Origin of the sequence: Paraglaciecola sp. 20A4 (assembly GCF_011378905.1) — a bacterium.
In the GTDB taxonomy this organism is placed as follows: domain Bacteria; phylum Pseudomonadota; class Gammaproteobacteria; order Enterobacterales; family Alteromonadaceae; genus Paraglaciecola.
On sequence record NZ_WTPY01000013.1, the window covers coordinates 57,672 to 115,342 of the forward strand.

A 57,671-nucleotide genomic window follows, 5' to 3' on the forward strand; every position below is an offset into this window, starting at 1 on the left:
TCGTGCATTTCACTGCCGTTTTCAGCTTCGAAGACATTGTAGCCTTCTGCTTCAAACAAACTTTTGAGAGTTGTTCTAGTAACAACCTCATCTTCTACTATCAAAATATTGGGCGTCAGCATCGTATTCACACCATGTTTAAAAATATGGATAAAAGTCTATCAGAAAATATCTAAAAATCAGGGTTTTATCTAGATTAAATTTTAACTAATGCAAACAACCCACCTAACTCCCGACTTACGTTTGTAGATATCGCACCTACTTACCACGTATTGAAGATATTTTCTGTCACGCAGTTGATGTGGGGATTGAAATACAAAAAGCAATACAACCCCAAGTTTAGTTCAAATGGGATGTACTCTGTGTGGCTTTTTTAACTGGAAATAATATAGTAAATTCAACACCCTGCCCTTCTTCACTGGTAAGTGATATTGAGCCATTCAACGCTTGAGTAATTAGATTATAAACTAAATGCATCCCTAAACCACTGCCACCTTGTCCGCGTTTGGTTGTCACAAACGGGTCGAAAATACGTTTGCGCAAATACTCAGGGATGCCAGCACCATCATCTGTAAACACAATTTTAATCTTTCGTTTTGCCACTAAACTGATCGTAATATTTATCACACCTTGGTCTTTGCTCTCAAAACCATGAATAATGGAATTCATAATAAGATTAATAATAATTTGATTAATGGGTCCAGCTTTCGATTCGATATACAGATTTTCTGGGCATTGCACGTTAATTACATGCTTCAAGCTTTTCAATTTAGGCCGCATGGACAACAGAATTTCATCCATTAATTTCGAAAATGAGAAAACACGATCCAACTCAGATGATTGGTCTACTGCCACCTGTTTAAAACTAGATATCAACTCGGCTGCACGATTTAAGTTGCGATAAATGATATTAAGGTTTTCTTGTCCCTCAGTAATAAACTTAGACAACGAACTGGCTTTTAAGGTTTTGTTCTCAAAATCTTTCTCCATCGCAGCTAACCGGTCTAGCATCATGGTTGACGCTGTCACGCCAAGGCCGATTGGGGTATTAACCTCATGCGCAACCCCTGCCACCATATCGCCAAGTGAAGCCATTTTTTCATTTTGGACCATTTGCCGTTGAAATTGATGGAGCTTCTCTAAGGTCTGAATCAGCTCACTGTTTGCCTCTTTGAGTGCAAGGGTGCGTTGGGTAACTTTTTCTTCAAGACTGCTATTGAGACGTCGGTATTCATCTTCCGCTTCGTTTTGGCGCTGCAGGTGTTCTTGTGTGCGCTGCATCATGGCATTAAAGGCTTCACCTAAAATATCCAACTCTTTCACACCACTGGGCTTAGCTCGCCCGGAATAATCCTTATGACGAGAAATTCGTTGAACTAAATGGGATAAATTACGAATGGGCTCGGTTATCGCGCTCTGTAATTTTAGCGTCAGGAAAAAACACAACAGTAATGACAGGAGTAATACCCCGACAGCAATACCAATCGAACGTGAAATTAAACGCTCAAGGCCATCAGCTGAGGCACGTACATACGTATAACCTAACAATTTCCCGTTATCTTGTTGAATTTCTCGAATAATTTCTACTGTGCTACCGTCAATGGTCGGCGTAGATAAAGAGTCAACCCGATCGAATTTGGCATTCACTGGTGCAACACCATCTTTATTATAGCTGGCAAAAAATTCTAATTTACCGTCTTCAACAAAACGATAAATATGCACGTTTTCCAAAATATCTGAGGCACTGAGACTACTTAGGTTACGCTCTTCATTGAAATTCAACTCATCATTAATGGTCGATACGGCATTACGGCTGATCAGTTCGGAAAAAATATTGACGTTGCTAATCAGTTGCTGACGATAACTGCTTATTTGGCCATACAGGTTAATACATGTAGCCATAAGCAACGCCAATGAAGTAATCGCCATTACAACCCAAATAATCAGGCTTTTAATCGACAAAAAGTTACTTTTAGCATCCATGTTTAGAATAATTATTACCCTTAGATAAGCTTATAAATCATATTGAGCTAAACCATGTAAAAATGAAACTGTTAATCGTGCTTAAGGTGAGTTTCTTACGCTTTAACTTATAACATGCTTCCGTTATTTACGTATCAATAACAGTAAATCTTGTTCCGTTAGCCCCCATTGTTGAGCGAAACGCGTCAACGTAACTTGCAACTCAGGAGTATTCAGTTGCACTTGATGCGCCGCCCGTATGCCGTTCACGTCAGATAGACACAAACAGACCATATCACCAGCAGTCACGTTGAGTTCAGCTATATCGATTGGGGATTTTTTGTACATTAAATGTGTACAAGGCTCGTTGCGGGCTTTCGATTGCAGACATTGCTCAGGTAGCGCCTGAGCAGATACACAAAACAAAAAATTCGCGACAAGTAATATGACGGCTCTCATCAGTTCCCTCTACTAAAATCGGCAGCACCACGTATCTTAAAACTAACCACCCATTGCGGCATGGTAAAGTGCCAAATATTGCTCGGCCGCTTGGTGCCAAGTAAAACGGCTATGCATAGCGCGAGTTTGGGTCGCTTTGAATTTTTCGGGATACTCGTGATAAAACAATAGTGCCCGCTGAATACAGGCAAGCAGAGCTTGGCTGTCAGGCTGTTCAAACACGAAACCGGTGGCGCGCTCAGGTGCATCGGCTAAATCGACAACGGTATCTTTTAAGCCACCGACACCACGCACGATGGGTAAGGTCCCAAATGCCAAGCTGTACATTTGATTGAGGCCACATGGCTCGAACAATGATGGCATTAAGAAGAAATCACTTCCCGCCTCTAACATATGTGCTTTTTGCACACTGAAAGCCTCGATAAATGCAAACTTACTCGGATAGCGTTCCGCTACACCACGCAACGTGTGACTTATTTGCGGATCGCCGGTACCGATAATAACCAGTTGCACGTTGTGCTGCATAAGATGCTCAAGCATTGGCAAAATATAACCAAAGCCTTTTTGCTCGGTCAGCCGACAAACCATACCTATTAGCGGTATAGCTAAATTTTCAGGGACGTTGGCTTCTCTTTGTAAGTCAATTTTACAATTAGCTTTCCCACTCATATCTTCGGCGGTATAGGTCTGAATAATATGCGGGTCATTAATGGGATCCCACTGGCTGTAATCGCAGCCGTTGAGTATTCCATTCAGATCATTTCGGCGCTGTTGAAACTCATGGTACAGATGATGGGAGCCCAACGGTGATAACAGCTCTTGAGCGTAATTAGGACTAACAGCATTAATTTTATGAGCATAGCGAATACCCATGCGAACAAAGTTTAATGCATCACCATCTAACTGTGAATGCAGTAGGTAATGAGGTTGTAAAAACGGAATATCTGAGAATCGATGTGTACCTTGATATGCGCCATTATGGATAGTGAAAATGCTGCGGCTGCGTTCGAAGAAACCGCTGTCATCAATACTCATAAAATAAGGTGTTAACGCAGTGTGCCAGTCGTTGCAATGCACTATATCTGGCTGGAAATCGACTGCTTTGGCAACTTGAAGTGCGCCTTGAGCAAAAAAAGCAAAACGTTCCGCATTGTCTGAATATGCGTGGTAGCTATCTGAATATAATCCGTCTCGGCCAAAGTATTCAGGGTAGTCCAAGGCGAAAACAGGTACATTGCCAACTTGTAAGCGCTTTATGCTGAAGTTGTAGGGTTTATCGCTGGCAAATAACACCTGTGGTTCAGCCCAATTTTCTCCTGGGTGTTGTTCGGCAAGTGTTTTGTAATAAGGCATAACGATGCACACCTCATGACCCATTTCTTGCAAGGCGATGGGCAATGCTTTTGCTACGTCAGCTAGCCCGCCTGTCTTAACCAGATCTTCAACCTCTGATACAACGAATAATATTTTCATTAACACTATACCCCATTGGATTTTCGATTCATTGCCCTATTGGAAAATCATAGCGATACTGATTAACGCGGACTTTAAAACATATATATCTTTACAAGCAGACTAATATAACTTTATTCAACGACGACAACAATAAACACTAAATTTGGTTGTTTCTGCCAGTGCGCGCACAGACTTAAACTGTTTTTCAAGCTCTTCGGCGTAGCGTAAAAACTTATTGGCTACCAAGATTAGCGTTCCGTTATCTTGTAAATTACCTTTCAACTGCTGCATAAAATTCTCAGTAACTGAGTAATCTGTTTTAATACCCGTGTGAAATGGAGGGTTGGTGAAGACCTGAGCGAACTTACCCGATAAGGAACGTAAACCATTAGAAGGTATGATATAGGCATTCAAGTCGTTTAGCTTGGCGCTTTGCTGTGAGCAATAAATGGCCAGTGCACTTACGTCGCTCATGACCACTTGGCACTTAGGATTTTTAAGCCCAACAAAACAACCAATAATACCGGCACCACATGCGAAATCTAATACCCGTCCAGATACAACGCGATCAATACTGGTCAGTAATAACTCGGTGCCTAGGTCCAATTCACCATGGCTAAATACACCGGGCACAGAACACACCTTAAACGTGATATCGGCAACTTTATGCTCTGAAATACTCTGCCATTGTGTAATATCGAACGAAGTTACGGGTTTATCGATAACAGCGGCGAACATGGCGCAGTGACGGGCGGTATCAATTTTATTCACGTTATCTGAGTAAGGAGTGAGTAACTTCCCTGCGCTTTTAATACCGCCTTTGTTTTCGCCAACCACCAATAACGTGGCGCCTGGTTTCAAACACGCGGCAATGTTAGCCAATAACATTTGACCATGGGCCTTGGCTTTAGGTAAGTACAACACCGCACCATCGAATTGGGCTTCACTGTTGTAGGCAGCTACAAATTGATGCTGTGCTTCGCGCCCGTTGGCAAGAGCAACACTTTGCTCGTAAACATCGAAAAACTGATGAAAACCATGTACCTCAGAATTGTCTAATTCTGAGAACACGTGCCCGTCAGTTGGATTCACGATTAACCATTTACCTTGAGCGAGTAACTCGGCATTGCGTAATAAAACCTGGCTTGCTGGTGTTAACATTAGACGTTTCTCTCGAACATTAGATCCCAAACTCCGTGACCTAAGCGATGTCCACGTTGTTCAAATTTAGTCAGCGGGCGTTGCTCTGGACGTGGTACATAATCATTGGTAGAAGACAAATTCTTATAACCTGGCGCAACGGACATAATGTCGAGCATATGCTCAGCATAATTTTCCCAGTCGGTGGCCATGTGAAAAACGCCCCCTAGCGCTAATTTTTTACGCAATTTTTCTACAAATTCAGGCTGTACGATACGACGCTTATGATGGCGTTTTTTATGCCATGGGTCAGGGAAAAACAATTGCATACGGCTTAGACTGCCGTCAGGAATACAATTAGCTAATACCTCGACTGCGTCATGCTCGTAAACGCGTAAATTAGTCACGCCCTGCTCTTCGGCATCGGCCAAACACGCGCCAATCCCAGGACGGTGAACTTCGATCCCAATAAAGTCTTTGTCTGGCTCATTTTTAGCCATAGTGACTAAAGATTTTCCCATACCAAAGCCAATTTCTAAGACCACAGGAGCGGTGCGACCGAATACTTCTGGCATATTCAGCAAACCTGATTTGTGCTCTAAGCCCAAGGTTTCCCAATTGCTTTGAATGGCCTTCTCTTGGCCTTTGGTTAAACGACCTTCGCGCTTAACAAAGCTCTGGATCTTACGGATATAGACGCCGGATTCGGCGGCTTCTTCTTGGGTTTTAAATTGGCTCATGACTCTTCTCATATCTCGCTGTACTTAGCAGCCGCGCATTATGCCGCCCAGAACAGGTATTGCAAGGCTATAAAGGTAATTTAGCTGAAATTTTCAACAAAATAGTTGGCAAGGGCAACAGGCTGTTCAAGAGGCAACATATGAGCAGCATTATCAAAAATATGCAGTTGGCTATTACCGATCTGTTCTTTCAAGCTAGATATCTTATCTGGGGACGCTATTTGATCTCGCTCCCCCACCAGCAAATGTACCTTAAAGGGGGCTTTAGCAAGACGTACAGTTAGGTCCTCACGATCACTTAACGCACTCATCTGAGTTGCCAATACGCTAGGGCCTAAATCGCTCTCCATAGCTTTTATGGTTTGTAGCACTTGAACGTTATCAAGTGAGAATACAAACTTTTGCATGCGAGCGTCGCTCATCCCTTGATACTTTTTACTTTGAATGGTTTGAATAATTGATTTACGAGCTTGGCGTTCTTGTTCATCAAATTGACCCGGGTAACTGCCAATAAGCGTTAGCGATGCTACTTTTTCCGGTTGCCGCAAAGCCGTTAACGCTGCCACATACCCCCCCATTGAAAAGCCAACTAAGTGTGCTGGTTCGTCAAAATAATCCAATCGATCGCCACTCAGTGCAAGCATTTGCTCTAATGTTTCAGCCCATTGCAAAGGCACGAACGCACGCTTAGGTATGTTCATAGCTTGCCAACACGGCATAAAGACACGTTCGTCGCACAATGTACCGGGGTAAAAAATCACAGGCTGTTCTAGGGGAATAGGTGTGATGGGTGTGGGACTAGTCGTTGTCATTTCAAGTAAACCATTTATCGATAATTAAGGTATGATCAGGCTATTATTTTATAGCGCAGAAGCAGTATACCAACCCGTGCAATCTCAGTCTCAGCTAACATCAACTTTTGCAAACCGAATTCTAGCTTGGTTTGATAACCATGGTCGCAAAGACTTACCGTGGCAGCAAGAAAAAACCCCATATTCCGTTTGGGTATCCGAAATTATGTTGCAGCAAACTCAGGTTAAAACTGTAATTCCTTATTACCAGAAATTTATGCAGCGTTTTCCCGATATTTTGAGTCTGGCAAACGCTCCTCAAGATGAAGTGTTACATCATTGGACTGGTTTAGGGTATTACGCTCGAGCGAGAAATCTGCAAAAAGCAGCGCAAATGATCCGTGATAATTTCGATGGCTTATTTCCAATTGCTATTGAGGATGTGATCTCATTGCCCGGAATAGGTCGCTCAACTGCCGGCGCCGTTTTATCATTAGCTTGTAGACAACACCACAGTATTTTAGATGGTAATGTAAAACGCGTCTTAGCCCGCTATTTTGCAGTGGATGGTTGGACCGGCAAAAAAAATATTGAGCAAATTTTATGGCAATATGCCGATTCTCTCACGCCTAAATTACGTACCAGTGATTACACTCAAGCCATGATGGATATGGGTGCCACTATATGCACACGCAGCAAGCCCAAATGTGATAGTTGCCCTTTGCAACAAGACTGCTTAGCTTTTGCACAAGGTCGTCAAAGTGAATTACCGTCGAAAAAACCTAAAACGACGATACCAGTCAAAACCACCGTGATGTTGATCCCCATGTGGCAATCACAAATACTTATTTATCAGCGCCCGCCCAGTGGTTTATGGGGTGGTTTATGGGGATTTTTTGAGGCTGATTCAATTGACACAGTGAACACCCGCGCCCAAGAGCTAGCACTGGCTGATTATTCAATCATCACTCTCGCACCATTTCGCCATACATTCAGTCATTTCCATCTCGATATTCAACCGCTGATATTACAACTTGAGGCTCCTGTAACGACTAAGATAAACGAGGCGCAGCAAATGTGGTACGACTTGCTATCCCCGCCAAACGTCGGTCTAGCCGCGCCGACCAAAAAGTTACTTTCTGTGTGTAAAACTCAGCTTTAAGATCTGGCCGTCTAGTCAATTTTTGGCATGCGTAAAAACGGGCTGTTGGTTAACATATATAAAAAATTGTCGACTAATATAGCCGCACGTTCACGCAGATCAAAACTCGTTGGATAAAGCAGCCAATTACTAATAATCCCAGTAAAATAAGCATTTTCCGTTGCCGCAGCTAGTTTAATGTCAACGTCTGCGGATAACTGGCCACATTTAATGGCTTGACGATAAGTGCGCTCCATTCGCGACAAAAACTCTTGATAGGCAGCGCTTTGTCTTGCTTCGATCGGTCCCACATCGCCGTTGTATTCAAACTTATGTAACATAACTGAAAAAACCCGCTGCAGTTGTTTATCTGAGGCTAACCTGATGAGCAAATCAATTGAAAAAATACGTAGCTTACCTAAAGGGTCGGGTTCGTTTTCATCACCACAGGCGTCAACTAACGATTCAATCGGTAATTTAACCCTATCCACCATAGCGATAAATAAATCCACTTTGTTTTTAAAGTGCCAGTAAATTGCACCCCGCGTTAAATTGGCGTGAGTCGCAACATCCATCAACGTAGTTCGAGCGAAACCTTTGCTATAGAAAATTTGCTCAGCACTATCGAGCAATATATCTCGCGTCGCTTGTGCATCTTCTTTGCTTTTACCGGCCATTGAAATCCTCATACTTCGTAATCTTGAAACTGATGTAGTAGCAAATGCGTAACAAAATACGTTTACTTTGAAATAACAGTTGAACTGAAGGGTATTCTACTCGTAAAATAACAAACATGCACGAATGTATGTTCAAATTCGTCAAACTTACTATCATCTATCAGCTGCTTGGATCGTCAGGTTCATTTCAGGCTAAATTTACCGCTTAAAGGAGTTTTACATGTCGCGTTTTGGGCAACCGTTTAGTTTACTTATCGTCTTAACCATGGCGACGCTCATAACCGCCTGTGATAATAACCAAGCACAGGGTCCGGCTGAACGACCTCCTCAACAGGTCGATGTGGTAGAGGTCAGCGCCCAAGATGTCATGCTTACCCAAATCTTGCCCGCCAGAGCCATCGCATCGCGCGAAGCCTTGGTGCGCCCTCAAGTCTCTGGCGTCATTATAAAACGTCATTTTGCAGAAGGTTCAGTCGTTAATGCTGGTGACACCCTTTATCAAATTGATGATGCGATTTACCAAGCGAACTACCAATCTGCGCTTGCAGATTTAAAGCGTACACAAGCCAGCGTGAAAAACTCAGAGGCACAATTGAAGCGCTATAAGTCGCTGATTAAAACCAACGCCGTGAGTGAGCAATCGTTAGAACAAATCGAAGCAGACAATTCGGCCTTTGAAGCAGAAATAGGTATTCGAAAAGCCGCGGTTCATAAAGCCAAAGTCGATTTGGAATACACCAAAGTATTAGCCCCTATATCTGGCCGCATTGGCAAATCGAATGTAACGGAGGGGGCACTTGTTGCCGCTCAACAAGCGGATGCGATGGCAACTATTACTCAACTTGATCCTATCTATTTTGATATGCCCATTGCTAATACTCAATTACGTGATATTCAATCTCGTATTTCCAGTGGTGAGCTGGTAAAAGTTGAGCAATCCGCAGTCTTATTCTTAGAAAATAGTCAACAGTACGCACATCAAGGGCAATTGAAATTTAACGAAGTTCAAGCCAACATCAGTACTGATTCAGTCACGTTACGAACGGAATTCCCCAACCCTGAATTCGCCCTATTACCAGGCATGTTCGCTCGGGTAGAACTGACTCAAGCCAAACGTGAAAATGCGGTACTCGTACCGCAAAAGGCCGTGCAATTTAACCATGATGGTGGCGCTTTTGTGTTTGTAGTAGAGCCAAACAATAAGGTAGCCCAACGCCTTATTAAGCTAGACCGCGCAATGGGACCAGACTGGCTTATTCTTTCAGGATTAAAGGCTAAAGAACACGTTGTGGTATCTGGCTTGCAGAAAATAGCGCCACAAATGAGTGTTGTGCCCCAGCTAATTAACCAAAAGCAAGCGGGATAAATCATGGCAAAAATCTTTATTGAACGCCCTATATTAGCGTGGGTTATCGCCATTTTGATAATGCTGGCTGGGTTACTGTCGATATTTCAATTACCCATTGCGCAATACCCTAATGTGGCATTGCCTTCGGTTACTGTAAATGCATCTTATACCGGCGCTTCGGCTCAGGTTGTGCAAGACACAGTGGTGCAAGTGATCGAGCAGAGTTTAACGGGAATTGATAACGTCAAATATATCAATTCAAACAGTGACTCGAGCGGTAACGCCTCAATCACAGTAACCTTTAATGCAGGCACCGATCCAGATATTGCTCAGGTTCAAGTGCAGAATAAAATGCAGTCCGCCATGACCTTGTTACCCCAGCAAGTGCAACAAAGTGGGGTCAACGTCACGAAATCGTCATCAGGATTTCTGATGGTGGTAGGTTTCTATTCCGAAAGCGATCAATTAGATAGAAACGACGTTTCGGACTTTGTTGCAGCTAATATTCAGGATCAATTGAGTCGCGTCAATGGCGTCGGGCAAATTCAATTTTTTGGCTCACAATACGCCATGCGCGTATGGCTTAATCCGAACAAGCTTACGCAATATGGTTTTACGGTCAGTGACGTGGTTGCAGCCATTCGCACTCAAAATGCGCAAATTGCCGCTGGGGAACTTGGCGGTGCGCCGGCCGTACTTGGCCAGCAAATCAGCGCGAGCATCATAGTGCAAACAGGCTTGGAAACCCCGCAAGAATTCAGCGATATTTTGCTTAGAGTTGAGGAAGACGGTTCAACGGTAAGATTAGGTGATGTGGCGCGTGTGGAGCTAGGGGGAGATAACTATCAAGTCTCCGCTGAATATAACAATAAACCCGCAGCCGGTATGGCCATCAGCTTGGCTTCAGGTGCCAACGCGCTAGATACTGCAGATGCTATTCGTGCCCGTATGCAAGAGTTAGCAGTACAGTTCCCCGCTGGGTTAAAGGCCGTTTATCCATTTGACACCACACCTTTTGTCAAATTGTCGATTATGTCGGTGGTAGAAACATTAGCCGAAGCGATTGTCTTAGTATTTTTAGTGATGTGGTTATTTTTGCAGAATTTTCGCGCCACGCTTATTCCGACAATCGCAGTGCCCGTGGTATTACTCGGCACATTCGCCATTTTGTCGGCTTTCGGTTACTCGATCAATACGCTGACTATGTTCGCTATGGTACTTGCTATCGGCTTATTGGTAGACGATGCCATAGTGGTGGTAGAAAACGTCGAGCGAGTGATGCATGAAGAACATCTATCGCCAAAAGAGGCCACTAAAAAGTCCATGCAGCAAATCACCGGCGCATTAATTGGTATCGCCATGGTGTTATCAGCAGTATTTATCCCTATGGCGTTCTTCGGTGGATCAACCGGCGTAATTTACCGCCAGTTCTCAATCACAATTGTATCGGCAATGGTGTTATCCGTTGTCGTTGCGTTAGTATTAACCCCTGCCCTTTGCGCTACCATGCTTAAGCCTGTGGATAATCAACAGAAGCCTAAAACAGGCTTCTTCGCTTGGTTTAATCGCCAATTTGATGCCACAACCGCTCGCTATACTTCAGGTGTTGAACGCGTGATCAGGCGTTCTGGACGCTTTTTACTTATCTATTTAGTATTAGTTCTTGGCCTAATCTTTTTGTTCACTCGGTTGCCTACATCATTTTTACCCGATGAAGACCAAGGAATAATGTTTACTCAACTCCAACTGCCACAAGGTGCGTCGCAAGAACGGTCAGCCTTAGTAATGGATAAAGTCGAAAGCTACTTTTTAGAACAAGAAAGTGACAACGTCGAATCTGTATTCTCCGTGATCGGCTTTAGTTTTAGCGGTAATGGTCAAAATAATGGGATGGCATTTGTGAAACTGACCGACTGGGATCAACGTACGGCACCCGAACAACATGTACAGCAAGTAGCGGGTCGAGCAATGGGCGCATTTTCCCAATTAAAAGAAGCCATGGTATTTGCTTTTATTCCACCTTCTATCCCTGAATTAGGCAATGCCACCGGTTTTGACTTCCAGTTGCAAGACCTAACCGGACAAGGTCATGAAGCGTTAATGGCCGCGCGAAATCAGCTGTTGGGCATGGCGGCTCAAGATCCCAGATTAGTGGGTGTACGACCCAACGGCCAGGATGATACGGCGCAATTTAAAGTCGATATTGACCAACAAAAGGCCATGACGATGGGCTTAGCACTAGATGACGTCAATCAAACGTTCACCACAGCATGGGCATCAAATTACGTTAATGACTTTGTTGATAATGGCCGGGTTAAACGGGTATACGTTCAGGCTGATGCCCCCTATCGTATGATGCCCGAAGATATCAACAACTGGTACGTGCGTAATAGCAAAGGCGAAATGGTGCCTATGAATGCGTTTAGTAGCTTCAAATGGACATCTGGCTCACCTAAACTTGAACGATACAACGGTGTGTCTTCCGTGCAAATACTCGGTCAGGCGGCGCCAGGATTAAGCTCAGGTGATGCAATGCAAGCCATGGTGGAACTTGTTGGCAAATTACCCAGCGGCTTTGGTTATCAATGGTCTGGACTATCGTTACAAGAGCAGGAGTCCGGTGCACAAACACCGTTACTGTATAGTTTATCGATCTTGATTGTTTTCCTATGTTTGGCCGCTCTTTATGAAAGTTGGAGTATCCCTGTGGCGGTCATTTTGGTGGTTCCGCTTGGGGTGTTAGGAGCCGTTATATTCACCATGACCCGAGAGCTATCTAACGATGTGTATTTTCAGGTTGGTCTACTGACCACCATCGGTCTTGCAGCGAAAAACGCCATACTTATTGTTGAATTTGCCAAAACCTTAAGAGAACAAGGTAAAGGGTTGATTGAGGCTACGGTAGAAGCAGCTAGGTTGCGTTTGCGCCCCATCATTATGACTTCTATGGCTTTTATTCTTGGGGTCACGCCTTTGGTGATTGCCACAGGTGCGGGTTCTGGCAGCCAGAACGCCATCGGTACGGGCGTATTTGGCGGCATGCTATCGGCCACAGTGTTGGCCGTGTTCTTTGTCCCTTTATTTTTTGTTGTGGTATACAAACTAGCGGGAGATCGCTCCCATAAGGAAAACCCGTGATCGATCCCCTATTTTTACCTTTAATGTGCGTCACAATGGCACCTGTATTGTTTTATTTTATAGGTGCGATAATCGTCGGTCAGTTTTTCCGGGTAAAAGAAAGCAGCTCAGCGCCTTAACAGGTAGAGTACAATCTCTTCCTCAGAGCGATGAATTTGCTAGAATGTACAAAACAGGGTCGGTGAACACCGACCTTTCACAAACAATACGAGGATTAGCATGAGCAGAACGGTATTTTGCCAGCACTTAAAGAAAGAAGCAGACGGCTTAGACTTTCAACTTTATCCAGGTGAACTAGGTAAAAGAATATTCGATAATATTTCAAAAGAAGCTTGGGCAGGTTGGCAGAAGAAGCAAACCATGCTGATAAATGAAAAAAAATTGAATATGATGGAGCCAAGCGCACGTTCTTTTCTCGAAACACAGATGCAAGCTTATTTATTTGAAGGAAAAGAACCTGATATTGAAGGTTACGTTCCTCCTAAAGCTTAGGAAATTAGGCCCATATTTTCAGCAATTGCACATAACATAAGCAACGCAGTATATTTTTCACGCAAACAGACCGAAAAGCGTAAATAAATTGCATAAAGTAGTTGACTTGAATGCCGAGAATCCGTTTAATACGCACCCACAACGAAGCAGGCGTAAGCCAGTCGAGTTAACAGATTTGCCCGGATAGCTCAGTCGGTAGAGCAGAGGATTGAAAATCCTCGTGTCGGTGGTTCGATTCCGCCTCCGGGCACCATTATAAAAGAAAGCCTCAACGTAACCCGTTGAGGCTTTTTTGTTTCTAATGTCCCACCATGTAAATAGAGCTCAGAATTAAGTTGCTGCGAGCCACCTATTCAGCAGCTACACATTCATAAGTTCTACGCCCTTGACGATGTCCGTATTCTCGTCAAACATCACATAAGAGGAAAAGCTTAACCCCATTAAATTCGCTGCTTAAATCCACTCGTAGGCGCGATTATGTAATTAGGGATATAGAGATTTACCCCACTGAAGTTTAACTTAAGCAATCCTCATTCAACTTAACGGGTAGCGCAGGCCGTTTTAGTTAGCTATTTAGTCCTTAGCGCAACACTACCAATGGTATTTTGCTGTGCTCAAGCATTTTCATCGTATTGCTCCCGACAAAAAACTGTCGAAGCCTGGAATGTCCGAATGCCCCCATTACCGTGAGTTCAATTTGATTGGTCCTCTGGTATGCCATTAATGAGTCATAAATATTACCTTCGATATAAGACGCAATAACATCAAATCCTTTCGCTTCCAATTTTTGCTGTGCGGAGGTAAATTTTTCTTTTAAGTTTGCTTCATTGTTTTTCACAGAAACAAGATGACATTTAAGACCATGCAACAGTCCACCATCGATAATTCGTTGCAGAGCTTTATCTGCGGCCTCCCGGCCATCATAAGCAATCATAAATGAAACTGGCGCCTTGAATGCTTCAGGAATAAGTAATACTGGACTTGCCGCTTTACGTAGCAGAGTTTCAATATTCGATCCTAATGCACTAGCGTTATTATGATGGCCTGCACCGCGACGGCCGATAATAATTAGTCGGGTATCCTCTTGCATATCAGCAATTGAATCCACCAACTCTCCATGTCTTTGCAATGCAGAGGCATTTTGAATACCTGCTACTCGTGCCTGTTCTATTGCGTTATCAAGTAGATGCTTGCCTAATTGCAGGGCAACTTTACCGCGCTGCTCATCTAACTTTGTCATTTCCTCGAGCAATGCGGAGCGGGCACCCAGCCCAATAGCACCAGTGTAGTCATCAGCGCCATGCTGCGGCTCTTTCGTCAATGTATGTAAAAATAGAATAGGTTTATCGAGCTTTTTAGATGCCCAAACGGCAGCACTTGTCACTGCTGAAGTCATAGCGGAGCCGTCTAAACAGGTAATTATGTTTTTCATCATTGTCTCCTTAATGTCCGCCAAACAGTTTTTCCACTTCTTTGGGATCATTGTGTACGCCAAACTTATCGACGACAGTTTCTGTTGCTTGATTCATACCAACGATATTTACGGTGGCACCTTCACGGCGAAATTTAATAACCACCTTATCCAAGGAAGATACAGCGGTAATATCCCAAAAATGCGCGTGGGTAAGGTCTATCACTACCTTTTCAGCGGCTTCTTTGAAATCAAATGCGCTAACAAATTGTTCCGCAGAAGCAAAAAAGACCTGGCCGACGACGTCGTATGTTCGAATATTTTCCCCTTCACTATAATGTGATTTCACTACCATAAAACGACCGATTTTGTTGGAGAAGAACAAAGTAGCTAAAAGTACGCCTACTAAGACCCCAATGGCTAGGTTATGTGTGGCCACGACAACGATAACTGTGCTTAACATAACAATACTGGATGATAGTGGATGGGTACGTAGATCTTTTATGGATGACCAAGAGAACGTTCCAATAGAGACCATGATCATAACAGCGACGAGCGCAGCCATCGGGATTTTACGCACCCAGTCATCTAGGAAGACCACCATAATAATCAGCACTAAACCGGCCACAAAAGTTGATAATCTTCCCCTACCGCCAGATTTTACGTTGATAATTGATTGGCCTATCATCGCACAGCCCGCCATACCGCCAAAAAGTCCCGCTCCGATATTAGCAATACCTTGGCCCCTGCATTCTTTATTACCGTCACTGGTCGTGTCGGTAAGATCGTCAACAATAGTCGCGGTCATCATTGATTCAAGCAAACCAACCACAGCAAGTCCCAATGAATAAGGTAAAATGATGAACAGCGTTTCCATGTTCAATGGTACATCAGGCCACAAGAATATCGGTAAGGTGTCTGGTAATTCTCCCATATCGCCCACAGTACGAATGTCTAAGCCAAGCGCTATGGATGCAATAGTAAGCACAACAATACACACCAGTGGGGATGGGATCATTTTTCCTATGGTGGGAATGTATGGCAAAAGATAAATGATCCCAAGACCTGCAGCGGTCATCGCGTACACGTGCCACGTCACGTCCGTTAGCTCAGGTAATTGCGCCATAAAAATTAGAATAGCCAATGCATTAACAAATCCTGTCACCACAGAGCGTGAAACAAAGCGCATCAGGTTGCCTAGTTTCAGATAGCCAGCCAATATTTGCAGAGCCCCTGTAAGCAACGTTGCCGCAAGCAAATATTCTAGCCCGTGCTCCTTAACAAGCGTGACCATAAGTAAGGCCATTGCACCCGTTGCCGCAGAAATCATTCCCGGCCTTCCGCCCACAAACGCGATGATGACCGCAATGCAGAATGAGGCGTAAAGACCGACCTTGGGGTCAACTCCGGCAATAATTGAAAAAGCAATGGCTTCAGGTATCAGGGCTAATGCCACAACAATACCGGCAAGCACATCACCACGAATATTAGAGAACCAGTCTCTTTTCATATGTTCGAGCATGTCAATAACCTAATGTTAGCCGTTTCCTCGAAGTCGAGAAAAGTGGTTTTTTATATAGAAAAATCGGGGGTATTTGCTTCTCGTCCGCTAATTTATATATCCAACGGGCAGCGCCTATAATGAAAAAAATACTTAGGGTGGCGTGAGATTCAAGGTCGTATTCCTTGGTTATTTAGCGGTATATGATAAATGATATAGACTTTGTAGAGTGGTCACAAATAAGAATATTTTTATGCGCCCCCCTCTATTACGCGACATTTAATGACGGGAAAATTTGTGTCATACACAAATAATTTTATGATGGTCGATATTTTCTTTAGTGCAAGTATTACAGTAAATAACGCAGTAAGAAGAATACTTGACGGTAAATCTCTGTGTTAATACGCTGTTAGCTGTTAGCGACATCACGGCCTACTTGATGCTGGACTTCGGTGACTGCTTGTGAATATCTCCATTATGGAACCTAACTATCGACACAAAGCAATCAAATGCCAGTTCGAGTGTCATTTGAGACGGCACAGGCATATGTTTTATGACAGTGGCAACAACAACCATAGTGCTATTTACCAGTTATGCTCTGACTAACCAATAGTTCAGCTTTATCGAACTGAGCTTGCGTAAGTATTTCTAATTCAACTGGACCGTCTGAACCATAGGTTACACACTTCTCATAGTCAGGTATGTTGAAACAAATAGTCGTGCTGGCAGCATCAGACATACGCAAAACATTTGTTCCAATAGAACCGTCTTCTTTTAGGAAGACAGAGTATTTAATGTTAAGACGTGCTGGAAGGTTAAAATATCGAATCTTGTATAGCGCGTTTAATAGCTTGACCTTTTCTTCAGACGGATAGGCAAAAGGTATAGCCTTTCCACCGTGCTCTAATGTTGCATTTCCTGATCCTAAAATGCTGACGCGATTAATCGTCGAGCCTGCTCTGGCCGTTGCATGCCGAGTCAGACTAATACTGACTTCGCTTAATTGATAAGTTAGAGGAAGTCCACCAATCTCGTGGTTAGTTTCTGACGCCATGCTAGTTACACTCATTGAAAGTAACAGATTGGTTAAAAAGAGGATTAACATTTGTCTCACCCACTTCAAAGGAGAGAAGTAGGTTGAAAAAAAAGAGCCCTTTGCAGGACTCCCTTGAGAGATATGCGTATTAACACTAATTTTTACGACGACGAGCAAACATTAGACTGAGTAAGCCAACAATGCCGATACCAAATGTGCTTGGCTCTGGCACATCAGTCACTCTAGAGTAACCAAGATCCGTCAGTACGCCAACATCAACAGCACTGTAACCGCGTGTTTCTGGGCCAAAGTCTCTATCATATTTCATCATGTCGGTTGGGAACGGAGCTCCGTCAAGGTGACTACCGCTACTCCCAACAGCCCAAGTGGTTGGACTATATATTCCTACCAAATTACCACCATTTGCGGCCACAGCATTAGCTCCGCCAAAGAACAGTCCATTTCCTGTTCCACCAACACTCGCCGCGTCCCACACGCCTTGACTTAAGTAAAATTCGTCATCAATAATATTTGTACCGTTTGAATTCTGTAAAAAGATATCAAATGCGGCCCATTCGTCGTTGAAAAGCCCTGATCCATCTTCAAATATAGCTGAACTAAAGCCTAATGCATGAGTCAGTTCATGGAAGATTGCGGCATAAAAATCAAACTCATCTAATGAGGGATCGGCTGGTGTATCAGCATCCAGTTGCCAATTCCAACCCCAGTTCACATCAACGCTGCCATCAGTATCAGCACCGTTGGCATCAACACCCGTCTGTAGCTTGGTTTTAACGACCTCGTTAACGACACAACCGCCCGAACCTGAAGGTCCTGAACATGAGCTAACAAAATTCGATCCAGCAGAGGCTAACGTCCCACTATTACTATCGTCAGTGGAAGTAACAGAAAGATCGATTGTGCCCGAGTTGCTGAAATAACTACCGAACATATTGGAAAATAAGTTACCTGCTGTTTCTAGCGCTGATTGACGCGCTGCACCTTCGGTGTTATCTAAAAAACCGACGTTAGCAACGTTATCAGAGTAATCAAAATTGAACATTAGACTTGCATGGCTAGGCATCGCAGTAACAGTTAGTAGTATAGATGCTGCGATCAATGTTTTTCTGGTCATTTTATAGTGTCCCTCTACTTTTAAATTAATAAATCCGATTAATTCGCTCTGACCACTGAGTACTTTATACTCCAGATTAAATTATTTTTTCCTACAATAAGGAGGCTCCGCGGACTAGCAGGTATTACGCCAATCCGTTAACCAATTGAAATTAATGCGAAATATTCTTACCGCAATTTAATTCCTTGTTAATCTGTAAAATAAACTGACACTTAACGAGCTATTTTTGTTTAATCCTTTAAGCCTTGACTGAATCGAAACATTTCCTCTAACTGAAAAAGTAAAGCTAACGGAAAAGATCATCAAAGGTACTTTAAATTCGAAGTATCGTGTTTAAGGAATTCGTCATCATTATCCCTAATGCGTATTCTGTTGTTTGATCTTTTGACCTTATTTGGGCAGAGATAAACAGCGCACCTTAAATGCTCCAATGTAGATTAACAGAATCACAGCCTTAAAATAAATTAAAGGTAATAAAAGGGAGACGCGCTGGCACCTCTACTACTGCTTGAAAGTGAATGCCAACTCTCACTAATTATAAAACTGCAGAGAATATGTAATTTTGTACAAGCTAGAAAAATTAAGATGAACTATTCTAAACTGACTAGCATCCATGGAGGATTTGAATATGTTTCGGCTTTTACTCACTTTTATACTGTATTCGTGTGTACTAAATCATAACCCCCTTTTAGCCCAAGTAGGGCCCCCCATCGAACTGGCTAATCGATATAACGAAGACATAGTAATAACAGATTACTTGGTCAGTGAAAAACTAGACGGAGTGCGCGCCCGCTGGAATAACGAACAACTTATTACCCGCTCAGGCAACCCTATATCTGCACCTGATTGGTTTATTCGCGGCTTTCCCGCACAATTTTTAGACGGCGAGCTATGGATAGCCCGTAAAAAATTTGAGAAAACGGCGTCGGTGGTTCTGACGCAACAACCTGATGAGAGATGGCGTGACGTAAAGTTTATGATATTTGATTTGCCTGAGCATCCTGGGCCGTTTAGTGAACGGTTCAGTAAGTTAGAGACCCTAATACGCCAAGCGAATTTACCTCAACTTAAGATCATTCCTCAGCTAAGATTTGCCAATACGTCAGCCCTTATGGAAGCACTTGATACTGTCATTGCAAAAGGCGGTGAAGGGTTGATGCTGCATTATCAAGACGCTTTGTATGTATCAGGTCGTGGTAACAACGTATTAAAGCTTAAAAAGCATATGGATGCAGAAGCCATTGTGTTGGCATATTTGCCGGGCAAAGGTAAATACCTTGGCATGATGGGAGCGCTTATTGTACAAATGAGCAATGGTCAAAAATTTAAAATTGGCAGCGGCTTTTCAGATGATGAGCGGCTTAATCCCCCCGCCATAGGGTCTGTAATCACCTACAAATATTATGATTTTACCGTGAATGGTATCCCCAAGTTCGCCAGTTACATGCGGCAAATAACACCAAAGTAGGATAATTTGTGCAGTATAAATGGTTGTTCACACTAAATTAGTCGTTATAATCCAATTCATAATATTATCCGTAAAGAATGACAGGACTACCCCCTGACGTGGAGAAAATAGTGAAACGTAAAATTTTGTTGTGCATGTTTGTTGGTTTAGCCTCGATTTTCACGGCGCAAGCTGCGATTAACTCCGATGACGATATAAAATCACGTATCGCACCTGTAGGCAAAGTACATGTTGCCGGCGCTAAAGCAGAAACAGCTTCAGCAGGCGGCCCACGTTCAGGTGCGGACATCTACTCAACAGCCTGCGTCGCATGTCATAGCTCAGGCGTGTTAGGTGCGCCTAAGTTTCAGAATGCTGCTGACTGGGCCCCCCGCTTAGAGCAAGGCTTTGACACAGTATGGCAACATGCAATCAACGGCTTAAACGCAATGCCTCCTCGGGGTACATGTGGTGATTGTTCTGACGATGAAATTAAAGCAGCTATTGAACATATGATCGAAGGCATATAATTAATTGTTTTAAAGCAAAAAATTGTTCGTAAAAAGGCCACCTCAAGGTGGCCTTTTTGTAACAAATAGTTTATTTTCCACATTATAAAAACAATAAAAAAATAGAATTTCTGTGTACGCAATATCGTCTCATGCTGAAACTAGTAATATCTCTGACAACTTATCTATCGACGAGTTACGCGAACTGATCCCTCAGTTACAACAACTCACCGAAAAATATAAGCACTCAGAAGCTATTCAAAAATCACTTTTTGATATCTCTGAACTTGCTAGTTCAGTCAATGAATTATCCCGCTTATACCCTGCTATTCACGACATCATCGGGCGCTTTATGAATGCCCAAAATTTCTATGTGGCATTTTATGACCAAGTAAACGAAGTAATTGATTTCGTTTATTTTGTCGATCAATTCGACGAGGTTGCGTTACGTCAAATACCCGCGAGCCAATTAATGAAAGGCTTCACTGGTTATATTCTACGTAGCGGTAATCACCTTTTTTTAACTGAAGAAAATCGCGAACAACAACTCAAAGAAATTAACGTTCAGCAAATAGGTTCAGGCCCGGTAGATTGGATTGGGGTGCCATTAAAAAGAGGCAATCAAGTAATTGGCGCTATGGTGGTGCAGAGCTACGATAAATCGATACGCTATATCCAAGAAGATTTAGACATCCTCTTGTTCGTCTCGCAACATATCGTCAATACAGTCGATCGTGTTAAAAGCCGGGAAATGAACGAATTAACGATCCGCGAACGTACCAAGCAACTGCAAAATATCAACGAAGAACTACAAGAAGAAATAAACGAACGACAAAAAGTTGAGTCGCTACAAAACGCATTATTTGAGATATCAGAGTTATCAGCGTCTGTTGACGGCAACATGGCAGACTTTTACGCTTCTTTACACGAGGTTATCGCCAGATTAATTAGTGCACCGAACTGTTATATATCCACTATCAGCGCAGATAAAAAACGACTCGAATTTCCTTATTACTCCGATGAAATCAACTCTCAAATCGAATCACGCGAGGTGGGACTTGGCTTAACGGAATTTGTATTGCGCTCAGGAACAGCAGAGCTAATCAACCCTTCAAGAGTGAAAGAGTTAACCGAAAAAAATGAGCTTGATGCTGTTACAGCAAAAAATATGCTGGAACAGAATAATTCTTGGCTAGGCTCGCCTTTGGTCGTTGACGGCGAAATATCTGGCGTCATTGCCATACAAAGCTACAGCCAAGACGAGCACTATTCATTGCGCGACTTAGAGCTACTGCGTTTTGTTTCTCATCATATTGCGGTGGCATTGGAACGCAAGCGTTCTTCAGATGCGATACATGCTTATAATCAGCAGCTAACCGAGAAAGTTAAAGAACGCACAGATGAGCTCAATAAAACCAATCAAGACTTACAAAAGCAAATTGAAGAGCGCAAAGCCATTCAGCAAAAACTGGTGCATGACGCTCATCATGATGCGCTAACAAATTTACCCAATCGCACTATGTTCAACGCTCGTTTAAGCCAAGCGTTAGCCAATAAGAAACGCTACCCACATAATAATTTTGCTGTGGTATTTATCGATTTAGATCGTTTTAAACAAATTAATGATTCAATAGGTCACCACGCCGGCGACTCATTTTTGATTGAGGTAGCCAGGCGTATCGGCCTTTGTATCCGTAGTCATGATTTACTGGCCCGACTTGGAGGCGATGAGTTCGTTATATTATTAGACAATTTCGACTCCCCAGATGACGTGGAAGTAATTTCTGCTCGTATTATTAATTCTATCGCTGCACCATTTGTACTCGACGGGCGAGAGATTTTTTCTGGCGCCAGTATCGGTATCGCTTATATTGAAAGCGGTTATCAATCAGCCAGTGAAATAGTACGTGATGCAGATGCTGCAATGTACCAGGCTAAATTCCAAGGTCGCGGCCAGTTCGTGGTCTTCGATTTAACTATGCGCAAAAAACTACTTGAAGAACTGGAAGTTGAAAGTGAGTTTCGTCATGCATTAAAAATAGGCGCTTTTGAGGCATATTCCCATCCTGTTTTCGATATGCGAGACGCGAGTCATTTGTATGATGAATGTCGTATTCGTTGGATGCATCCTAGATTAGGCGCCATGGATCGCGATAGTTTCTGGCAAATTGCCGAGCACAGTGGCCTCCTTGTTGAAATGGACAACTACATGCTGAATTCAGCTTTTGCGATGCTGAGCGAAAAACTTACGCCTTATGCTGAACAAGAGAACTATCGGGTAGCGGTTAATCTCTCGATTCATTACCTAACGCAATCGGAAGCAGCCGTGCAACTGATACAAGATATTAAGGCTAAGCAGATTGATCCCAAACGCTTAGTCTTTGAATTTGATGAAAACGATTTGAATCGCCGCGCCGAATTTAGCCTACCAGCGATTAAGCATTTAAAGCGCTCTGGCATAAAGCTTGTGCTCGATAACTTTGGTAGTGGTCTTGCTTCGTTAAGTTATTTATATTCTTATCCGTTTGATTTTGTCAAAGTAGATCATCGGTTTGTCAAAACCATTACTCGCTCAGAACGGAATTTGAAGCTCATTCAATCAGTGTTAGCGATGTCTCAGCACCTTAACTTTAAGCTTATCGTTTCCGGTATTAGTGACGAAGAACAAGCAGATTTATTGCGTTCTATCGGCTGTGAACTCGGCCAAGGCTCTTACTTAGAGGACCCAACAGCCGTCTCAATCGAGCGCTAAAAGGTCATTTTTTATTCATCATATCCCGCAGATGAGCAATGCCGGTGTGGCCTTTTTGCTGGCGGGCTTCTGAGCTAACTTTAACCTTTTTTACTTCCCAAATAACATCATCAGCAGGGAGTTCATGTAAAAACCTGCTCGGCTCGGGCTGAATAACTTCGCCATATTGTCGACGCTCCTTGGCTAAGGTGAAAAAGAGCTCTTTCTGCGCTCGGGTGATCCCCACGTAAGCCAATCTTCGCTCCTCTTCTATATTGTCTTCGTCGATACTACTTTGATGGGGTAACAAGCCTTCTTCCATCCCCACCATAAATACATACGGAAACTCCAAACCTTTTGAAGAATGCAACGTCATTAATTGCACTTGATCTGTTTCTTCGGTGTCTTCACCGCGCTCCATCATATCGCGCAAAATTAAGCGGTTAACCACCTCTTGCAAGCTCATTGGTGGGTCTAACTCTCCGCCTTCCAGCATGTCACTCACCCAGCCAAACAAGGTGCTGATATTAGCCATACCCATTTCAGCCGCTTTAGGACTGGTGCTTGTTTCGTAAAGCCATTCTTCATAGCCAATGTCTTTAATCATTTGACGAATGGCCGCGATGCTGTCGCTACGTTTAATTTCGTCAGCTAGCTCTACAACCCATCGAGAAAAGCGCTCTACCGCTTCTAGCGACTTGCCCGTTAATACATTAGATAGCATGGGAGAACATGCCGCTTCAAACATACCAGTACGGTTTTCGTTGGCAAAATTACCCAGCTTTTCTAGGGTGACACGGCCAATACCACGAGTGGGTGTATTGATGACCCGCAGCAAGGCATTATCATCATCTTGATTCACCAATAATCGTAAATAGGCCATGATGTCTTTGACTTCTGCTCGACCAAAAAACGAAGTACCACCGTTGATTTTGTAAGGTATACGGTTTGCCATTAGGACTTTTTCAAACAGACGCGATTGAAAGTTGCCTCGATATAATATGGCATAATCTTTAAAACTAGTGCCTTGCATAAACTTATGGGCTATTAACTCTGCGACCACACGCTCTGCTTCATGCTCTTCGTTTTTAGCCGTAATAATACGCAACTCATTGCCGTAGCCGAGTTCAGAAAAAAGCCGTTTTTCGAATACGTGTGGGTTGTTTTGGATCAGAATATTAGCACAGTGCAAAATGCGTCCTGACGAACGATAATTCTGTTCTAATTTAATCACCCGCAAATCGGGGAAATCTTTACTCAACAGAACTAGGTTTTGTGGCCTTGCACCGCGCCAAGAATATATAGATTGGTCGTCATCCCCTACCACGGTAAAGCGGGCTCGTTGGCCTACCAATAAACGCACCAACTCATATTGACTGGTGTTGGTATCTTGGTACTCATCTACCAATAAATAACGAATACGATTTTGCCATTTCTGACGCACAGTTTCATTGTGCTTAATCAACAAGGTGGGCAGCAGAATTAAATCATCAAAATCGAGGGCGTTATATGCTCGCAAATGATTCTGATAGCGCTGATAGAATTCAGCAAATTCAGTTTCCCCTGCCGTCGTGGTGCGCTTAAGCAATTGCTCTGGTAGCAAAAGATCATTCTTCCAGTTTGATATACAGCTTTGCAGCAGTTTCAATTGATCTTTATCACCGCCCAATTCAATATCCGTCAAATCCTTAAGCAGCGCCAAACTATCTTTGTCGTCGAACAGTGAAAACCCGGCCTTTAGTCCTAGTGTTTTCACCTCAGCTTTAATAATTCTCAGCCCTAAGGTATGAAACGTAGAAACCTTTAACCCCCTGGCTTCCTTTTTACCCAATGTTTGCGCGACCCGTTCTTTCATTTCTCGAGAAGCTTTATTGGTAAATGTTACCGCAGCAATATAACGCGCCGGAATGTCACATTCGCGCACAAGGTAAGCTATTTTGTTGGTGATTACGCGGGTTTTACCACTACCGGCCCCCGCCAATACCAAGCAAGGGCCAGATATATAATTTACCGCTTCATTTTGGCCTGGGTTGAGTTTCATGAATTTCACTTTTTTATTGGGCAGCGAATTGTAATATCAATCCACCCTAAAAGGCGAACAATCCGCTTGAAATTATGCTTTTATGAGTGCGACTTGTAGATTAACTATACAGATAGTTTTTATGCTGCCAAGCGCCGTAGTATTCGCTACAATGGCGTTTTAATCTTATGACGGAGCCGCAGATGCTTGACCCAAAAAAATTAGAGGATATTGCTAAACAAATCACAGATGCCATTCCTCCTGGCGTGAAAACAATGGCTGAAGGAGCAGAGTCAAAGGTTAAACAAGTACTACAAAGCCAGCTCAATAAATTGGATTTTGTGAGTCGTGAAGAATTCGAAATTCAAAGTAATGTGCTTATACGCACCCGAGAAAAGCTCGCCGTTTTAGAAGCAAAATTCAACGCATTAGAAAAGAGTTTACAATAAAAGTAAGGCCTTTTTAACGGCCTTTTTGTAACTGAGCTAACTCATTTTTAAGACTATTTACCACGAACAGTAAATCTTCAGCAGCGTTCTCGGTTTCCTGAGCCCCTTTCATAGTCGACTCAGATATGGCTGCTATTTCTTCGACTTGAGATGCAACTGAGTTGGTAACATGCGATTGCTGCGTTGCCAAACCGGATATCTCTCCACTCATATTATTGATAGTGCTGATCACTTCGGTAATACGTTGTAGGGATGCTTCAACCACCGTACTCTCTTGAACACTCACGTCCATCTGAACACGGCTTTGTTCCATGCTCAATTCTGTGTCTTTCGTTGCTTGTTGCAGCTTACTGATAATGTCATGAATTTGATTAGTTTGGTCTTGAGTACGTTGAGCCAATGTACGTACTTCATCAGCGACTACCGCAAATCCTCTACCGTGTTCGCCTGCTCTAGCGGCTTCAATCGCTGCGTTGAGCGCGAGTAAGTTCGTTTGATCAGCAATACCGTTAATTGCATTGGACACTTGACCAATATTTTTGCTGTCTTCCACCAGCCGGTTTATTGCTTCTTGGGAACGGCTAGACTCCGTTTGCATATCACGCATCACAGATTGTAAACGTCCTACTAGCTGCTTGCCTTGTTGTGCTTCACTTTGCGCGACTTCTGCGGATTCAGTGGCGGTTCCTGAGTTCTTATCAACAGCATGTGCTACCTGCGTTAATTGCTGCATAGATTGAGCAATTAACTCAGTACCAGATTTTTGCTCTGTCACATCTTGCTTCGTCTTAGCGGTTATTCCTTTGAGACTTAACGCCGACTGACTCAAGGTCTCTATCGCGTCACTGATACGCGCAACTAAGGTCTGAAGATTCTCAGTCATATGATTCATATCATCGGCAATATCGCGCATTTCGTCTTTGCCGGACACAGCAACACGCGAGCTTAAATCGCCATCAGCAATACTGTGTACAGCTGTTACGACTTGATTGATATTCTCGGCAACTGACAAATACATTCCAATAAACAGATAAAAAGCTAACAAAACAGCGATCAATGACACACTCAAAATAACATTATTTTTAAATTTAGCTTGGGCCACTCGTTCATGTAACAATCCATCTAGAATCGGTATTAAAGACGAAGCGAAGTCACTTAACTGTTGATTTACCGCGTTGCTCGTTAGTAACAGTTTGCTACTGGTGATATTAATACTATCAGGGTCGAGAATTTGTTGCTGAATAATGCTTTGATGGGCAACTAAACTACTTTCAAGAGCCAGCCATTGTAAACCCGCTGCTTTTTCTATCTCAGGGTTTGCCTGCAAGCTAACTTGTATGCTTTGCTCCACGCCCTCAAGCATAACCGGAAGCTTTTGATTGGCATTTGATAACCCGATGTATGTGTCTGGGGTAAAACCACCGGATTGGGTAACCTGCAAGGCTAATGAACTTGTCATGGCCAGTTGCTCTTGCATTTGTGGCAAACTACGCACCAAGGTAGTAATGAGATAACTCGTGTCGAGGGCTAAATCAAGTTCCAGATTAGTAACATCAGAAATCGCCTGCGACAAGGTTGCTAAAGCCTTGAATGCACCTTCTTTATCATCGTTATCGAGGGCCTGCTGAAATCGTTCAACACTTCCATTAACTCGCGTTGAAGCAAGCTCATTGAACGCGGTTTGCTGCTCCGATAATGTAGAGGTAAATACTGATTTAGCATCAATAATGTTGCTTGCTAAATTGAGCTGCTCGTCTTGTAGAGCTTGAATAAAAGCGACACCCTTGCGCTCTTGATCAATAAAATTAATATCATCACTGTATTCGTACTGCAGTAAAGCTAGGCTGAGAATCAATGGAACCAAGAAAATAATGCTGATGATAGTGAATTTAACCGAGTAACGAAACTGCGACATTAATGTTTTAGCTGGGTTACAGAAGGCCCCAATCAGGTTATTCATATCATCTCCGGTAGATGTGATGCTAATTAGCGCGTCACATAAAGTAATGTCCAGCTATACCCAACGCGATAGCCATGCCCACATAATTATTATTTAAAAAAGCCTTAAAACAGGCTTGCCTATCACGGTAAAAAATTAAGCGCTGTTGATGTAAAAATAAACCTGCAGCTACCAAGACACCAAGATAAAATGGCAGGCTTAATTGCAAGTATCGCCCTAACACCGAAAGCATCAAAATAACACTCAGTTGCAGTAAACCCACTATAAGCCTGTCGTATTGACCGAACAAAATAGCGGTAGATTTCACACCAATTTTTAAGTCATCAGTTTTATCAACCATGGCATATTGCGTATCATAGGCAACCGTCCACACGACTTTAATAGCAAAGACACCCCACGCCCAACCCGGAACTGTCGCATTAATAGCCATAAACGCCATGGGTATAGCCCAACCAAACGCGGCGCCCAGTACTACCTGAGGTAAATGAGTATAGCGTTTCATAAACGGGTAAACACTGGCTAATATCAATGCACCTATTGATAAAACAATGGTCTGCCAATTTAAGGTCAGTACGAGTAAAAAAGCCACCCCTACTAAGGTCGCAAATAACCCAAGAGCTTGCTTTTCAGTCACAATGCCACTGACCAACGGACGCGCATTGGTTCTAGCTACCTTGCCGTCAACCTTACGGTCAGCATAATCATTGATGACACAACCCGCTGAGCGCATAACAAAAACCCCAGTAACAAAAACAGCGGTGATCGACCAAGGAGGTAAGCCTTGTGCGGCTAACACCAATGCCCACAGTGTAGGCCACAGCAACAAATAGGAGCCCACCGGCTTATCAGCGCGCATTAACAACCACATTCCGTAGAACGTAGTGCGATTAAACAACTTACTGTTCAAGGTTTTCCCCTCTATATACCGGCGCCTGGGGCAAAAACAGCTCTGCAACCATCATGGTATAATCTTGATAATGGAAAACCGATCGTCGCCCCCACATTGTTGCAATGGCAGGTAAGCCATAATGCTGTAGAAACTCATCACTAGGCTGCATGCACATCAACTGAAATGGCTGGCGCTTAAACCTGTTATCGTTAAATATCAGATGTCCTAAAGGTTTATTGCCTAAATCTAGAAAATCTCTTTCACAAAGGGTTTGTGGGATCACTGAACGTGCGAGCACCCAAGGCTGGGTATCGCCATGCAATATCACCTCGCGTATTTGCCAATCTTGCTTGCGGCACTGCTCAGGTTCCACTCCAAGCTGCCGATATTCATCTACAGTTGCCAAGGCTTGGTACTGACCGACCACTTGAACATTAAATTCTGCGCAATGGGTTTTTAAACGCTGAGTTAATGAACCGGTATTGAGTAACCAACTTTCTAAGTTGGAATTAGGAATAGTCATGCGCCCTTGGTTATTCCAAGTCACATCGTCATCTAATGGGAAGGCACTGTTGTGAGTATTTTGCATAGCCACGCATAATAACAATTGCCGCTGCTAGACTAAAGAGCGAATAAATAGTTTTAACGATCTGACTAAATATTGGTAAGCTATTGACACAATAGAAATTAAAACACCGCCAGCGAAGAGGCAAAAATGGCTATTTTTCGATCGTTTTGCATTTGTTTAATATTGTTAAGTACACTAAATGCGTCTATTTTTGCTCAAGAGCCTGCAGGTAAACAATTTGCCTATTTTGGTTTAGAGCCAGACATAGTGACCAACTACTTAGGTTCTAATAATCGCAAGTTGGGTTATGTTCGCATCACGATCGAATTAATGCTTGAAGATGCAGATGATTTGGAATTAGCCGCCCATCACGCCCCCTTATTACGTGCAACAGCCATTGAAATTCTGGGTCGTCAACCAGAAGAGCGGGTTAGATCACTCACGGGACGAGAAGATATCCGTCGTAGTTTAATAGAAAACATGCGCAAGTTAATGAAGAAAGAAACGGGTTCAAATATGATAAAAGATGTCATATTTACCAAGTACATTTATTACGGTTAAACCTAGCTTTATTGAATAAGGCGACTGTTTTATGCTCCCTTTTGACGGGCTATGCAAAGTCATAAAGAGCAGTCGCGATAGTATTTATAGATACCACTAATTCCCAGCATACCAAAACCCCAAGCGCTATTTAGGCGCTAGCCTTTTTTCACTGATAATTTGCTGAGCACAAACGCAAAAGCGCAACCGGTAAACAAGCCGACGGTGTGAGCAGTGTTCGCCATACTGACCCAAAGAATATCTGCATAACCAATCACTAGCCACACTAACAAAAAGCCCACCATGGGTTTAGGTATCATCAAGCCCCAAGCTGGACGTAACCAACCTAACCACCAAACGCAGCCAACAAGAGCATAAACTACTCCAGACAAACCACCAAAATTCGGCCCACTAATCAGTAACTGCCCAATATTAGACAACAATGCAGAAACCAAAAATAATACCGTTAACGTCGTTTTACCTAAACGACGTTCGATTTGACCGCCCAATGTCCACCACCAAAGTACATTAAATACGATGTGCAGCATTGAGAAGTGGATCAGCGCAGGACCGATTAAACGCCACCATTGATGATTATGCATCAACTCATCAAAGGGTTGAATAACTAAGACTTCGTAGGGCCAAATGAAACCAACCATGGCTAACAAGTAGATCCCCAAACACACTAATAATACGCAGGTAGTAACTGGCGTATCCCGAAGTTGCTGCCAGATCCCGCTGAACGAAATACCTGATTGCCCATGACGCAAACTTACGGTTTCACCGTTGTCCCAAGCCGCCTGCTGGTACTTAATGTCTTTGGGGGCTTGAATAAATTCCCCCGCTATAAGACTAGCTTGATCTTTGTCTGCTTCATTTAACAGCTCGACGCCGTGCTCATGGCCATCGCTTTGTAAAGCATACTTGGCTGAAATCCCTTTACTATTCAAATAATTAATTAATAGTAACGCAGCACGTTCCTGACTAAAGGCGACCAATAAAAAAGGCACTGACATCGTTTACTCACCACTTATAAAGGGAAGGCTCTGACGCCACGCTTCAAAACCACCATCCATGCTGTATACCTCATCAAATCCCTGATGTATTAAAAACTGAGCGGCCTGCTGGCTACTCACGCCGTGATAACAACATACAATAACAGGCGTATCAAAATCAGTTTCTTGAGTAAAATTCATTAAAGTGCCATTCGTTAAGTGCACCGCACCTTCGATATGACCCGCTACAAATGACTGCTCGTCGCGAATATCAACAAGACGCGCTTGGTTTGCCTTAAGTTTTTGCTGTGTATCCTGCACGGAAATATGTGCGAATTGCTCCATGATCCTACCCTTTGATTACCAATTTAATATCACTTTGCCAGATTGGCCTGAGCCCATGGTATCAAATCCTTGCTGAAACTCATCGATATTAAATTGGTGGGTGATAATCGGGTCGAGATTTAAGCCACCTTGAATAAGACTGGCCATTTTGTACCATGTTTCAAACATTTCGCGTCCATAGATACCTTTAATCACTAATCCTTTAAAGATCACTTTATTCCAATCAATGGCAACGTCCCCTGCCGGTATACCCAGCATCGCGATCTTGCCACCGTGATTCATTTTATCCAACATATCGCGAAAAGCCGCGGGTACACCTGACATTTCAAGTCCCACATCGAAACCTTCAGTCATGCCCAAATCGTTCATCACGTCTTTAAGACTCTCTTTAGCAACGTTAACAGCACGAGTTGCGCCCATTTTACGCGCTAACTCTAAACGGTATTCATTGATATCGGTAATCACCACATGGCGTGCGCCAACGTGTTGAGCCACTGCCGCAGCCATAATACCGATAGGCCCAGCACCCGTAATCAAGACATCTTCGCCAACCAAATCAAATGACAGGGCTGTGTGTACGGCATTGCCAAACGGGTCGAAAATTGACGCCAAATCATCTGAAATATTATCGGGAATTTTAAATGCGTTAAACGCTGGAATAGATAAATACTCCGCAAAAGCACCTGGCCGATTGACTCCGACGCCCGAGGTATTACGGCATAAGTGACGACGCCCTGCGCGGCAATTACGACAGTGTCCACACGTAATATGCCCTTCGCCTGACACCCGATCACCAACAGAAAATCCGCGTACTTCTTGACCTATTTCGACCACTTCGCCTACATACTCATGGCCAACAACCATAGGAACGGGAATTGTATTTTGTGCCCACTCATCCCAGTTGTAAATATGCATATCGGTGCCACAAATAGCAGTTTTGCGAATTTTAATCAGCAAATCATTATGACCTACCGTAGGTAAGTCGCTGTCATGCAGCCAAATACCTTTTTCGGATTGAAGTTTGGCTAACGATTTCATTGAATCACCTTAAGCTCTTTGCCTACTTCGATAAATGCGTCAATAGCATAATCAACTTGCGCAATACTATGGGCTGCAGACATCTGCGTACGAATACGCGCTTGTCCCTTGGGCACAACAGGGAATGAAAATCCCACCACATAGATGCCCCGCTCTAGCATTTTTTCAGCCATTTCACTGGCTAGTTTGGCATCCCCAAGCATAACGGGAATAATCGCATGGTCTTTACCAGACAGCGTGAAGCCTGCTTGCTGCATTCGATCACGAAAATGCGCGCTATTACGTGTCAATTGAGCCCGTAGCTCATGCCCCTGAGCAAGCATATCAAACACTTTTAGAGAAGCCGACACAATCGGTGGAGCTACCGAATTTGAAAATAAATAAGGACGAGACCGTTGGCGTAACCATTCAACAACTTCCTTTTTACCTGACGTATAACCACCTGAGGCACCACCAAGCGCCTTGCCTAAGGTACCGGTAATAATATCAACACGGCCCATAACATTGCAGTATTCATGGCTACCACGTCCTTGCTCACCGACAAACCCGGTAGCATGACAATCGTCGACCATCACTAACGCGCCATACTGGTCTGCGAGATCACAAATACTGGCAAGGTCGGCGATGACCCCGTCCATTGAAAACACTCCGTCAGTAGCTATTAGTATGGTTTCAGCACCCTCATTTTTAGCTTTTTCTAACTGAGCGGCTAATTCCTGCATATTATTATTGGCATAACGATAACGCTTAGCCTTACATAAACGCACACCATCGATGATACTGGCATGGTTGAGCGCGTCAGACACAATGGCATCATCAGGCCCTAATATCGTCTCAAATAATCCACCATTGGCATCAAAGCAGGACGGATATAAAATAGTCTCTTGCATGCCGAGAAAGTCACTAATTTTGTTTTCTAGTGATTTGTGAATATCTTGAGTACCGCAAATAAAACGGACGGATGCCATACCAAAACCATGACTATCTAATCCTTCTTTAGCGGCGGCGATCAGCTCTGGATTGTTAGCTAAACCCAGATAGTTATTGGCGCAGAAATTAAGCACCTGTTGCCCGCCAGATACCTGTATATTGGCACTTTGCTGCGACTGAATGACGCGTTCGGTTTTATAAAGCCCTTGAGCTTTGGTTTCGCTAATTTGCTGTGCTAAACGATCATAGAACGCTTGTTTCATGAGCTGACCTCTTGGAAAATTAATATGGCGGGATGATAAAGGATTACCCCCTGTGCATGCGAATAATTGGCGTAATTCTTCTGTTCAATCAACAAAGAGAACGTCAGAGATTTTTTACAACCGTGGGTAACTAAAACTGCAGGTCGAGTTTATTCCACACACCATCGTCGAGTTTGGTAGGCAAGGCTTGATAAAGATCGTCTTCAAATATCGGCTTAGAAATATAATAGCCTTGGGCCACATCACAGCGCATTTCCTTGAGCATACTGAGTTGCTCAGCGGTTTCAACACCTTCAGCAACCACTTTCATACCTAACTTACGCACCATAGCCACAGTAGACTTGACGATTTGCTTATCTGCACTATTACCGCTCATACCCGCAATGAAACTGCGATCAATTTTGATTATATCCACCGGTAACTGTGACAAATACGCTAGCGATGAGTATCCAGTACCGAAATCATCAATAGAAAAAGTAAAACCTAATTCTTTTAATTCATGCATTTTGCGCAACGTTTGCTCTATGTCTGCCACTACGGTGCGTTCAGTTAACTCTAACTCCACTTGTTCTGCCCCCTGTTCGCTCTGCGCTAATTGCTCACGCATAAAGTTAATTAGGTTGGGATCTAAAAACTGACTTGCAGATAGATTTACCGCAACGCGATACCCGCTAAATCCAAGACTTTCGAGATGCGCTAATATTTTAAATGCCCGTTTTATACCCCAATAACCAAGGGTTATCATGCTTTCCGAGTTTTCCATAATAGGAATAAATTCATCTGGCATAATATAGCCATTCTTCGGATGCAACCAACGGATAAGCGCTTCAAAACCAATTAACTTACCCGTACTTATCTCTATTTGCGCTTGAAGAGCAAACTTGAACTGTTCATCTAATAGAGCGTCTCTTACGTCGTGTTCTATTTCAATGCGGCGCATGACTTTGGTGCTCATGCCTTCGTTAAACATACTATATCGGTCACCACCAGCGTCTTTTGCTGCGTACATGGCTATGTCCGCTTGACGCACTAAATCATCTACCGTCAAGTTTTGTCCTTCACAGGTAGTGATCCCTAAGCTGACCGAGGTATAAAAGCGCTGAGCACCTATCTCAACTGGTTCACGAAATTTAATAACCAATTTCTCTGCAAGCGTGATTGCGTTACTGACGTCATCCACCTCTTGCAGCACAATCACGAACTCGTCCCCGCCAAAGCGGCTAATAACATCAGATTCTCGCAAACTGCTCCGCAGACGCTGTGCGGCAACCATTAGAAATTCGTCGCCTACACCATGTCCATAACTGTCATTAATTTTTCTAAAGTTGTCAAAATCCAGCAATATCACTACTAACGGCTTAGGTGTGCGCGCTAAGGCCGCTATTTTTTTACGCAGTATAAAATTCAACATATTACGATTAGGTAACCCTGTGAGCCGGTCATACATGGCAATGTTTTCCAGCTCTCTGGTGTTTTGTTCAATCTTACCGTCCATGGCCTCCAACTGTTCCCCGAGGAGATTCGTTGAACGCTGAACTTCATCAATTTCATCTAAAAACATGAGGCTATGCTTGAATTTCATGTCGTTGAATTCGTCATACTTCTTCTGTGCTAACAGTGGTAGTCGCTTTGCTAAAATCAACAAACGTCTGCGTAGGCGCTCGGCCATCAAAAAAAATGTCAACGCACATAAGGCAACGACAATAGCTGAGATGGTAATAACACCAAACTGGTAACTTTCGTGACTTGCCCATTCTTCACTAATGTCATGCACCGCAAGTAAATAAGCCGTATCAGTAATATCGTCATCAACAGGTAATAAATTGATTAGGTAGGCTTGCTCATTTATTACCAGCCGGTAGCCCTTATCTAACACCATGTTTAGCGTAATGCTTTGTGGGATAAGCTTGAGTAGCGCATCGAGATTTTGACGTTTTATATAAGAAATAGGAGCTTGAATTTGTGCATCACGAAGTGACGCCCCTTTTATACCCAAAGGCGAGACAACTAATGCTAGCTCAGCCGACGTAGAGCGATTTAAGGCCGCCATCATTTCCAGTAAAGACGCACTGGCGGTCAATACCATTAAATCGCCATTGGTCGATAAAATCGGCATGCTAATCAACTGAAAGCAAGATTGAACACAACGAATCTGTGACACTGATGACTGGTTTTTAAGGGTTTGTGCTGCACCATCTTTTACATAATCAGGTATGTATTGATGATTGGCGTAAATCACCTGCTGTTGGCTATCAAACAACCATAAATTGTTAATCTGCCAATTTAATTGCAAATAATCAAACTCTTCACTGATGAAGTCTCTTGTTGCTTCTGAGTTATCTGTTATCCGTTGTTGTAAATGAATAAATGACTCAAACCAGAGCTCCAAGCGATTGCTAAGCATTTCTCTGATCAAATGCATTTGATTTAAATCTCTGTCATGTAGTGCTTGATGTTGACGGAGATAATCTTGATCATTTTTATCAATCCAAACGATAGTCAGTAAGCTACTGGCGATCAGTAAAAAACCGATCAACAGGCTCATGATTTTCCAAGGAAGGCTGATAAAAATTTGCATGCCTAGAACCAATAAATAATTTGCAGCGCCCAAATATCCCAATACTGGGAATCATTGGTCACAGTATTAGGAAGAAACACCGGCGCTAATCGAGCACGCCCATCAATTTTGTGATATTCAGCCCGCACTCGCCAATTTGTCGAAAAATCCCATGACGCACCAAACGTTAACTGATCTCGATAAGCAAAGTAATTCGGAATTGTGCCGCCGCTGTTCTGCTGATATTGGATTCCATTTCGGTCATCCTTATTGGCATCAAATGTATCGAATCTTGCTAATAACGTTACATCAGGGTGAATAAAATACCGTCCCTGAATATATAGTCCTTGAGATATACCATTTTCATCTCTTCCTTGGGGAAACAGACCTGTAAATTCAGTTTTTTCATGCATCGCTTCTGCATTGATATCCCAATACTCGGCGCCGTAAGAAAGACTCAGCATGATCCTGGTTAAGCGAGCATTACCATCATTGAAAACATCATTATCGCTCGCATGATAACTAAATTTAGTTTTAAGCAAACTCGTGCCCAATGACAAGCCACTGTTCAGGGGACTAAAAGACACGCTAAATTGCGTATCAAAATCATGTTCAAGATCACCTGTAGCCAGTTTTGACATTAAATTTTCGGTTTGTTTATCCTTAACGCGCGAACTACCGTGGCTCAATCGCACATCCCATTCGCCAAGCGAATTCAAGTGCTGTGCAGTTAAAGATAGGCCATCACTGCCTAAAGACACATCACGAAATGCATCAAAATACGATGACTGGGGCAGAACGATAGAAGGCATGGTGTGTGGTACGTCGCGTGTTGCCGAATATAACCAGTGATAGTTTTTATAGCGGCCGAGATGCGCGTTAACGTTCCAACTATTAGAGTTAAATAGTTGATAATCCAAAAACAAATAATCTATTCGCACCCCTTCGTCGAACCGATTACCACCGTTGATATAAATACCCTGAGCTGACACTCTAAGTTTTTGATTAATACGATAAGATGCATTTAGGCCAACTTCTGTTAAACGCAACGATACGTCGCCGCTGTCATTGATAAAATTACTGTCGCTAGACTGGATGATGCCTTGCGCGCCAAAACCGTGCCATACAACGTCACCAGCCGAACTCACATTAGAGTGAGTAAACGAGAAAATGAGAAACGAAAAAATTATGCTTGATTTGATCACCTTACCCCTCCTTCAGAATGCGTATAACGTGCGTATTTGGTGGTAATGTGTTCGATAAAATATAACCGATGGCGCCGGGTTGTTGACTAATCATCTCGATCATTTCTTGGCTATCATTGACCAAAATAGGTTTTTCTCCCAAACCAGAATACGCTAATTTATTCCATGTACGTTCAAGTTGGTAAGGGAATAGACTCAGTACGTTTTTACAAAAAAATTGATGGGCAGGATCTTGTTTATTCAACACATACACTTTGATTGCAGAACCATCTTCCCAAGTAGTTTGGCGCATTGAAAAAATCCAGCGCACGCGGCTTTCACTCAATGTAGTTACATTGACACTGCTATTGGCAATCACTTGTAATTCCGGTTGTTTCGCGTGAGTAATATTAGCGCAAAACAACATCAATAAAGCGAGTGCTAGTCGAAACCCTATGTGATGGATATTTTGCAAAAATGACTCCTAATCAAATACCGTTTCCGTGCGATAAAAAGCAACAGGGAGTATAACTCCTTTTATTGTGAGTAAGTTATAGGGTGAGTATTACTTGTTATTGTCATTTATTACAGGAAATTTTTTATCCAGTTTAACAGATTTAACAGGTAACTAATGGTCACAAGCTTAGTCTAAAACTATTAGAATACTGTTAAAATGCCAATTGAACCCATTTGCTGGCGGAATAATGATCATTACCTTTACCCCAAAACGAAAAGAGTGCTTCAGTCTATGGGGTTATACTCTAGTACTATGGATTTTGATACCGTTTGTGTTTTTGCATTTTTGCTATCAATTTCTGACTAAAAAACTCGCTAATCCAAAAGCGCGCACACAACGGTTTGGATTCAATTTAAGCACGGCAGCCCCCGGTGGCCTATTAATCCATTGTGTCTCGGTAGGAGAAGTCGTCGCAGCAGCAAATGTGATCCGCGCAATTCGCAAAATACACCTAGGCATACCGATAACATTGACGACCACGACAGTTACCGGCGCCAAGCAAGCTGATGATTTATTCAAAGACACTGTCACCCATTGTTATTTGCCTATCGATACAGGCTGGATGATGCGTCGCCTGCTTAAACGCGCCGCACCATCGCAGGTTATGATCACCGAAGTTGAACTTTGGCCTAATATGATTCACCAGTGTTGGCGCCAAGATATTCCTGTATCGGTAATTAATGCGCGCATGACGGATAGCTCAGCACGTACCTATAAAAAAATATCCGCACTCTTTGTGCCTATGCTGCATAAATTAAGTAAAATCTGCGCCCAAGGCGAACGAGATTTTAATAATTATCAAATACTAGGTGCGCCGAGCAATACCTTGGTATTAACCAATAATATTAAGTTTGAGCAACCTGCTCGACCTGAGGCCCTTGATCAAGCAAAAGATTTTGCCGAGGCCTTTGGGATTTCCAAGCGCACCATTATTGTTGCAGGCAGTACTCATGATCCTGAAGAAAAAGTGCTACTCGATGCCCATCAACGGGTGATCGACCAGCATCCTAATGCATTATTAGTTATTGTCCCCCGCCATCCACAGCGCTTTAATGATGTGTATCAGATTTGTCAGGCAAGTGGACTGAACTGTATGCGCTCTTCTGATGGCAACCAGAACTACGAAAACACAGACAAAGTACAGGTGTTGTTAGTCGATGAAATGGGCAAGCTGCAAGCTTTATATGCATTAGCTTGTATCGCTTTTGTTGGCGGCAGTATCGCCGATCGTGGTGGGCACAATGCGTTAGAGCCAGCAGCCTTTGAAGTACCGATTTTGATGGGGCCCCATCGCTACAACAATCCAGCTATATGCAAAGTTCTAGCGGAAAAAGGCGCATTGTTCGAGGTCAATAATGCTGAGCAAATTGATCAGCTGATAACAGCGTGGCTAAACGATGAAAGTGCACGTAAACATGCAGGCCAAGCAGGAAAACACGTATTACAAGAAAACAGCGGCGCGGTCAACGCCACTTTAAGCGCCTTAGGGTTTATCTAAAGCAATGCTTTTTATCATTATTGTAAACGTCTAAATAAATCGACTAGGGCTTTTGCTTCACGTTCAACGGTATAATGCTCTAACACTCTGGCACGACCAGCTAAGCCTTTTTCATGTAACACTTTGGGATTTGAAAGTAATGAATCCATTTTTGCCGTGACCGCCGGCAAGTCGTTAACAGGCACAACATGACCATCTATATCTTCACGAATGATTTCTTCCCAAGCGCCGGCCTGAGTCGCCAATACCGCGGCACTGCAACTCATCGCCTCAAGTACTGTTAATCCAAAACCTTCATTATCACTTAACGCTGACACCATGGACAAGGCGCTAAAAATAGGCGGTATTCGCGCAAACGGCAACTCCCCAGTAAATAGGATACGCTCACTCAAGCCTGCTTTAGCAATTTTGGCTTTAAGCTCATCGACAAATTCTTGGTGATTGGATGAAATGGCCCCTACCACCACAGCGGTGTAATCTGGGTACTTAGGTAATACTTCGATACAAGCATCCACAAATAAGTGTACGCCCTTTTGCTTGCGTACTCGGCCTAGAATACCAATGCCGTATTTACCGCCGTATCCTAATGCCTGCCAAGCCTGCTCTTTATTCTTTGCAGGTACGAAATTTTCAATTTGTATCCCATGAGGAATAATGGCACTTGGCGGTTCAGCTAAATACTTGGCAGACGCTTTACTTATCGCCACAACAGCATCCATTTTTCGGGTCAGCCAGAGCGTAGAGCCAGATCGAAACCGCTGGGCAGCGGAACTAAACACCATTTTAATTTTCGCGCCAAATATATATTTAAGAATAACAGCTTGGATCATTTCATCTACACGACGCGCATGAAAAATTCGATACTTACCATTTTTCAATGGCTTACGACACATTTTTGCTACTTGCCAAAATGTCATCGCCTGATTCTCATCTGGCAAAAAATGCGTGCCCATCACTCGTAGGTTCATCAACTTTCGCTGATAAGACATAACCTGCAACATTGTTGAGGTCACACCAGAGAAATTCGAATTTGAGTTTCCTAAAATCAGCTCGACTTCTTCATTTTCCGAGACATTTGCTTCACCGTGATCCATAGTTATTACATACTCATTAATTTATGATTGATTGATGACAGCCATCACTTGCCACCTTGCGTAGAAACTCGCATTTATACGCGGTACGGGTATACACTAAGCCAAATTTTGCAACGCACCTTGTGTTTCATGCCCAACATCCAGCAAATAACGAATGACAGTAGCACCATTATATTTAATGATGAAATATTCGCAGCCCCAGATTTAACTATTTTTGACAGTCAGTATTGGCGATCTCAACAACAACTAACAGGCAGTGCTACCGGACGTGGCACCACCTATTTCTTTGAACACGCCGACAACGAATATGTATTGCGACATTATCGCCGCGGTGGCCTGATAGGTAAACTGATCACTGACCAATATCTGTTTCGCGGAATTTTGCGAACCCGTCCTTGGCGTGAGTTCAAATTACTAGGAGACATGTTCAACCTCGGTTTACCCGTGCCTGAGCCAGTGGCTGCCCTAGTCACCCGTCAAGGTTTGACGTATCGCGGCGATATTATTATCAAGCGAATTGCCAATAGTAAAGACGTATTTAGCCGACTGTGTGAAGGACCCTTGTCCAATGAGGTATGGCATGCAATCGGCGCCTGCATTCGCCAATTTCACGATCATAACGTATATCATCATGATCTGAACATTCACAATGTCATGCTCGATGAAAGTAATAAAATTTGGTTAATTGATTTTGATAAGTGTGCCATTCATGCCAGTAATAATTGGAAGCAAGCAAATGTAAAACGGCTGTTACGGTCATTACATAAAGAACAAAATAAACAGCCAATATTCCATTTTAATGAGCAAAATTGGCAAACGCTCATGGCAAGCTATGGCGTTACCCCTTAGCCATGGCAACAGTCAGTCGAGAGTCTTGATTCACATGATGAATACCCAATACAAAGCACAATACAATTTACGAGCGAATTGCTACACTCGATTTTTTGTTACTTGTGCTTTTGGAATAAAATAATACATGTCTCGTTTTTGGATACTCGGCTGTTTAATTTTCGCCTCACATGGATGGGCAAAAGGCTTATCACCTTATTTACCATTACAAATTTCCCCTGAAATTGAATCTCAAATCGAAAAGGTCATGGCGTTAACGCCAGGCGCCCCCTTAACCAGACCATATAAAGCCATTGACGTGATGCGTCGTAATAAGCTTATTCAAACGCGGTTTCCTGAGCTTCACCGGTCTGTAGATGCTTATCTTGCAAGATATAAAGATACGTTTAGTCTGACTCATGTCAGTGCGTCAGTATCAGCAAGTGACGACGCGAGTGCCCCTCTACCCAATCAGCGGGGCATTAAGCGTGACTCTAGTTATCAAGTTTCAGCATCAGGGGTAGCTTACATTTCACCCTTTGCTTATGTGGCTGCGGGGGCTATTTATGCAAACGGCGAAGACATTATATTCTACAATACCCACGTTGCATTTGGGTATGAATACGCACAAATTGAGGCTGGCTACCGCGAGCATTGGTTTTCACCGATGCAAAATTCCGCGCTACTCACCAGTACCAATGCCAAACCTAGCATCTCGATTACCGTTAGTAATGCCACCCCAATATCAGACTGGGATATACGCTACGAACTGTTTTATTCAAAACTCGATGACACCATTGGTATTAGCCAACGGGGGGAACTGTTCAGCGGTAAACCTAATTTAGCTGGACTTCACTTGAGCGTATCGCCAGTCGAGGCATGGACCATTGGCCTAAGCCGCACAATTAAATTTGCTGGTGCAAATAATAATCTCAGCATAGGGAATGCCTTACAGGATTTGTTCAGTTCAACCAGTAAAGATTCGTCGCCAGTGTTATCGCCTCAAGCCTTGGCCAGCGATCAAAAAACAGCCATTTCTACTAAAATTAATTTACCTTTCGCTTTGCCCGTTTCACTTTACGGTGAACTCGCCTTCGAACATGCTCCTGAATTAGATGAACAAGAGCCTAATGACAAAGCGCTTGCTTTCGGGGTGTATTTCCCTATGGTAACCAACAACCTGTCGCTGCGTTATGAATTCACTCGCTTGGACGAACTATTTTATCAGTCGGACTTTTATACTGCGGGCTATACCAATGAAGGTCAATCAGTTGGGCATTGGGTCAATGATCTGTTCCTTGGACAAGAACAGGTACAAAAAACCAGCCATGCGCTAAACATGAACTGGAAAATCGCTCAGGATCAAGTTATTGATGTGACATTCACAGCGGCAGATAGCGACACTAATTCTAGCGCCCAACAAGCGTATAAAGAATTAAATTTGCGCTATAGCTTCGCCACGCGCTTTGGTTTTTGGGGCGTAGATCTTGATGTAGGTGAAGATCGTCTTGGGGAACAATTTAAACGGCTAAGTGCATTTTACCGTTGGTAAGCATGTAACGATGCCACAATTGCTGTAGAGCCATTAGCTAAATGGAATGCGGCAGAAGCGGCCATATTGATAAGGTATAAAAGTATGCACACAAAAGCTGTTTATCCGGGCACATTTGATCCGATTACAAATGGTCACGCAGATTTAATCGACCGAGCAGCCAACATGTTTGCTCACGTAATAGTAGGGATTGCAGCGAATCCCAGTAAAAAGCCTTTGTTCAGTTTACAAGAAAGGGTTGCATTAATTAAAGAAGTCACCGCTCATTTATCGAATGTTGAAGTCATAGGTTTTGAGGGTTTACTGGCCGATTTTGCTGACAGTCAGGGCGCAACAGTCCTGATTCGAGGTCTGCGTGCCGTATCTGATTTTGAGTACGAATTTCAATTAGCTAATATGAACCGTCGTCTAAATCCTAATTTAGAAAGCATCTTTTTAACCCCGGCAGAAGAGAACTCATTTATCTCTTCCACGTTAGTTAAAGAAGTCGCACTGCATCGCGGTAAGGTTGACCAGTTTTGTCACCCAGCGGTACAAGCTGCATTAAAATTAAAGCTGCAAAAATAATTCAAAGGCGGCATTCATTTACGCCGCATTAAATCATAATCACGTATCCTACTTTGCGCGCTTTAAAAAGCGCGCAATACCCTACGAACATAAGAGGACCCATGGCCAAACGTTATTTATTTTATATTTCAGAAAACTATGCTTTTCAAATACTGCGACCAATGCAGGATGAAATACATAAACGTGGCGATACTGTCGCATGGTTTGTAGAAGGAAATAACGTTAACCGAGCGTACTTTACACCCGAAGAACAACAGCTAGCTAACGTACAGGCCGTTATAGATTACCAAGCTTGTGCGGTATTTATTCCCGGCAATATGATCCCGTCGTTTATACCTGGCCTGAAAGTCTGCGTACGCCACGGCTTTATTGGCTTTAAAACCCGCGTAAAAGACGGATTAAACTATTCATTTATTATCCGGGATTGTTTTGATTTATATTGCACTCACGGCCCGTCAATGACAGATACATTTAAAAAACTGGAAGCGAAACACCAACACTTTAAAGTAGTTGAAACCGGTTTTTGTAAGATGGATCCGTTTTTTAAAAATATGCCGTTGGCTCAAAAAGTGGACGATCGGCCAGTAGTGTTATTTTCATCTACCTTTTCTCCCAGAATGTCTCAGGCAGAAGCGTTGTTGCCAACGATTAAACGATTATCACAAGATAAAAAATGGCGCTGGTTGGTCACCTTTCATCCCAAAATGGCACAAAGTACAGTAGACGCTTATAAAGCGGCTCAACATGACAACTTAACCTTCATTGAAACAGATAATGCGATGCCATTGATGCTTGAGGCAGATTTAATGTTAGGCGATAACTCGTCCATGTTGGTTGAGTTTTTGATGTTGAATAAACCTGTGGTCACCGTTAAAAACGAGCACCCTAAGGCGCACCTAATTAATGTAACGGATCCAATTGAAATCGAAAGCAGCATAGCGTACGCGTTGACTCGCCCAACAGAGCTAATGTCTAAAATAGAAGACTATGCAGCCCAAACACACCCTTATACCGATGGCCTATCGAGCGCACGTATACTCGATGCTACCGAAGACATGCTAGCTAATCCGCCTAACTTAAAGAAAAAGCCACGTAATGTGATCCGCAGCTTGAAAATGCGTAAAAAGCTCGGTTACTGGAAATGGTAACCTGTTGTTAAGCCTAAATAGATGCGGGGTTACCTCCAGCTCAACATTCTGAAATTGCTTATTTTTGGCACTGTTCGCAGAAAAACGTATTGCGCTGACCCAGCGTGACAGACTGTATTTCACTATCGCACACTTCACAGGCCTCGCCTTTGCGCCCATACACGCGTAAGTGCTGCGCAAAGTAACCTGGGCTGCCATCGGCCTGGGTAAAGTCCTTTAACGTCGTACCGCCCTGCTCTATTGCCTTGGTCAATACTTGCTTGATGATCACACCTAAGGCCAAGTAACTTTTTTTACTGACCTTTTTTGCAGCCTTTCGTGGATCAATCCCGGCAATAAATAATGACTCGTTAGCGTAAATATTACCGACACCCACCACCACTTTATTGTCCATAATAAAGTTTTTCACGGCAACAGTCTTACTACGCGACAGCTCGTACAGGCGCAGACCATCAAATTCATCAGTCAAGGGCTCAGGCCCAAGAGCTGCTATCATACTCATTTCCGGCTCGTTAGCGTTTTGCCACAAACAAGCTCCAAAACGTCTTGCATCATTAAAGCGTAAACACACACCATTAGTTAATACGATATCCACATGATCGTGTTTAATCACTGGGGTATCGACATTCACCACTTTGAGCTTGCCCGACATACCTAAATGCAAAATGATGCTGCCTTTGGTGGTATCAATAAATAGATATTTAGCTCGGCGACGTACATTTTTAACGGTAAGCCCTTCGGCTAAATGCACTTCTTCAGGTACTAACCAACGTAACTGTCTGTGCCTCACAATAACCTGCTTTATTTGCTGACCTATCAAATGTGGGCTGATACCTAAACGGCTAACTTCGACTTCTGGTAACTCAGGCATGGGGAATATCCATTAAAAAAAGTTGCGGCCACGTCATGTTAGTGACTTTATATAATTGCCCGCCTTGCGCGGGGTATTGTACAAACACACCGCCAGCCATTTGGTAAAAAAAATAACTGCGCGGTACACCTTCACCCGCCAACCAGACATCAACTGCCATAGCACCGGTGAGTGAAGTTTGGTCAATGGACTCAAGTTTGGCGTTATGCCAGTTACCGATAGTTTCACTGAGCCTCTGATTATCCATACCCTGCTGCGCAGGCAGCAGTCGCCAACCGCGCCCTACTCGTTCAAGGGTGGTCGACCCCATGTCAATACTCGTAATCATATCGCCATTAGGTACTAAAGCCTTTAAGGCCTTATCACTGGGGCTACTATTTGAAAAAATATTCCCTGTTAAGTTGAACATAATAATGAGCAACAGCATGGAAATAATAAGTACATTATTCCACCCTCGGGAGGTAAGTCTAATCATAATTTTGCTGGCGAAAATAAAAGATTCATCTGGGGATTATGACACGTTGAATGCGTGAAAAAACAGTCTATTTGGTGAGTTTAGCAAGATTCACATAACGCAAAAAACCCGACATAAGCCGGGTTTTTCGGGAGACAAAACAAGTATTAATTACTTAATTTTGGCTTCTTTAAACAAAACGTGCTGACGTACTTTAGGATCAAACTTTTTGATCTCCATTTTGCCAGGCATGTTACGTTTGTTTTTATCTGTGGTGTAGTAAAAACCGGTACCAGCAGAAGACACTAACTTGATTTTATCACGCATAATCTGTGTTCCTTAAATTTTTACGCCATTGGCACGGATATCAGTTAATACTGAATCAATACCTTTTTTATCAATAATACGCATACCTTTAGCGGTTAAACGTAATTTCACGAAACGGTTTTCGCTTTCAACCCAAAAACGGTGGGTTTGTAGGTTTGGCAAAAAACGACGACGAGTCGAGTTTTTAGCGTGTGAACGGTTGTTACCTACCGCTGGACGCTTGCCTGTCACTATACATACTTTGGACATCGTATTTGTCTCCAAACAATTCTAAAAATATTTAGCTCTGACAAGCATGTAAATACACGTGCCAGCTTTAGCTATCAACAAGAGGGCGCATTTTATACAGCAAACAGCTAATTAATTCAACGATTAACTGATAAAAAGCCTAGTCTTTTATTATAACCAAAGCAGTACGGGCTAATTTTTGCTTTTTTGTCGCGGCTCGAATAACGTTATTTATTGCTAATATCTTGGTCATTACATAGCTTTGATAATGCTCTACAACCAGTAAAGTTGCGCAGTAGTGCACCTGAAGAGGCGCCCCAAAGACTGGTCAGTCATTCGCCAAGCTATCTATCTTGTCCATGATAATACATTCTCTCATCAAAACGGTTAGGCGCAAAGATATCTTCACGCCATCGAAAATATTATGCCCAAACTACTTAATATTTTGCGCGTAAAAGAATGTTGCAGGCTGCATATGCCATTTATGTACCAGGGTAAAGTGTTACTCCAAAATGCAATCGCCATCAGTGATCCATACATATCTGTGAGTGCTAGCAACGTTTGATTTATTATGTGCGACTTTTGCAAGCCTTAACGCTACTGACCAACATGTCTTCTTCGAAATACAGTCTAATGAATCAACTATATCGTTAAATAAGACCACGCTCGGCAAACGATACCGCTACGCCATCGCCGATGACTAAATGATCGAGCACCTTGATATCCAGCAAACTCATAGCGCTGACAATACGTGCAGTTATGTGCTCATCTGCTTGGCTAGGTTCCGCGATACCTGAAGGATGATTATGCGTTAAAATTACCGCAGCAGCGTTATCCTCTAGCGCCTGCTTAACTAAAACTCTGGGATAAACAGAAGCGCTATCGATAGTACCGAAGAACATCTTGCGGAATTTGATTAATTGATGCTGGCTATCAAGTAGTAACATGCCAAACACTTCGTTCGGTTCATCACGTAGTTGGGCGATTAAAAATTGTTTTGTTTGTTGGGCGCTATTAAATACGGTTTCGCGCTGCAATTGCTCAGTAAAAAAACGCTGGCTTAGCTCTATTGACGCTTGTAATTGAACAAATTTTGCTTGTCCTAAGCCTTTAGCCAGACAAAAGTCTTGCTGACTTGCAGCAATCAATCCGCGCAGCGAACCAAAGGTATTCAGTAAGTTACGAGCGAGATCTACAGCGCTAAGCCCTTTGATACCCGTACGTAAAAATATAGCTAATAATTCCGCATCAGATAAAGCAGTAGGCCCTTGTGTTAATAGCTTTTCTCTTGGTCTTTCATGGCTTGGCCAATCGGTTATTTTCATACGTCCCTGACTATTCTGGTGTTTCTTTTTTGCGTCGACCACAGACTCAAAATAGAAAACAATTGAAAATTAAGCCTAGCAAAAGTGGTCTATTCCAGCCAATAATGACCGCATAAAATACCTAAGACAGCAAAATGATCCCTATGCAATTAACTAAGCAAAAGATTCTTCTCGGTATAACTGGCGGCATAGCGGCTTATAAAACCCCAGATTTAGTCAGAAAATTAACGGCTCTTGGGGCACAAGTACGTTGTGTAATGAGCGCATCAGCAACCGAGTTTGTAAGCCCCTTAGCGCTACAAGCGGTCTCAGGGAATCCAGTTGGAGATGATCTGCTCGATCGTAATGCAGAAGCAGCCATGGGCCATATTGAGTTGGCTAAGTGGGCTGACAAAGTGCTTATAGCGCCGACTACGGCCAATTTTATGGCAAAGCTTACACACGGCCTAGCAGACGATTTACTCTCTACGCTTTGCCTGGCCACCAGCGCGCCGATATATATTGCTCCCGCAATGAATCAACAGATGTGGCACGCTCCAGCTACGCAATCTAACTTAAGCCTACTGATACAAAGAGGTGTTAAGGTTTTAGGCCCTGCTCCCGGTGAGCAAGCCTGTGGTGATGTAGGTTTAGGTCGTATGTTAGAGCCTGTAGACATTGCTAACATGTTAGCCCAAAGTCCAATAGATCCCATTTTAGCCAACAGGCATATTGTGATTACAGCAGGGCCCACTCGGGAAGAAATCGATCCGGTGCGTTTTATTAGTAATCACAGTTCAGGGAAGATGGGCTACGCACTAGCGCAAGCGGCATTAGCCCTTGGAGCCAACGTTACTTTAATATCTGGCCCGGTTAATTTATCTCCCCCAATAGGTGTTAAAGTGATTAATGTGGTCAGTGCCGAACAAATGCATCAAGCTGTGATGAAAGTGGTACCGGATTGCGAAATTTTTATAGGTTGCGCTGCTGTTGCTGACTACAAGCCTCAACAGAAAACACAACAAAAAATTAAGAAGTCCGATTCGGAGTTAACACTTACTTTTACTAGAAACCCTGATATTCTTAGTGATGTTGCACATTTAGCTCAGCCCCCTTTCACGGTCGGTTTTGCCGCTGAAACCCAAGACGTCGCCCATTACGCTCAAGATAAACTCAAACGTAAGAAGCTTGATATGATCGCCGCAAACGATGTGTCCCAAGCAGGTTTAGGTTTTAACAGTGAACAAAACGCGCTAAATGTTTATTGGAATAATGGTGGAAAAAATCTCGGTGTGGCCGATAAGAGTCAGTTAGCGTTAACGCTGATGACACTTGTTGCACAGCGTTATGCACAGAAAACGACGTAAACAAACCAAGGACATGCTCTTTAGTTAACGAAGAACACAGAGGTCACTTTAGGATAGAAAATGGCAATAGCTAAAAAAATAAATCGCCGCGCACAAATATTACAAGCACTCGCCAGTATGTTACAAACCAATCCAGGCCAACGTATCACTACGGCTAAGCTGGCTGCACATGTGGGTGTATCAGAGGCTGCGCTGTATCGCCACTTTCCCAGTAAAGCACGGATGTTCGAAGGATTAATCGAGTTTATCGAAGAAACGCTCTTTTCGCGTATCAACAAAATCATAAACGAAGAAAAAGACTCTGAGACCCGTTGCCAGTTAATTCTGCGTTTAATATTAGGATTTGCCGAGAAAAACCCAGGCATAACGCGCATCTTAAACGGTGACGCATTAATGGGCGAACAAGACAGACTCCGTGACCGCATTACTCAACTATTTGAACGCTTAGAAACCCAGTTAAAACAAGTTCTTAGAGAGAGAAAGTTACGAGAAGGTAAAACCTTACCAGCAGAAGAAGCGATTATCGCCAACTTCCTTATCTGCTACGCAGATGGTCGCATTAACCAGTTTATTCGCAGTAAGTTTACTCGTCGTCCTACTGAGGGCTTTAACGAGCAGTGGCAGTTTATTAGCACTCAGTTCTTTTTGAATTAATTGAATAGTTGGTATCACAATCAAAAAAGCCAGTTTAGTTAACCTAAACTGGCTCTTTATTAGCGAATAATTGAGAATTAATACGGCTTACTAAAGCACCTTTTTCTCACTGGCCACCCAAGCTTTTACTTTTTGCTCAAGAATATTCAGTGGCACAGGCCCATCTTTTAATACTTGAGCATGAAAGCCACGAATATCAAATTTCTCGCCTAGCTCATCACGTGCCCATTCACGTAACTCCATGATTTTAAGTTTACCGATCATATAAGCTGTCGCCTGTCCCGGCATCGCAATATAACGTTCAATCGCTTTCACCGAATCATTTTTGGGGTTGGGTGTATTCTCAATTAAATAAGTAATGGCTTGTTCACGACTCCACTTTTTACTATGGATACCGGTATCAACCACCAATCGACAAGCTCGCCACAACTCCATTGCCAAGCGGCCAAAATCAGAATAAGGGTCTTGATAAAACCCCATGTCTTTCGCTAACTCTTCTGTGTACAGGCCCCAACCTTCAGTATAAGCAGTGAATGAACTGTATTTCTGAAACTCCGGAATGCCCTCTAATTCTTGCGCGATGGCGCGTTGCATATGATGGCCTGGAATACCTTCATGGTAGGCTAAGGCTTCCATTTGATAGGTCGGCATATCATTCATGTCATATAAATTAGCGTAGTAAACTCCTGGACGAGAACCATCTTTGGCAGGGCTTTGATAGAACGCCTTACCTGCAGACTTTTCACGAAATGGTTCAACGCGTTTCACCATCATTTCTGCCTGGGGGATCAAACTAAAATAATCAGGTAGCTCCTCACGCATAGTATCAATAAGCGCCTTAGCTTCAACTAAATACGCTTCCCGGCCTTCGTCAGTATTGGCGTAATAAAACTGTTTGTCAGTGCGCATAAATTCAAAGAAGTCTTGCAGACTGCCCTCAAATTCCACTTTCTTCATGATGCCGCGCATAGCTTGATGAATACGTTCAACATTTTCTAAACCAATATTATGTACCTGATCAGCTGTTAAGTCGGTAGTGGTAAACCATGCAAGACGATTCTCGTACCACTTATCACCATCGGGCAGACGCCACACACCATCCCCTTTTGGAGTCAAATCACGTTGAACGGCAAGCTCACTGATTAACGCTTGGTAAGCGGGCTTTACAGACTTCATTAACGCTGTTTTGGCGTCAGTAAGTAAGACTTTCCGCTCACTGTCAGATATATCTAATTTAGCTACCTTATCTTGAAAATCTTGCCAAATACTGGATGTATCATCACTTTGCTCAAATGGCGCACCTGAAATCACATTTTTTGATGCTTGTAACATTTGATCGTATGACCATTTAGGTGGAAATACCCCCATATCTTGCCTGATACGTAGCTGCTCAATCACTTGAGAAAATAACTTATCTACGCCTTGTAAACGACTAATGTATGCCTGCGCATCTTCTATGTTGTCAACGCGATGTACGTTAATTAAAAAGCTAGGCACCATAGTATGATAAGCACTGAACTGATCCATTATGTAAGTGTGATGACGAAATTTATCATTGGCTAACTGACGCTCCAACGACACTTTATTTAGCGCTAAACTAACCTTCTCTGCTTGGCTTAGTTTGCTTGCATCAAAACCGTTCAACGCACTTAATTGCGTCTCGGCCAGCGCTAGGCTCTGCTGAGCAAAGCTTTCACTGATGTTATCCCACTTATCGTAATCCCATTTATATCCTAAGTAGCTTTGAAATAATGGGGAACGGTGTAGACGCTGTTCAAAGTTATCGGCAAAAAATGCACTCAGACGTTCTGATTCTGTTTGCGTGGGTTTCGCCGATTGCATGTCTGCTGTTTTATTTTGATTAACTTGGGCTTGCACATTCAATGACGAAAAAGTCACTGTTGCAGCAGCAAGTGAAAGGGCAATTATTGATAGTTTCATATTGGCTCCCTGATGTTTTATTATATTTGCGCACTCGATGAAATCGGCTCCTGGCCTGTCAGAAGGCACATGAATCCCGACACAAAATAAATGAGCACAAGATTGGCCTTGGTGCCCACTCATCTAATAATTGATGAGGCGATAGATCGCCATTTAGCTATTTATTTAGAAAATGTCTCACCAAAAAAGTCGCCTTCATTCCAACTTGAACGCTTGGCTTGATTAGCTAACGTTAAACCAATGTAATAATTTACTTCGGCAAACTTAGTGGCTGCCTTCCAGTTAAATGGCTGATTAAAGTCATCTCCTGGTTTGTGGTAGTTAGTGGCTAAGAACTCTCCGAATTTTTTACTGCCATCAACCGCTGGATCAGCAGACTGTAAACCCGGTACTAAAAATACTGATGGCACACCTTGCTTTACAAAGCTGTAGTGATCAGAGCGAGTGAACAAGGCTTGCTCTGGCCAAGGATCAGGGCTTAAGGTTAAGCCTATCTTTTGCGCCGCTAGACTAACTGACTCTTTTAAATCACTGTGGTCTGCGCCAAAGGCAATCACATCATTAAATTCGTAAGTCAAAATCGGCATATCTAGATTGACGTTGGCGACCAAGGCATCTTTTGCTACGGTAGGATTTTGCGCAAAGTAATCAGAGCCTAACAAGCCCTTTTCTTCGGCTGTTACTGCTACAAATAAAATAGAACGTTTAGGGCGAACGGGCATTTGACTAAATAAACGCGCCGTTTCAAGTAACACCGAGGTACCGGTTGCGTTATCCATCGCGCCATTGTTGATTTTGTCTTTCTTGACGGTTTTGGCAATGCCGATGTGATCAGAGTGCGCTGAGTAAACAATATATTCATTCTTTAAGCTCGGGTCAGAGCCTTCTAAAATAGCGGCTACATTAGGGCTACTGATAGTTTTGTGTTCGCTACGTTTGCTAAAATCGATACTTACAGGTAAAGAAAATCCTTTAGGGGATTTATCTTCTTCTAATAATTGATAAATTTGCTCTAAATTCATATCAGCGTTAACAAACAGTATTTCAGCGGCCTCTTTACTCAAATAAGCACTGTTTTTAAGAGCTGGATAAACATTGGCTGGCTGCCCATTTTTGTCTAACCAACGCACAGTGGGAGTATGAATATAATTTAATAGATTTTGGTAAGGGCGCACTTTCTCCGCTGTTGGCGTAGTAATAGTCACATAACCAATAGCACCATGCTCAGCGGCATGGCGTTTCTTTTCATTGGTAGAGCCGAAATGCGCACCTTCTTCACTGGGGAAAGAAGCAGGCTTACCAGATAAAACAACCACGACTTTGCCTTTAACGTCTAAACCAACGTAATCATCATGTTCTAGCTCAGGTGCAACAATACCGTAACCAACAAACACCAGTTGCCCTTTGACGCTCGCAAGTTCACTAACGGGGCTGGCACTGGTGATATATTGCTTAGGGTAAGCTAGGTCCACTTTGCCTTTAGCTGTTTCAAGCACCAGAGACGGTGAGGATTGCTCGAGTGATGCTTGGCGAAACGGGGCGCGTTGCAAAAAGCTGCCGTTGTCTCCCCCTGGCTTAAGGCCGTAACCTTCTAGTTCTGTAGCGATATACAAAGAGGCAATTTCATGACCACGGGAGCCGGTGTCACGACCTTCCAATAAGTCATCAGATAAAAAACGTAAGTGAGATTTGATTCGCTCGGCATCAGCGTGAACACTTTGTGTTTCCTGTTTGTCTGGTACTGTGGATTGATTAGCGGATTGGCAACCAGCAAGCATAAGCCCAGCTGTAAGCATGCCTAAATACATAATTCGGCGCATTATTATTCCTTTCTATCGGTGCGTTTATATTATTTTATCAACAGATTGACCAGCCAAGCGGCTATTCGCAAGCATTGGGGTAAATTAGCCATAGTGCTGTTGTTAGCTAAATTGTACGGCAAAGGGAATGGCAAACAAAATTAAGCACGGTCAACGTTGAATTTTATCAGCTCACTCGCTAAGTGATCGCTCACCTCAGGTAGAAATAATATTATGCTTATTCAATCTGACGGATAAGGCTTGGCGAAGCGAGTAGGACTGGGTAGACTGCAGCACATTTATTTTGCCGCATTAGTTACCGTATTATGTCGAACAACACTTCATTATTTAGAATTCAATTTATTTCCAATGGCGTACGCTACGAGTTGTACGTGCGCGAACTTTGCCAGGGCAGCCTATTTGGTTTTATCGAGATTGGTGATTTTGTGTGGGACAACCACACCAGCGTCGTCGTTGACCCAAGCCACGAAAAGCTCAAAACTGAGTTTGCCGACGTCACCACTACTTACATTCCTATGCACAATGTACTGCGTATTGATGAAGTAAAAAAACAAGGCATAGCTAAAATCAGCGAGTTATCTGATAAGGTAACAGCTTTCCCAAGCCCAATTTATACCCCGAAAAAATAACCAACTTGGCACTAAATAGATAACGAATGTAACGACTGAGTAAGTTAGCCAAATCCATAATAAGGAATCCCTATGTTCAAACGCGGTTTATTACTAGGTACGATACTTTTTAGCCTATGTTTTCAAGCGCTAGGCGCGAGTGAGCCGTCACAGTCTCGTAAATTAAGCGCTTTACTTGAGCAAATTTGGCAGTACGAATTATCAGTCGATCCCATAAAAGCCACTCGCTATCAGGACAATCGTTATAACGATAAACTCAAAGATTTTTCCCCTGAGGCATTAGAAGCAAATTATCAGCGTAATCAACAGTTTTTAAAGCGCCTACAAGCGATAGACGATAACGCCCTAAACCACCAGCAGAAAATCAGTAAATTGATGCAATTGCGTGAACTGCAAAATGATATTGATTTGTACCGCTTTAACGCACACTACATGCCCATTACATCAGAGTCGGGCTTTTACAGTGCACTGGCTTTTTTGCCTGCATCTGCACCGTTCAAAACGGAACAAGATTACCATCACTATTTAGCCCGCTTAGCGCAATTCCCTCGCTATTTTGAGCAACAAATCGCATGGATGAAAAAAGGCATAGCAACAGGACGAGTACAGCCCAAAGCTGTGCTAAACGGATTTGCAGAAAGTATTCAAAAATTTGTTACTGCAAAGGTACATGACAGTCAGTTTTTTGCCCCCTTTAAACGCCTTGCTGATTCAGGCTTTAGTCCAGCGACTCAAGCCAGTCTTTATACTCAAGGTGAAACTACGGTTAATCTAAGTGTACTGCCTGCCTATCAAGAATTTTATGATTTTTTAGTCGACGAATATATCCCCAGTGCAAAACAAAATATTGCAGCGAGTACTTGGCAAAACGGAGCTGAGTTTTATCAAAATCGCAGCAACTATTACACCAGCACCATCTTAAATGTAGCCGATATCCATCAAACTGGTTTGTCAGAGGTAAAGCGTATTCGCAATGAAATGCAAATCGTACTCGATACCCTAAATTTCGATGGTGATATTAACCAATTTATTCAGCATTTGCGTACCTCGCCTGAATTTTACGCCACCAGTGCTGACGAATTATTAATGCGCGCCTCATATATAGCCAAGCGAATTGATGCCACACTGCCGCAGTTGTTTTATACCCTGCCACGCATTCCCTACGGCGTGGCGCCGGTACCCGATAATATCGCGCCTAAGTACACGACGGGCCGTTATATCGCCCCAACAAGAGACGACCAGCCAGGTTATTATTGGGTTAACACTTATGCGTTAGATAAACGCCCTTTGTATGCCCTACCCGCTTTGACGTTACATGAAGCGGTACCGGGTCATCACTTACAGATATCTCTGGCAAGTGAAATGCAAGACTTACCCCCCGTTCGTCGTTACACCTATATATCTGCTTTTGGCGAAGGCTGGGGGTTGTACTCAGAATATTTGGGTAAAGAAGTGGGTATATACACCACACCGTATGAAGAATTTGGCCGTTTGAGCTACGAGATGTGGCGTGCGTGCCGTTTAGTGGTCGACACAGGCATGCATATGCAAGGCTGGTCACGTCAGCAAGCCATAGATTACATGCTAGAAAATACCGCTTTATCAGAACATAACGTGACCACAGAAGTAGACCGTTACATTTCATGGCCAGCTCAAGCTTTGTCATACAAGATTGGGGAATTAACCATTAAACGCTTACGCGTAAAAGCCGAAAAAACCTTAAAGGATAAGTTTGATGTGCGCGCCTTTCACGATGCCGTGCTTGCCTACGGCTCAGTGCCCTTATCTATTCTAGAACAGAATATTGATACCTTTATTGAGGAAAATCGTTAGAGTTAAAATTTGGTGCAAAGCGACTGAGCCTAGATATTATTGTCTCAAGGGGCTTTTGCTATCGATTACTGCGGATTGTTAGCAATCAATGACAAACAGCGTTGGTCAAAGCTATACCGACAATTGAAAAATCGGGCAATAAATGCTCAAGAATTAGAAGGCTTGTACCTAATCCGATAGTCCAATACTGAATCGCTTGCTTGGCTTTGAACTTTCTATCAAACCTTTCTTTATTGCCCCACGCCAACTCTAGTTTGTTAGATAAATGTTCGTAAGTAGTGTTTACGAGGTCAGATGAAATTTGAGCCAACTTAATATTCGCATTATCAGCTGCAGAAACCATCTTCGTTTTATACCACTGACTTATTAAACCAGAAATTCTCCCAGCTAAAAGAAAGGCTATTGATAAAATATGAATAATTGAAGTCGCTACGTTTTGATAATTAAATGTTTTTAATCGCTGTTTCAATTCTTGTTTCGATAGTATCTCTACCTATTAACTTATGAAGGGCAGTCAAATTTAATTCCTTTTAAAAAGTACAGAGTGGAAATATCCCTGAATTGTTATACATAGAGTTATTGGGGAGAACTTGCATGCAACACAGGTATTGAGGTAGGAGTTGCGATGTAAAAGCGCACTCATAAACATCAAAAAAGTGCCTCAACCATATACTATCAACTCTGAAGATGAAAAACCTCATAGGCTCAATGCACTAGGCTTTAGCTGCGCTCAACAAAGCTGAGAACTCTTGCTCATTCACCGGCATTATCGACAATCTATGGCCTTTTTTGACTAAACCTACTTCGCTTATCTCAGGCATGGTTTTAATTTTTTTCAAGGGCAATATAGCAGGGAATTTCTCGACAAACTTTACATCGACCATCACCCAACGCGGGTTTTCAGGTGTTGATTTAGGATCGTAGTAACGACTTTCTGGGTCGAACTGAGTGTGATCTGGGTAAGCTTCTTTTACCACTTCAGCAAGTCCAACAATGCCAACGTCTTTACAGCTCGAATGGTAAATAAAGACCTTATCGCCGAGTTTCACTTGGTCTCGTAAAAAGTTACGCGCTTGGTAATTACGTATACCGTCCCAGTGCTCTGTTTGATTTGCTCGGGAAGCCAAATCGTCAATGCTAAAGGCATCAGGCTCTGTTTTAAATAACCAATATTTCATATGTGTTCACTTCGTATCATCGATGAATAGATTATCACGCATAATCTGCGCATTTTAAAGATACCACCAAGCGTATGCATAATGACTGTGGATTACCCCTCTACGAGGTTATTCATCCATATAAAAATAATCGTCTTTTTAATCAAATACATCCTCCATTTTAATTACTTTCTCCCAGCGTAAAACTTGCATATAAAGACAAGTCCATATACTGTATTTATATACAGTATATGGTGATCTATGAACCTCACAATTGATGAACTTAAAAACAAACGACTCATCTGGCAAGCAAATCAGGTCAGTGGTGCACAAAATACTCTTCCTAGTGGTTTCGAAGCATTAGATGCACATTTACAAGGTGGTCTGCCCGAACGAGGCGTTGTGGATATCAGTACGGCAATCGGTATTGGTGAGTTACGTTTATTACTGCCCAGTTTTGTACTGCGTCAGCAAAGTAGCGAGAAGTTACTCGTGTTTATTGCACCGCCCGTTCGCTTAAATGGTCCTATGTTATTGCAGCTAGGTTTTGACTTAACCCGCATCCTCATTATTGAACCGAAAAATGCTAAAGATGCATTATGGTCAGCAGAGCAATGTTTAAAAAGTGGCTGTTGTGAAGGCGTATTTCTTTGGCATCAATCTGTAGAAATTCATCAAGCGAAGCGACTTCAATTCGCCGCAGAAACGGGTGGTGCACTGAGTATCATCATTCGCCAGAAAACCCATGAACACTTCTCACTCCCGGTTTCATTAACGATGGATCTTGCAGCTGCTCCGGAAGGTATTGACGTGACGATTACGAAACGCAAAGGTGGCAGTCACAGTGAGCCGTTTGTCGTTAACATGGTTAAGGCATGGCCTGCTCTCACACGTCGATTGCCCATAAGAAAAAATATACCACTTGCCACCATCCATAGCCTGACTGATTAGTCTGTAGCATGCACTCTTTATGGTTATATTTACATTTTCCTAATCTGCAGTTGGATTCCTACGCTCTTGAAGAACGCGCT

Annotated in this window: 53 protein-coding genes and 1 tRNA gene (2 of these 54 cut by a window edge); 21 read left to right on the forward strand and 33 right to left on the reverse strand. The window is 43.0% G+C overall.

Features of this window, described 5'->3' with window-relative positions; translation table 11 throughout:
- From arcA to GQS54_RS13340, 7 genes are all read right to left on the reverse strand, one after another.
- Nucleotides 1-122 carry the start of a two-component system response regulator ArcA gene (arcA, locus tag GQS54_RS13310; RefSeq protein ID WP_158768259.1) on the reverse strand. Its footprint begins 586 nt before the window's first position, so 122 of the gene's 708 nt are visible here — the first part of the coding sequence; it begins with the start codon at nt 120-122; its stop codon lies beyond the left edge, outside the window.
- Nucleotides 123-339: 217 nt separating this feature from the next.
- Nucleotides 340-1,983: an ATP-binding protein gene (locus GQS54_RS13315; protein WP_166424472.1), complete on the reverse strand. Its 1,644-nt coding sequence runs from the start codon at nt 1,981-1,983 to the stop codon at nt 340-342.
- Between the two features lie 123 nt (nt 1,984-2,106).
- Nucleotides 2,107-2,421, reverse strand: a complete 315-nt coding sequence (locus tag GQS54_RS13320) for a hypothetical protein (RefSeq protein ID WP_166424473.1) — start codon at nt 2,419-2,421, stop codon at nt 2,107-2,109.
- Between the two features lie 42 nt (nt 2,422-2,463).
- On the reverse strand, nt 2,464-3,894 hold the full coding sequence (gene glgA, locus GQS54_RS13325; protein ID WP_166424474.1) for a glycogen synthase GlgA: 1,431 nt from the start codon (nt 3,892-3,894) through the stop codon (nt 2,464-2,466).
- Nucleotides 3,895-4,011: 117 nt separating this feature from the next.
- On the reverse strand, nt 4,012-5,037 hold the full coding sequence (locus GQS54_RS13330; RefSeq protein WP_166424475.1) for a methyltransferase: 1,026 nt from the start codon (nt 5,035-5,037) through the stop codon (nt 4,012-4,014).
- A complete protein-coding gene (trmB, locus tag GQS54_RS13335; RefSeq protein WP_166424476.1) occupies nt 5,037-5,756 on the reverse strand; it encodes a tRNA (guanosine(46)-N7)-methyltransferase TrmB in 720 nt (239 codons plus the stop codon). Before trmB ends, GQS54_RS13330 begins: the two co-directional genes overlap by 1 nt.
- An 80-nt stretch (nt 5,757-5,836) precedes the next feature.
- A complete protein-coding gene (locus GQS54_RS13340; protein WP_166424477.1) occupies nt 5,837-6,568 on the reverse strand; it encodes an alpha/beta hydrolase in 732 nt (243 codons plus the stop codon).
- A 76-nt stretch (nt 6,569-6,644) separates the two neighbouring features.
- Between GQS54_RS13340 and mutY the strand changes: the two genes are divergently transcribed.
- Nucleotides 6,645-7,709, forward strand: coding sequence for an A/G-specific adenine glycosylase (gene mutY, locus GQS54_RS13345; RefSeq protein ID WP_166424516.1), 1,065 nt, complete (start codon nt 6,645-6,647; stop codon nt 7,707-7,709).
- Nucleotides 7,710-7,720: 11 nt separating this feature from the next.
- Here the strand turns inward: mutY and GQS54_RS13350 are convergent, their stop codons facing one another.
- Nucleotides 7,721-8,365: a TetR family transcriptional regulator gene (locus GQS54_RS13350; RefSeq protein ID WP_166424517.1), complete on the reverse strand. Its 645-nt coding sequence runs from the start codon at nt 8,363-8,365 to the stop codon at nt 7,721-7,723.
- Nucleotides 8,366-8,585: 220 nt separating this feature from the next.
- Here GQS54_RS13350 and GQS54_RS13355 point away from each other — a divergent pair, with 220 nt between their 5' ends.
- From GQS54_RS13355 to GQS54_RS13370, 4 genes are all read left to right on the forward strand, one after another.
- Nucleotides 8,586-9,731 carry an efflux RND transporter periplasmic adaptor subunit gene (locus GQS54_RS13355; RefSeq protein WP_166424478.1) on the forward strand — a complete coding sequence of 382 codons (1,146 nt, stop codon included), beginning with the start codon at nt 8,586-8,588 and terminating at the stop codon, nt 9,729-9,731.
- A gap of 3 nt (nt 9,732-9,734) precedes the next feature.
- Complete coding sequence (locus tag GQS54_RS13360; protein ID WP_166424479.1) at nt 9,735-12,851, forward strand: efflux RND transporter permease subunit; 3,117 nt, start codon at nt 9,735-9,737, stop codon at nt 12,849-12,851.
- A gap of 219 nt (nt 12,852-13,070) precedes the next feature.
- Nucleotides 13,071-13,343: an oxidative damage protection protein gene (locus GQS54_RS13365; RefSeq protein WP_158768251.1), complete on the forward strand. Its 273-nt coding sequence runs from the start codon at nt 13,071-13,073 to the stop codon at nt 13,341-13,343.
- A 177-nt stretch (nt 13,344-13,520) separates the two neighbouring features.
- Nucleotides 13,521-13,596, forward strand: a tRNA-Phe gene (locus GQS54_RS13370).
- Nucleotides 13,597-13,923: 327 nt separating this feature from the next.
- Here the strand turns inward: GQS54_RS13370 and GQS54_RS13375 are convergent.
- The 4 genes from GQS54_RS13375 to GQS54_RS13390 all read right to left on the reverse strand — a co-directional run bounded on the left by GQS54_RS13375 (nt 13,924) and on the right by GQS54_RS13390 (nt 18,426).
- Entirely contained in the window at nt 13,924-14,775 is an 852-nt protein-coding gene (locus GQS54_RS13375; RefSeq protein WP_166424480.1) for a universal stress protein, read from the reverse strand.
- Nucleotides 14,776-14,785: 10 nt separating this feature from the next.
- Nucleotides 14,786-16,276, reverse strand: a complete 1,491-nt coding sequence (locus GQS54_RS13380) for a SulP family inorganic anion transporter (RefSeq protein WP_166424481.1) — start codon at nt 16,274-16,276, stop codon at nt 14,786-14,788.
- Between the two features lie 559 nt (nt 16,277-16,835).
- On the reverse strand, nt 16,836-17,360 hold the full coding sequence (locus GQS54_RS13385; protein ID WP_166424482.1) for a hypothetical protein: 525 nt from the start codon (nt 17,358-17,360) through the stop codon (nt 16,836-16,838).
- An 85-nt stretch (nt 17,361-17,445) separates the two neighbouring features.
- Nucleotides 17,446-18,426, reverse strand: coding sequence for a PEP-CTERM sorting domain-containing protein (locus GQS54_RS13390; protein WP_166424483.1), 981 nt, complete (start codon nt 18,424-18,426; stop codon nt 17,446-17,448).
- A gap of 628 nt (nt 18,427-19,054) precedes the next feature.
- On the opposite strand from GQS54_RS13390, the gene GQS54_RS13395 reads away from it, so the two are divergent.
- The 3 genes from GQS54_RS13395 to GQS54_RS13405 all read left to right on the forward strand — a co-directional run bounded on the left by GQS54_RS13395 (nt 19,055) and on the right by GQS54_RS13405 (nt 23,134).
- A complete protein-coding gene (locus tag GQS54_RS13395) occupies nt 19,055-19,894 on the forward strand; it encodes a DNA ligase (RefSeq protein ID WP_166424484.1) in 840 nt (279 codons plus the stop codon).
- 134 nt (nt 19,895-20,028) lie between these two features.
- On the forward strand, nt 20,029-20,403 hold the full coding sequence (locus GQS54_RS13400) for a cytochrome c5 family protein (protein WP_166424518.1): 375 nt from the start codon (nt 20,029-20,031) through the stop codon (nt 20,401-20,403).
- 112 nt (nt 20,404-20,515) lie between these two features.
- The gene (locus tag GQS54_RS13405; RefSeq protein WP_166424485.1) at nt 20,516-23,134 is read left to right on the forward strand and encodes an EAL domain-containing protein; all 2,619 of its coding nucleotides are present in this window, start codon (nt 20,516-20,518) and stop codon (nt 23,132-23,134) included.
- Nucleotides 23,135-23,138: 4 nt separating this feature from the next.
- On the opposite strand, the gene rep is transcribed toward GQS54_RS13405, so the two are convergent.
- Nucleotides 23,139-25,154, reverse strand: coding sequence for a DNA helicase Rep (gene rep / locus GQS54_RS13410; RefSeq protein ID WP_166424486.1), 2,016 nt, complete (start codon nt 25,152-25,154; stop codon nt 23,139-23,141).
- Nucleotides 25,155-25,336: 182 nt separating this feature from the next.
- Between rep and GQS54_RS13415 the strand changes: the two genes are divergently transcribed.
- Complete coding sequence (locus GQS54_RS13415) at nt 25,337-25,582, forward strand: accessory factor UbiK family protein (protein ID WP_166424487.1); 246 nt, start codon at nt 25,337-25,339, stop codon at nt 25,580-25,582.
- A 13-nt stretch (nt 25,583-25,595) separates the two neighbouring features.
- On the opposite strand, the gene GQS54_RS13420 is transcribed toward GQS54_RS13415, so the two are convergent.
- The 3 genes from GQS54_RS13420 to GQS54_RS13430 are packed head-to-tail and all read right to left on the reverse strand — an operon-like array spanning nt 25,596 to nt 29,020.
- On the reverse strand, nt 25,596-27,542 hold the full coding sequence (locus GQS54_RS13420) for a methyl-accepting chemotaxis protein (protein WP_166424488.1): 1,947 nt from the start codon (nt 27,540-27,542) through the stop codon (nt 25,596-25,598).
- 34 nt (nt 27,543-27,576) lie between these two features.
- Nucleotides 27,577-28,398: a 4-hydroxybenzoate octaprenyltransferase gene (gene ubiA / locus GQS54_RS13425; protein ID WP_240919943.1), complete on the reverse strand. Its 822-nt coding sequence runs from the start codon at nt 28,396-28,398 to the stop codon at nt 27,577-27,579.
- A 40-nt stretch (nt 28,399-28,438) separates the two neighbouring features.
- On the reverse strand, nt 28,439-29,020 hold the full coding sequence (locus tag GQS54_RS13430) for a chorismate lyase (protein ID WP_166424489.1): 582 nt from the start codon (nt 29,018-29,020) through the stop codon (nt 28,439-28,441).
- 126 nt (nt 29,021-29,146) lie between these two features.
- Between GQS54_RS13430 and GQS54_RS13435 the strand changes: the two genes are divergently transcribed.
- Nucleotides 29,147-29,560, forward strand: coding sequence for a flagellar basal body-associated protein FliL (locus GQS54_RS13435; protein WP_166424490.1), 414 nt, complete (start codon nt 29,147-29,149; stop codon nt 29,558-29,560).
- Between the two features lie 137 nt (nt 29,561-29,697).
- Here GQS54_RS13435 and glpG read toward each other — a convergent pair whose 3' ends face one another.
- The 7 genes from glpG to GQS54_RS13470 all read right to left on the reverse strand — a co-directional run bounded on the left by glpG (nt 29,698) and on the right by GQS54_RS13470 (nt 37,326).
- On the reverse strand, nt 29,698-30,555 hold the full coding sequence (gene glpG, locus GQS54_RS13440) for a rhomboid family intramembrane serine protease GlpG (protein ID WP_166424491.1): 858 nt from the start codon (nt 30,553-30,555) through the stop codon (nt 29,698-29,700).
- A 3-nt stretch (nt 30,556-30,558) separates the two neighbouring features.
- On the reverse strand, nt 30,559-30,879 hold the full coding sequence (gene glpE / locus GQS54_RS13445) for a thiosulfate sulfurtransferase GlpE (protein ID WP_166424492.1): 321 nt from the start codon (nt 30,877-30,879) through the stop codon (nt 30,559-30,561).
- Between the two features lie 15 nt (nt 30,880-30,894).
- Nucleotides 30,895-31,917 carry an L-threonine 3-dehydrogenase gene (gene tdh / locus GQS54_RS13450; RefSeq protein WP_166424493.1) on the reverse strand — a complete coding sequence of 341 codons (1,023 nt, stop codon included), beginning with the start codon at nt 31,915-31,917 and terminating at the stop codon, nt 30,895-30,897.
- Complete coding sequence (locus GQS54_RS13455) at nt 31,914-33,110, reverse strand: glycine C-acetyltransferase (protein ID WP_166424494.1); 1,197 nt, start codon at nt 33,108-33,110, stop codon at nt 31,914-31,916. The genes tdh and GQS54_RS13455 overlap by 4 nt, the downstream gene beginning before the upstream one ends.
- A 130-nt stretch (nt 33,111-33,240) precedes the next feature.
- Nucleotides 33,241-35,655, reverse strand: coding sequence for an EAL domain-containing protein (locus GQS54_RS13460; protein ID WP_166424520.1), 2,415 nt, complete (start codon nt 35,653-35,655; stop codon nt 33,241-33,243).
- Between the two features lie 35 nt (nt 35,656-35,690).
- Nucleotides 35,691-36,872 (reverse strand): TonB-dependent receptor, encoded by a 1,182-nt coding sequence (locus tag GQS54_RS13465; protein WP_166424495.1) that lies wholly within the window; start codon nt 36,870-36,872, stop codon nt 35,691-35,693.
- 1 nt (nt 36,873) lies between these two features.
- Nucleotides 36,874-37,326, reverse strand: coding sequence for a hypothetical protein (locus tag GQS54_RS13470; RefSeq protein WP_166424496.1), 453 nt, complete (start codon nt 37,324-37,326; stop codon nt 36,874-36,876).
- 229 nt (nt 37,327-37,555) lie between these two features.
- Here GQS54_RS13470 and GQS54_RS13475 point away from each other — a divergent pair, with 229 nt between their 5' ends.
- Complete coding sequence (locus tag GQS54_RS13475) at nt 37,556-38,866, forward strand: 3-deoxy-D-manno-octulosonic acid transferase (protein WP_166424497.1); 1,311 nt, start codon at nt 37,556-37,558, stop codon at nt 38,864-38,866.
- A gap of 17 nt (nt 38,867-38,883) precedes the next feature.
- Here the strand turns inward: GQS54_RS13475 and GQS54_RS13480 are convergent, their stop codons facing one another.
- Nucleotides 38,884-39,960 carry a glycosyltransferase family 4 protein gene (locus tag GQS54_RS13480; RefSeq protein WP_166424498.1) on the reverse strand — a complete coding sequence of 359 codons (1,077 nt, stop codon included), beginning with the start codon at nt 39,958-39,960 and terminating at the stop codon, nt 38,884-38,886.
- A 129-nt stretch (nt 39,961-40,089) separates the two neighbouring features.
- Here GQS54_RS13480 and GQS54_RS13485 point away from each other — a divergent pair, with 129 nt between their 5' ends.
- From GQS54_RS13485 to GQS54_RS13500, 4 genes are all read left to right on the forward strand, one after another.
- Nucleotides 40,090-40,809, forward strand: coding sequence for a 3-deoxy-D-manno-octulosonic acid kinase (locus GQS54_RS13485; RefSeq protein WP_166424499.1), 720 nt, complete (start codon nt 40,090-40,092; stop codon nt 40,807-40,809).
- Nucleotides 40,810-40,936: 127 nt separating this feature from the next.
- A complete protein-coding gene (locus GQS54_RS13490) occupies nt 40,937-42,340 on the forward strand; it encodes a capsule assembly Wzi family protein (RefSeq protein WP_166424500.1) in 1,404 nt (467 codons plus the stop codon).
- An 84-nt stretch (nt 42,341-42,424) separates the two neighbouring features.
- A complete protein-coding gene (coaD, locus tag GQS54_RS13495; protein ID WP_158768230.1) occupies nt 42,425-42,907 on the forward strand; it encodes a pantetheine-phosphate adenylyltransferase in 483 nt (160 codons plus the stop codon).
- Between the two features lie 101 nt (nt 42,908-43,008).
- On the forward strand, nt 43,009-44,055 hold the full coding sequence (locus tag GQS54_RS13500; protein WP_166424501.1) for a UDP-N-acetylglucosamine 2-epimerase: 1,047 nt from the start codon (nt 43,009-43,011) through the stop codon (nt 44,053-44,055).
- Between the two features lie 58 nt (nt 44,056-44,113).
- Here the strand turns inward: GQS54_RS13500 and mutM are convergent, their stop codons facing one another.
- From mutM to radC, 5 genes are all read right to left on the reverse strand, one after another.
- Entirely contained in the window at nt 44,114-44,926 is an 813-nt protein-coding gene (gene mutM / locus GQS54_RS13505) for a bifunctional DNA-formamidopyrimidine glycosylase/DNA-(apurinic or apyrimidinic site) lyase (RefSeq protein WP_166424502.1), read from the reverse strand.
- Complete coding sequence (locus GQS54_RS13510) at nt 44,919-45,401, reverse strand: hypothetical protein (protein WP_166424503.1); 483 nt, start codon at nt 45,399-45,401, stop codon at nt 44,919-44,921. The genes mutM and GQS54_RS13510 overlap by 8 nt, the downstream gene beginning before the upstream one ends.
- A 150-nt stretch (nt 45,402-45,551) precedes the next feature.
- Entirely contained in the window at nt 45,552-45,707 is a 156-nt protein-coding gene (gene rpmG, locus GQS54_RS13515) for a 50S ribosomal protein L33 (RefSeq protein WP_006993456.1), read from the reverse strand.
- A 12-nt stretch (nt 45,708-45,719) separates the two neighbouring features.
- Nucleotides 45,720-45,956: a 50S ribosomal protein L28 gene (gene rpmB / locus GQS54_RS13520; RefSeq protein ID WP_007107352.1), complete on the reverse strand. Its 237-nt coding sequence runs from the start codon at nt 45,954-45,956 to the stop codon at nt 45,720-45,722.
- Nucleotides 45,957-46,585: 629 nt separating this feature from the next.
- Nucleotides 46,586-47,260 carry a DNA repair protein RadC gene (gene radC / locus GQS54_RS13525; protein WP_166424504.1) on the reverse strand — a complete coding sequence of 225 codons (675 nt, stop codon included), beginning with the start codon at nt 47,258-47,260 and terminating at the stop codon, nt 46,586-46,588.
- 143 nt (nt 47,261-47,403) lie between these two features.
- On the opposite strand from radC, the gene coaBC reads away from it, so the two are divergent.
- Both coaBC and slmA read left to right on the forward strand, forming a co-directional pair.
- Nucleotides 47,404-48,606 carry a bifunctional phosphopantothenoylcysteine decarboxylase/phosphopantothenate--cysteine ligase CoaBC gene (coaBC, locus tag GQS54_RS13530; protein ID WP_166424521.1) on the forward strand — a complete coding sequence of 401 codons (1,203 nt, stop codon included), beginning with the start codon at nt 47,404-47,406 and terminating at the stop codon, nt 48,604-48,606.
- Between the two features lie 60 nt (nt 48,607-48,666).
- Nucleotides 48,667-49,260 (forward strand): nucleoid occlusion factor SlmA, encoded by a 594-nt coding sequence (slmA, locus tag GQS54_RS13535; protein ID WP_166424505.1) that lies wholly within the window; start codon nt 48,667-48,669, stop codon nt 49,258-49,260.
- Between the two features lie 90 nt (nt 49,261-49,350).
- Here slmA and GQS54_RS13540 read toward each other — a convergent pair whose 3' ends face one another.
- Both GQS54_RS13540 and GQS54_RS13545 read right to left on the reverse strand, forming a co-directional pair.
- Nucleotides 49,351-51,201, reverse strand: a complete 1,851-nt coding sequence (locus GQS54_RS13540; protein WP_166424506.1) for a DUF885 domain-containing protein — start codon at nt 51,199-51,201, stop codon at nt 49,351-49,353.
- A 161-nt stretch (nt 51,202-51,362) separates the two neighbouring features.
- Entirely contained in the window at nt 51,363-53,021 is a 1,659-nt protein-coding gene (locus GQS54_RS13545; protein ID WP_166424507.1) for a M28 family metallopeptidase, read from the reverse strand.
- A 305-nt stretch (nt 53,022-53,326) separates the two neighbouring features.
- On the opposite strand from GQS54_RS13545, the gene GQS54_RS13550 reads away from it, so the two are divergent.
- Nucleotides 53,327-53,650 carry a DUF1820 family protein gene (locus GQS54_RS13550; RefSeq protein ID WP_166424508.1) on the forward strand — a complete coding sequence of 108 codons (324 nt, stop codon included), beginning with the start codon at nt 53,327-53,329 and terminating at the stop codon, nt 53,648-53,650.
- A gap of 72 nt (nt 53,651-53,722) precedes the next feature.
- On the forward strand, nt 53,723-55,483 hold the full coding sequence (locus GQS54_RS13555; protein ID WP_166424509.1) for a DUF885 domain-containing protein: 1,761 nt from the start codon (nt 53,723-53,725) through the stop codon (nt 55,481-55,483).
- 85 nt (nt 55,484-55,568) lie between these two features.
- On the opposite strand, the gene GQS54_RS13560 is transcribed toward GQS54_RS13555, so the two are convergent.
- A complete protein-coding gene (locus tag GQS54_RS13560; protein ID WP_166424510.1) occupies nt 55,569-55,952 on the reverse strand; it encodes a hypothetical protein in 384 nt (127 codons plus the stop codon).
- 244 nt (nt 55,953-56,196) lie between these two features.
- Nucleotides 56,197-56,661, reverse strand: coding sequence for an EVE domain-containing protein (locus GQS54_RS13565; protein ID WP_166424511.1), 465 nt, complete (start codon nt 56,659-56,661; stop codon nt 56,197-56,199).
- Between the two features lie 240 nt (nt 56,662-56,901).
- Between GQS54_RS13565 and imuA the strand changes: the two genes are divergently transcribed.
- The gene (imuA, locus tag GQS54_RS13570) at nt 56,902-57,591 is read left to right on the forward strand and encodes a translesion DNA synthesis-associated protein ImuA (protein ID WP_166424512.1); all 690 of its coding nucleotides are present in this window, start codon (nt 56,902-56,904) and stop codon (nt 57,589-57,591) included.
- 8 nt (nt 57,592-57,599) lie between these two features.
- A protein-coding gene (locus tag GQS54_RS13575; protein ID WP_166424513.1) for a DNA polymerase Y family protein crosses the window boundary here: on the forward strand, nt 57,600-57,671 show its start. Its footprint extends 1,338 nt past the window's final position; the window shows 72 of its 1,410 coding nt (coding positions 1-72); its start codon is at nt 57,600-57,602; its stop codon lies beyond the right edge, outside the window.

Excerpts from the sequence above, each read along its gene's own strand:
- GQS54_RS13315 (WP_166424472.1), bottom strand. The coding sequence starts at position 1,983 with ATGGATGCTAAAAGTAACTTTTTGTCGATTAAAAGCCTGATTATTTGG.
- GQS54_RS13320 (WP_166424473.1), bottom strand. The coding sequence starts at position 2,421 with ATGAGAGCCGTCATATTACTTGTCGCGAATTTTTTGTTTTGTGTATCT.
- glgA (WP_166424474.1), bottom strand. The coding sequence starts at position 3,894 with ATGAAAATATTATTCGTTGTATCAGAGGTTGAAGATCTGGTTAAGACA.
- GQS54_RS13330 (WP_166424475.1), bottom strand. The coding sequence starts at position 5,037 with ATGTTAACACCAGCAAGCCAGGTTTTATTACGCAATGCCGAGTTACTC.
- trmB (WP_166424476.1), bottom strand. The coding sequence starts at position 5,756 with ATGAGCCAATTTAAAACCCAAGAAGAAGCCGCCGAATCCGGCGTCTAT.
- GQS54_RS13340 (WP_166424477.1), bottom strand. The coding sequence starts at position 6,568 with ATGACAACGACTAGTCCCACACCCATCACACCTATTCCCCTAGAACAG.
- GQS54_RS13350 (WP_166424517.1), bottom strand. The coding sequence starts at position 8,365 with ATGGCCGGTAAAAGCAAAGAAGATGCACAAGCGACGCGAGATATATTG.
- GQS54_RS13355 (WP_166424478.1), top strand. The coding sequence starts at position 8,586 with ATGTCGCGTTTTGGGCAACCGTTTAGTTTACTTATCGTCTTAACCATG.
- GQS54_RS13360 (WP_166424479.1), top strand. The coding sequence starts at position 9,735 with ATGGCAAAAATCTTTATTGAACGCCCTATATTAGCGTGGGTTATCGCC.
- GQS54_RS13365 (WP_158768251.1), top strand. The coding sequence starts at position 13,071 with ATGAGCAGAACGGTATTTTGCCAGCACTTAAAGAAAGAAGCAGACGGC.
- GQS54_RS13375 (WP_166424480.1), bottom strand. The coding sequence starts at position 14,775 with ATGAAAAACATAATTACCTGTTTAGACGGCTCCGCTATGACTTCAGCA.
- GQS54_RS13380 (WP_166424481.1), bottom strand. The coding sequence starts at position 16,276 with ATGCTCGAACATATGAAAAGAGACTGGTTCTCTAATATTCGTGGTGAT.
- GQS54_RS13385 (WP_166424482.1), bottom strand. The coding sequence starts at position 17,360 with ATGTTAATCCTCTTTTTAACCAATCTGTTACTTTCAATGAGTGTAACT.
- GQS54_RS13390 (WP_166424483.1), bottom strand. The coding sequence starts at position 18,426 with ATGACCAGAAAAACATTGATCGCAGCATCTATACTACTAACTGTTACT.
- GQS54_RS13395 (WP_166424484.1), top strand. The coding sequence starts at position 19,055 with ATGTTTCGGCTTTTACTCACTTTTATACTGTATTCGTGTGTACTAAAT.
- GQS54_RS13400 (WP_166424518.1), top strand. The coding sequence starts at position 20,029 with ATGTTTGTTGGTTTAGCCTCGATTTTCACGGCGCAAGCTGCGATTAAC.
- rep (WP_166424486.1), bottom strand. The coding sequence starts at position 25,154 with ATGAAACTCAACCCAGGCCAAAATGAAGCGGTAAATTATATATCTGGC.
- GQS54_RS13415 (WP_166424487.1), top strand. The coding sequence starts at position 25,337 with ATGCTTGACCCAAAAAAATTAGAGGATATTGCTAAACAAATCACAGAT.
- GQS54_RS13420 (WP_166424488.1), bottom strand. The coding sequence starts at position 27,542 with ATGAATAACCTGATTGGGGCCTTCTGTAACCCAGCTAAAACATTAATG.
- ubiA (WP_240919943.1), bottom strand. The coding sequence starts at position 28,398 with ATGCGCGCTGATAAGCCGGTGGGCTCCTATTTGTTGCTGTGGCCTACA.
- GQS54_RS13430 (WP_166424489.1), bottom strand. The coding sequence starts at position 29,020 with ATGCAAAATACTCACAACAGTGCCTTCCCATTAGATGACGATGTGACT.
- GQS54_RS13435 (WP_166424490.1), top strand. The coding sequence starts at position 29,147 with ATGGCTATTTTTCGATCGTTTTGCATTTGTTTAATATTGTTAAGTACA.
- glpG (WP_166424491.1), bottom strand. The coding sequence starts at position 30,555 with ATGTCAGTGCCTTTTTTATTGGTCGCCTTTAGTCAGGAACGTGCTGCG.
- glpE (WP_166424492.1), bottom strand. The coding sequence starts at position 30,879 with ATGGAGCAATTCGCACATATTTCCGTGCAGGATACACAGCAAAAACTT.
- tdh (WP_166424493.1), bottom strand. The coding sequence starts at position 31,917 with ATGAAATCGTTAGCCAAACTTCAATCCGAAAAAGGTATTTGGCTGCAT.
- GQS54_RS13455 (WP_166424494.1), bottom strand. The coding sequence starts at position 33,110 with ATGAAACAAGCGTTCTATGATCGTTTAGCACAGCAAATTAGCGAAACC.
- GQS54_RS13460 (WP_166424520.1), bottom strand. The coding sequence starts at position 35,655 with ATGAGCCTGTTGATCGGTTTTTTACTGATCGCCAGTAGCTTACTGACT.
- GQS54_RS13475 (WP_166424497.1), top strand. The coding sequence starts at position 37,556 with ATGATCATTACCTTTACCCCAAAACGAAAAGAGTGCTTCAGTCTATGG.
- GQS54_RS13480 (WP_166424498.1), bottom strand. The coding sequence starts at position 39,960 with ATGGATCACGGTGAAGCAAATGTCTCGGAAAATGAAGAAGTCGAGCTG.
- GQS54_RS13485 (WP_166424499.1), top strand. The coding sequence starts at position 40,090 with ATGCCCAACATCCAGCAAATAACGAATGACAGTAGCACCATTATATTT.
- GQS54_RS13490 (WP_166424500.1), top strand. The coding sequence starts at position 40,937 with ATGTCTCGTTTTTGGATACTCGGCTGTTTAATTTTCGCCTCACATGGA.
- coaD (WP_158768230.1), top strand. The coding sequence starts at position 42,425 with ATGCACACAAAAGCTGTTTATCCGGGCACATTTGATCCGATTACAAAT.
- GQS54_RS13500 (WP_166424501.1), top strand. The coding sequence starts at position 43,009 with ATGGCCAAACGTTATTTATTTTATATTTCAGAAAACTATGCTTTTCAA.
- mutM (WP_166424502.1), bottom strand. The coding sequence starts at position 44,926 with ATGCCTGAGTTACCAGAAGTCGAAGTTAGCCGTTTAGGTATCAGCCCA.
- GQS54_RS13510 (WP_166424503.1), bottom strand. The coding sequence starts at position 45,401 with ATGATTAGACTTACCTCCCGAGGGTGGAATAATGTACTTATTATTTCC.
- rpmG (WP_006993456.1), bottom strand. The coding sequence starts at position 45,707 with ATGCGTGATAAAATCAAGTTAGTGTCTTCTGCTGGTACCGGTTTTTAC.
- rpmB (WP_007107352.1), bottom strand. The coding sequence starts at position 45,956 with ATGTCCAAAGTATGTATAGTGACAGGCAAGCGTCCAGCGGTAGGTAAC.
- radC (WP_166424504.1), bottom strand. The coding sequence starts at position 47,260 with ATGAAAATAACCGATTGGCCAAGCCATGAAAGACCAAGAGAAAAGCTA.
- coaBC (WP_166424521.1), top strand. The coding sequence starts at position 47,404 with ATGCAATTAACTAAGCAAAAGATTCTTCTCGGTATAACTGGCGGCATA.
- slmA (WP_166424505.1), top strand. The coding sequence starts at position 48,667 with ATGGCAATAGCTAAAAAAATAAATCGCCGCGCACAAATATTACAAGCA.
- GQS54_RS13540 (WP_166424506.1), bottom strand. The coding sequence starts at position 51,201 with ATGAAACTATCAATAATTGCCCTTTCACTTGCTGCTGCAACAGTGACT.
- GQS54_RS13545 (WP_166424507.1), bottom strand. The coding sequence starts at position 53,021 with ATGCGCCGAATTATGTATTTAGGCATGCTTACAGCTGGGCTTATGCTT.
- GQS54_RS13550 (WP_166424508.1), top strand. The coding sequence starts at position 53,327 with ATGTCGAACAACACTTCATTATTTAGAATTCAATTTATTTCCAATGGC.
- GQS54_RS13555 (WP_166424509.1), top strand. The coding sequence starts at position 53,723 with ATGTTCAAACGCGGTTTATTACTAGGTACGATACTTTTTAGCCTATGT.
- GQS54_RS13565 (WP_166424511.1), bottom strand. The coding sequence starts at position 56,661 with ATGAAATATTGGTTATTTAAAACAGAGCCTGATGCCTTTAGCATTGAC.
- imuA (WP_166424512.1), top strand. The coding sequence starts at position 56,902 with ATGAACCTCACAATTGATGAACTTAAAAACAAACGACTCATCTGGCAA.